This is a genomic window from Rhizobium sp. WCS2018Hpa-16 (assembly GCF_031843705.1).
GTDB lineage: Bacteria > Pseudomonadota > Alphaproteobacteria > Rhizobiales > Rhizobiaceae > Agrobacterium > Agrobacterium tumefaciens_C.
On sequence record NZ_JAVTIX010000012.1, the window covers coordinates 1 to 57,671 of the forward strand.

The 57,671-nt window shown below is 52.8% G+C and carries 51 protein-coding genes, 1 tRNA gene and 4 pseudogenes (1 of these 56 running past the window's edge); 17 read left to right on the forward strand and 39 right to left on the reverse strand.

The window, feature by feature from the left end; all coding sequences use genetic code 11:
- Positions 1 to 490 precede the first annotated feature (490 nt).
- The 7 genes from RQI55_RS22685 to RQI55_RS22715 all read left to right on the forward strand — a co-directional run bounded on the left by RQI55_RS22685 (position 491) and on the right by RQI55_RS22715 (position 3,900).
- Positions 491 to 709, forward strand: coding sequence for a hypothetical protein (locus RQI55_RS22685; RefSeq protein ID WP_243258689.1), 219 nt, complete (start codon positions 491 to 493; stop codon positions 707 to 709).
- Between the two features lie 513 nt (positions 710 to 1,222).
- The gene (locus RQI55_RS22690; protein ID WP_042618643.1) at positions 1,223 to 1,471 is read left to right on the forward strand and encodes a BrnT family toxin; all 249 of its coding nucleotides are present in this window, start codon (positions 1,223 to 1,225) and stop codon (positions 1,469 to 1,471) included.
- A complete protein-coding gene (locus tag RQI55_RS22695) occupies positions 1,468 to 1,788 on the forward strand; it encodes a BrnA antitoxin family protein (RefSeq protein ID WP_042618644.1) in 321 nt (106 codons plus the stop codon). The genes RQI55_RS22690 and RQI55_RS22695 overlap by 4 nt, the downstream gene beginning before the upstream one ends.
- A gap of 203 nt (positions 1,789 to 1,991) precedes the next feature.
- Positions 1,992 to 2,342, forward strand: a complete 351-nt coding sequence (locus RQI55_RS22700; protein ID WP_042618645.1) for an MbcA/ParS/Xre antitoxin family protein — start codon at positions 1,992 to 1,994, stop codon at positions 2,340 to 2,342.
- Positions 2,343 to 2,350: 8 nt separating this feature from the next.
- Positions 2,351 to 2,848, forward strand: coding sequence for an RES family NAD+ phosphorylase (locus RQI55_RS22705; RefSeq protein ID WP_042618646.1), 498 nt, complete (start codon positions 2,351 to 2,353; stop codon positions 2,846 to 2,848).
- A 360-nt stretch (positions 2,849 to 3,208) separates the two neighbouring features.
- Positions 3,209 to 3,733 carry a ClpX C4-type zinc finger protein gene (locus RQI55_RS22710; protein WP_311273579.1) on the forward strand — a complete coding sequence of 175 codons (525 nt, stop codon included), beginning with the start codon at positions 3,209 to 3,211 and terminating at the stop codon, positions 3,731 to 3,733.
- A gap of 77 nt (positions 3,734 to 3,810) precedes the next feature.
- Positions 3,811 to 3,900 (forward strand) — tRNA-Ser (locus RQI55_RS22715).
- Positions 3,901 to 4,055: 155 nt separating this feature from the next.
- Here RQI55_RS22715 and RQI55_RS22720 read toward each other — a convergent pair.
- From RQI55_RS22720 to RQI55_RS22760, 9 genes and pseudogenes are all read right to left on the reverse strand, one after another.
- The gene (locus tag RQI55_RS22720; protein WP_236727973.1) at positions 4,056 to 5,015 is read right to left on the reverse strand and encodes an SHOCT domain-containing protein; all 960 of its coding nucleotides are present in this window, start codon (positions 5,013 to 5,015) and stop codon (positions 4,056 to 4,058) included.
- 79 nt (positions 5,016 to 5,094) lie between these two features.
- Entirely contained in the window at positions 5,095 to 6,561 is a 1,467-nt protein-coding gene (locus tag RQI55_RS22725; protein ID WP_243258687.1) for a DUF6880 family protein, read from the reverse strand.
- Positions 6,562 to 6,795: 234 nt separating this feature from the next.
- Positions 6,796 to 7,106, reverse strand: a pseudogene (locus tag RQI55_RS22730) (nucleotidyltransferase); the annotation flags it as partial.
- Between the two features lie 14 nt (positions 7,107 to 7,120).
- Positions 7,121 to 7,812: pseudogene (locus RQI55_RS22735) on the reverse strand (IS5 family transposase); the annotation flags it as partial.
- Positions 7,793 to 8,665, reverse strand: a complete 873-nt coding sequence (locus RQI55_RS22740) for a nucleotidyl transferase AbiEii/AbiGii toxin family protein (RefSeq protein WP_042618664.1) — start codon at positions 8,663 to 8,665, stop codon at positions 7,793 to 7,795. The gene RQI55_RS22740 and the pseudogene RQI55_RS22735, both read right to left, overlap by 20 nt.
- Positions 8,658 to 9,275, reverse strand: coding sequence for a type IV toxin-antitoxin system AbiEi family antitoxin domain-containing protein (locus RQI55_RS22745; protein WP_042618665.1), 618 nt, complete (start codon positions 9,273 to 9,275; stop codon positions 8,658 to 8,660). Before RQI55_RS22745 ends, RQI55_RS22740 begins: the two co-directional genes overlap by 8 nt.
- Positions 9,276 to 9,513: 238 nt before the next feature.
- Positions 9,514 to 10,452, reverse strand: a complete 939-nt coding sequence (locus tag RQI55_RS22750) for a nucleotidyltransferase and HEPN domain-containing protein (RefSeq protein WP_052496864.1) — start codon at positions 10,450 to 10,452, stop codon at positions 9,514 to 9,516.
- A gap of 208 nt (positions 10,453 to 10,660) precedes the next feature.
- On the reverse strand, positions 10,661 to 11,239 hold the full coding sequence (locus RQI55_RS22755) for a cytochrome b (RefSeq protein ID WP_042618666.1): 579 nt from the start codon (positions 11,237 to 11,239) through the stop codon (positions 10,661 to 10,663).
- Between the two features lie 356 nt (positions 11,240 to 11,595).
- Entirely contained in the window at positions 11,596 to 11,952 is a 357-nt protein-coding gene (locus RQI55_RS22760) for a TraC family protein (protein WP_236727974.1), read from the reverse strand.
- Between the two features lie 252 nt (positions 11,953 to 12,204).
- Here RQI55_RS22760 and traA point away from each other — a divergent pair, with 252 nt between their 5' ends.
- Positions 12,205 to 15,531: a Ti-type conjugative transfer relaxase TraA gene (traA, locus tag RQI55_RS22765; RefSeq protein WP_311273580.1), complete on the forward strand. Its 3,327-nt coding sequence runs from the start codon at positions 12,205 to 12,207 to the stop codon at positions 15,529 to 15,531.
- Between the two features lie 233 nt (positions 15,532 to 15,764).
- On the opposite strand, the gene RQI55_RS22770 is transcribed toward traA, so the two are convergent.
- Positions 15,765 to 16,481: a hypothetical protein gene (locus RQI55_RS22770; RefSeq protein WP_311273581.1), complete on the reverse strand. Its 717-nt coding sequence runs from the start codon at positions 16,479 to 16,481 to the stop codon at positions 15,765 to 15,767.
- Between the two features lie 678 nt (positions 16,482 to 17,159).
- On the opposite strand from RQI55_RS22770, the gene RQI55_RS22775 reads away from it, so the two are divergent.
- The 4 genes from RQI55_RS22775 to RQI55_RS22790 all read left to right on the forward strand — a co-directional run bounded on the left by RQI55_RS22775 (position 17,160) and on the right by RQI55_RS22790 (position 19,563).
- Positions 17,160 to 17,498 carry a hypothetical protein gene (locus tag RQI55_RS22775; protein WP_311273582.1) on the forward strand — a complete coding sequence of 113 codons (339 nt, stop codon included), beginning with the start codon at positions 17,160 to 17,162 and terminating at the stop codon, positions 17,496 to 17,498.
- Positions 17,499 to 17,633: 135 nt separating this feature from the next.
- The gene (locus tag RQI55_RS22780) at positions 17,634 to 18,989 is read left to right on the forward strand and encodes a BID domain-containing protein (RefSeq protein ID WP_311273583.1); all 1,356 of its coding nucleotides are present in this window, start codon (positions 17,634 to 17,636) and stop codon (positions 18,987 to 18,989) included.
- A 16-nt stretch (positions 18,990 to 19,005) separates the two neighbouring features.
- Positions 19,006 to 19,257 carry a winged helix-turn-helix transcriptional regulator gene (locus RQI55_RS22785; RefSeq protein WP_409233767.1) on the forward strand — a complete coding sequence of 84 codons (252 nt, stop codon included), beginning with the start codon at positions 19,006 to 19,008 and terminating at the stop codon, positions 19,255 to 19,257.
- Positions 19,258 to 19,416: 159 nt separating this feature from the next.
- Positions 19,417 to 19,563: an AAA family ATPase gene (locus RQI55_RS22790; RefSeq protein WP_143239482.1), complete on the forward strand. Its 147-nt coding sequence runs from the start codon at positions 19,417 to 19,419 to the stop codon at positions 19,561 to 19,563.
- A gap of 523 nt (positions 19,564 to 20,086) precedes the next feature.
- Here RQI55_RS22790 and RQI55_RS22795 read toward each other — a convergent pair.
- The gene (locus RQI55_RS22795; RefSeq protein WP_042618700.1) at positions 20,087 to 20,539 is read right to left on the reverse strand and encodes a GNAT family N-acetyltransferase; all 453 of its coding nucleotides are present in this window, start codon (positions 20,537 to 20,539) and stop codon (positions 20,087 to 20,089) included.
- Positions 20,540 to 21,224: 685 nt separating this feature from the next.
- On the opposite strand from RQI55_RS22795, the gene rfbC reads away from it, so the two are divergent.
- Genes rfbC through rfbA form a run of 4 tightly spaced genes read left to right on the forward strand, consistent with a single transcriptional unit; the run spans position 21,225 to position 24,654 of the window.
- Complete coding sequence (gene rfbC / locus RQI55_RS22800) at positions 21,225 to 21,803, forward strand: dTDP-4-dehydrorhamnose 3,5-epimerase (protein ID WP_042618671.1); 579 nt, start codon at positions 21,225 to 21,227, stop codon at positions 21,801 to 21,803.
- Positions 21,804 to 22,865: a dTDP-glucose 4,6-dehydratase gene (gene rfbB / locus RQI55_RS22805; RefSeq protein ID WP_042618672.1), complete on the forward strand. Its 1,062-nt coding sequence runs from the start codon at positions 21,804 to 21,806 to the stop codon at positions 22,863 to 22,865.
- Entirely contained in the window at positions 22,862 to 23,791 is a 930-nt protein-coding gene (rfbD, locus tag RQI55_RS22810; RefSeq protein ID WP_311273584.1) for a dTDP-4-dehydrorhamnose reductase, read from the forward strand. The genes rfbB and rfbD overlap by 4 nt, the downstream gene beginning before the upstream one ends.
- On the forward strand, positions 23,788 to 24,654 hold the full coding sequence (rfbA, locus tag RQI55_RS22815; RefSeq protein WP_042618674.1) for a glucose-1-phosphate thymidylyltransferase RfbA: 867 nt from the start codon (positions 23,788 to 23,790) through the stop codon (positions 24,652 to 24,654). Before rfbD ends, rfbA begins: the two co-directional genes overlap by 4 nt.
- Before the next feature lie 269 nt (positions 24,655 to 24,923).
- Here rfbA and RQI55_RS22820 read toward each other — a convergent pair.
- The 8 genes and pseudogenes from RQI55_RS22820 to RQI55_RS22855 form a co-directional block, all read right to left on the reverse strand.
- Positions 24,924 to 25,043: pseudogene (locus RQI55_RS22820) on the reverse strand (transposase domain-containing protein); the annotation flags it as partial.
- A gap of 467 nt (positions 25,044 to 25,510) precedes the next feature.
- The gene (locus RQI55_RS22825; RefSeq protein ID WP_311273586.1) at positions 25,511 to 26,263 is read right to left on the reverse strand and encodes a hypothetical protein; all 753 of its coding nucleotides are present in this window, start codon (positions 26,261 to 26,263) and stop codon (positions 25,511 to 25,513) included.
- Positions 26,264 to 26,317: 54 nt separating this feature from the next.
- Positions 26,318 to 27,418, reverse strand: a complete 1,101-nt coding sequence (locus RQI55_RS22830; protein ID WP_143239480.1) for a DegT/DnrJ/EryC1/StrS aminotransferase family protein — start codon at positions 27,416 to 27,418, stop codon at positions 26,318 to 26,320.
- A complete protein-coding gene (locus RQI55_RS22835; protein ID WP_042618676.1) occupies positions 27,415 to 27,837 on the reverse strand; it encodes an FdtA/QdtA family cupin domain-containing protein in 423 nt (140 codons plus the stop codon). The genes RQI55_RS22830 and RQI55_RS22835 overlap by 4 nt, the downstream gene beginning before the upstream one ends.
- Positions 27,818 to 28,447, reverse strand: a complete 630-nt coding sequence (locus tag RQI55_RS22840) for an HAD family hydrolase (RefSeq protein WP_042618677.1) — start codon at positions 28,445 to 28,447, stop codon at positions 27,818 to 27,820. Before RQI55_RS22840 ends, RQI55_RS22835 begins: the two co-directional genes overlap by 20 nt.
- 3 nt (positions 28,448 to 28,450) lie before the next feature.
- Positions 28,451 to 29,425: an ATP-grasp domain-containing protein gene (locus tag RQI55_RS22845; RefSeq protein ID WP_042618678.1), complete on the reverse strand. Its 975-nt coding sequence runs from the start codon at positions 29,423 to 29,425 to the stop codon at positions 28,451 to 28,453.
- 4 nt (positions 29,426 to 29,429) lie between these two features.
- A complete protein-coding gene (locus RQI55_RS22850; protein WP_311273587.1) occupies positions 29,430 to 30,785 on the reverse strand; it encodes a glycosyltransferase in 1,356 nt (451 codons plus the stop codon).
- On the reverse strand, positions 30,782 to 31,906 hold the full coding sequence (locus tag RQI55_RS22855; RefSeq protein WP_042618679.1) for a glycosyltransferase: 1,125 nt from the start codon (positions 31,904 to 31,906) through the stop codon (positions 30,782 to 30,784). Before RQI55_RS22855 ends, RQI55_RS22850 begins: the two co-directional genes overlap by 4 nt.
- 622 nt (positions 31,907 to 32,528) lie before the next feature.
- Here RQI55_RS22855 and RQI55_RS22860 point away from each other — a divergent pair.
- Positions 32,529 to 33,944, forward strand: a complete 1,416-nt coding sequence (locus RQI55_RS22860; protein WP_052496869.1) for a methyltransferase domain-containing protein — start codon at positions 32,529 to 32,531, stop codon at positions 33,942 to 33,944.
- Positions 33,945 to 34,181: 237 nt separating this feature from the next.
- On the opposite strand, the gene RQI55_RS24290 is transcribed toward RQI55_RS22860, so the two are convergent.
- From RQI55_RS24290 to RQI55_RS22950, 20 genes and pseudogenes are all read right to left on the reverse strand, one after another.
- Positions 34,182 to 34,529, reverse strand: a complete 348-nt coding sequence (locus RQI55_RS24290; protein WP_409233766.1) for a DUF6966 domain-containing protein — start codon at positions 34,527 to 34,529, stop codon at positions 34,182 to 34,184.
- A gap of 100 nt (positions 34,530 to 34,629) precedes the next feature.
- Positions 34,630 to 35,463: pseudogene (gene tnpC, locus RQI55_RS22865) on the reverse strand (IS66 family transposase); the annotation flags it as partial.
- 212 nt (positions 35,464 to 35,675) lie between these two features.
- A complete protein-coding gene (locus tag RQI55_RS22870) occupies positions 35,676 to 35,819 on the reverse strand; it encodes a hypothetical protein (RefSeq protein ID WP_311273588.1) in 144 nt (47 codons plus the stop codon).
- 190 nt (positions 35,820 to 36,009) lie between these two features.
- Complete coding sequence (locus RQI55_RS22875; protein WP_311273589.1) at positions 36,010 to 36,765, reverse strand: methyltransferase domain-containing protein; 756 nt, start codon at positions 36,763 to 36,765, stop codon at positions 36,010 to 36,012.
- A gap of 103 nt (positions 36,766 to 36,868) precedes the next feature.
- Positions 36,869 to 37,888 (reverse strand): hypothetical protein, encoded by a 1,020-nt coding sequence (locus RQI55_RS22880; protein WP_311273590.1) that lies wholly within the window; start codon positions 37,886 to 37,888, stop codon positions 36,869 to 36,871.
- A gap of 415 nt (positions 37,889 to 38,303) precedes the next feature.
- On the reverse strand, positions 38,304 to 38,492 hold the full coding sequence (locus RQI55_RS24295; protein WP_409233768.1) for a transposase: 189 nt from the start codon (positions 38,490 to 38,492) through the stop codon (positions 38,304 to 38,306).
- 384 nt (positions 38,493 to 38,876) lie between these two features.
- Positions 38,877 to 39,836 carry an SGNH/GDSL hydrolase family protein gene (locus RQI55_RS22885; protein WP_311273591.1) on the reverse strand — a complete coding sequence of 320 codons (960 nt, stop codon included), beginning with the start codon at positions 39,834 to 39,836 and terminating at the stop codon, positions 38,877 to 38,879.
- 383 nt (positions 39,837 to 40,219) lie between these two features.
- Positions 40,220 to 41,041 carry an ABC transporter permease gene (locus tag RQI55_RS22890; RefSeq protein WP_042618704.1) on the reverse strand — a complete coding sequence of 274 codons (822 nt, stop codon included), beginning with the start codon at positions 41,039 to 41,041 and terminating at the stop codon, positions 40,220 to 40,222.
- Positions 41,042 to 41,146: 105 nt separating this feature from the next.
- Complete coding sequence (locus RQI55_RS22895) at positions 41,147 to 42,403, reverse strand: hypothetical protein (RefSeq protein ID WP_311273592.1); 1,257 nt, start codon at positions 42,401 to 42,403, stop codon at positions 41,147 to 41,149.
- A 25-nt stretch (positions 42,404 to 42,428) separates the two neighbouring features.
- Complete coding sequence (locus RQI55_RS22900; RefSeq protein ID WP_042618686.1) at positions 42,429 to 43,082, reverse strand: ABC transporter ATP-binding protein; 654 nt, start codon at positions 43,080 to 43,082, stop codon at positions 42,429 to 42,431.
- Between the two features lie 2 nt (positions 43,083 to 43,084).
- The gene (locus RQI55_RS22905) at positions 43,085 to 44,281 is read right to left on the reverse strand and encodes a hypothetical protein (RefSeq protein WP_042618687.1); all 1,197 of its coding nucleotides are present in this window, start codon (positions 44,279 to 44,281) and stop codon (positions 43,085 to 43,087) included.
- Positions 44,282 to 44,583: 302 nt separating this feature from the next.
- Entirely contained in the window at positions 44,584 to 45,627 is a 1,044-nt protein-coding gene (locus RQI55_RS22910) for a hypothetical protein (protein ID WP_155398901.1), read from the reverse strand.
- Positions 45,628 to 45,707: 80 nt separating this feature from the next.
- On the reverse strand, positions 45,708 to 46,544 hold the full coding sequence (locus tag RQI55_RS22915; RefSeq protein ID WP_155398902.1) for a hypothetical protein: 837 nt from the start codon (positions 46,542 to 46,544) through the stop codon (positions 45,708 to 45,710).
- A 257-nt stretch (positions 46,545 to 46,801) separates the two neighbouring features.
- Complete coding sequence (locus RQI55_RS22920; RefSeq protein ID WP_042618689.1) at positions 46,802 to 47,776, reverse strand: glycosyltransferase family 2 protein; 975 nt, start codon at positions 47,774 to 47,776, stop codon at positions 46,802 to 46,804.
- Complete coding sequence (locus RQI55_RS22925; RefSeq protein ID WP_155398903.1) at positions 47,773 to 48,978, reverse strand: glycosyltransferase family 4 protein; 1,206 nt, start codon at positions 48,976 to 48,978, stop codon at positions 47,773 to 47,775. The genes RQI55_RS22920 and RQI55_RS22925 overlap by 4 nt, the downstream gene beginning before the upstream one ends.
- A gap of 124 nt (positions 48,979 to 49,102) precedes the next feature.
- Complete coding sequence (locus RQI55_RS22930) at positions 49,103 to 50,416, reverse strand: capsular biosynthesis protein (RefSeq protein ID WP_311273593.1); 1,314 nt, start codon at positions 50,414 to 50,416, stop codon at positions 49,103 to 49,105.
- Complete coding sequence (locus RQI55_RS22935; protein WP_311273594.1) at positions 50,380 to 51,972, reverse strand: sulfatase-like hydrolase/transferase; 1,593 nt, start codon at positions 51,970 to 51,972, stop codon at positions 50,380 to 50,382. Before RQI55_RS22935 ends, RQI55_RS22930 begins: the two co-directional genes overlap by 37 nt.
- 14 nt (positions 51,973 to 51,986) lie before the next feature.
- Positions 51,987 to 52,775, reverse strand: coding sequence for an SDR family NAD(P)-dependent oxidoreductase (locus RQI55_RS22940; RefSeq protein WP_243258659.1), 789 nt, complete (start codon positions 52,773 to 52,775; stop codon positions 51,987 to 51,989).
- 26 nt (positions 52,776 to 52,801) lie between these two features.
- Positions 52,802 to 54,202 (reverse strand): aminotransferase class I/II-fold pyridoxal phosphate-dependent enzyme, encoded by a 1,401-nt coding sequence (locus tag RQI55_RS22945; RefSeq protein WP_243258658.1) that lies wholly within the window; start codon positions 54,200 to 54,202, stop codon positions 52,802 to 52,804.
- Positions 54,195 to 57,671, reverse strand: partial view of an SDR family NAD(P)-dependent oxidoreductase gene (locus RQI55_RS22950; protein WP_311273595.1) — the 3' portion only. The gene runs 3,978 nt beyond the window's last position; the window shows 3,477 of its 7,455 coding nt (coding positions 3,979-7,455); its start codon lies off the right edge, out of view; it ends in the stop codon at positions 54,195 to 54,197. The genes RQI55_RS22945 and RQI55_RS22950 overlap by 8 nt, the downstream gene beginning before the upstream one ends.

Sequence of the window (57,671 nt, forward strand, 5' to 3'; positions counted from 1 at the left end):
GCGATTACAATAACAGTATCATGATACTGTTATTGTAATCGCAAGCCATCAATTGGATCGCCACTTAATCCGCCAAACTCCATCCTATTCACTCGCAAACCTCCCCCCAGATCAATCGCAAAATCTATATAAAACTATAAGCTATCTATATAAATGCGAGATCTTCCTAAATTCATTGCTGATTGCCCATCGAGTTTACGCACTCCTCCATCCAAAAAACCGCCCCGATCAAAGATATTACATATAAAAGCACCTCTCCAGGATAATGATTGTATACTTTTTAGTTCACATCTTCATCCGACCCGAGAGTGAAAAAATATTCTTTATTTGGAGTATAAATATCGTCACTTATGTATAAATTAACAATCATATAGAAAATATACCCAAAAACGCGTGGAGCACTGCACCTCCCAAAGGTTGCAAAATCGATTGACTCTCACAATCGACTAGCCGAACATCGCTCGATATTACAGGGACAATGAAAATCACCATGTCGCCAGACCGCTTTAATCAATGCCTGCGGGTCATCCGCTGGACGCCAATCAATATCGCGTCCGCTCTGCAATGTGAACTTTCCTGGATCGAGGCCCCGGAAGCGGGCAATGAAGCCGTCCCTGCCGGTCTGGCCGAATGGCTCGAAACGCTTGCACAAGCCCATGAGGCTCTTCCGCCACCAATCACCTACAGAGGTAAACGGTCGACCCTCTGATCGCCAACGCCGCCATCTTAACAATCACCGGATCACACATCAGGAAACATGTCACCGCAACTCTGTGCCTCATCGCTTTTGATCAGCCAGCCGATTGCCATTCAGGAATTTGTCGAGTTCAACAGTACGGGATCTGGGTAGCCGAACGTCTTCAGCAAATTGCGGCCACCGGTCTACGGCCGCTCGAACCTGCTCTATAACCTCCCTGACACCTTGATCCGGGATCGACGCCCCTCTGGAGACCACCAAAAGGTGAGAAATGCCGGGGGTTCTACCTTCCCAGGCTATTGCCGCGCTGTGCTCACCGCCTGGTCCGGACGAAAAAGTAAGATCGTATGCGGGTGCGGCGCTTTTTACCGCCGCAGTGGCAAAGAGTGCCACCGGGACCGCTCAAGAAAACGCATAGAAATTTAGTATCAAAGAGCCCCTTAAGCCACCCGGATCAAACAGAATGGTTTTTTTGTACGTACGATAATTCTTGCAACGTCCAGTTCATTATTGTACGTACAGTATATGAAAATCACTTACGACGAAACAAAGCGGCTGGCCAACATCGAGAAACACAATCTCGATTTCGCGGACCTGACAATCGAGTTCTTCGCGACCTCTATCGTCCTTCCAACCAAGGCCGAACGCTTCATGGCAATAGGTGAGTTTCAGGGCCGCACCATCATCGCGGTCGTTTTCCGCCCCCTGGGATCGCAAGCTCTTTCTGTCATCTCAATGCGCCCAGCCAGCAACAAGGAAAGGAAGCTGTCATGACAGTCAAATTCGCGTCAAAACGTCCGCTATCAAACGAAGAAGAAGCCGAAGTGCAACGGATGATCGCCGCCGATCCTGACGCACCGGAAGCCACCGACGAGGAGATCGCGCAGGCAAAGCCTTTTCGCGAAGCTTTTCCCGAACTAGCCAAAAGCATCAACCGGGAAATGTCCCGTCGAGGCAGACCGCCAGCAGATAGCACCAAAACGCCCGTGACGATCCGCCTCGACCCCGATCTCGTCAAGCACTACAAGGAAACGGGCAGGGGTTGGCAATCGCGCCTCAACGACGATTTGAGGAAAGTGAACGGTTTATAGTTGAAAAGTATCACGACGACCCCGGCCCGCCGCCGCGCTACCGTTGGCGCGAAACGTGGCCGGGAAAAAACCACGAAGACTATCCTACTCTCATCAGATGCGCGCAGCACTCATCCAAACTGGACAGAGCTTAACACTTGAAAGCCAATTATATTGACGCTATATTGCGTCATAATTAACGTTATTATCGATGGGTATCTCAAATGGCTCTTGCTCAATATGCTGACAATGGCCTGTTTGCGCCAAGAAAAATCGCTGACGTTTTTCACACGACAAGCGACGACATCGCCCGTAGTGCTGGCCTCGGCAAGGATGCAGTCCAGCGCAAGGAGCGTATCAGATCCGACAAAACACAGCGGCGTCTGCGCGAAATGATCGAAGTCGTCAATAAAGTTGAGACCCGCTTCGGATCCGCGCTCATGGCATACGCCTGGTATCGCTCAGAACCTCTCTCTGGCTTTTCCGGGCACACCGCAATGCAGCTTGTTCGAGATGGACGCGCTGACGAAGTGCTCGACTATATCGATGCCATCGATGCTGGCGTGCATGCCTGACATTACCGATGCAGTACAAAGGTAAGCTCTATCGAGCACTCAACCCCGTCTACGCTCGCGAACCGCTCTCCGGACGAGGTGCAGAGCTTTACGGCGGCAGATTTAACCCTAAGGGCACGCCCGCGCTTTATACGTCATTGACCATCATGACGGCACTGAGGGAAGCAAATCAGGCAGGAAGCCTACAGCCAACCACTCTTGTCTCCTATGAGGCCGATCTCGAGCCTTTGTTCGATACCCGTGACGCGAACGCGCTGCAGGACCATGGCATCAACCCTCAAGATCTTGGCGCGACAACTTGGCGCGACGATATGAAAGTTCTCGGTCAAGCCCCGACACAGCGGCTGGCGCGCGATTTGAAGAGCGCAGGCTTCTGCGGCCTGGTCGTCAGGAGCTTTGCTCCAGGCGCCACCGATGCCGACCTCAATATCGTCCTCTGGACATGGCGTGGATCAGTTCCACCTCGCCTGACGTTGATCGACGACGAACGGCGATTGTCGCAATAGCAACATTCCATCTTGATAATCACAGGATCACCGGAGCCACGCTTGAGCCGGACCTTGCTAACATCAGGGAACTGGAAGCAGCCTGACACGGCAACCCGTACCCACAGGCGCGAACTGTGACGCTTTTCTCAAGCTTGAGCCAAGTTCTGCGGCACTCGAAAGCGGCTTAACCCGTGACGTCAGGAATGTTGGCCACTTTGGCACGGGCGACTTACAGGTCACGCTGAAGTCGATGGCGGACTTTGAGAAGGCACAGCCGTTGTTGCTAAGGGCGTATGAGGGTGGATGGCTTGTTTTCGTCTTGGCAGCAACGAACAGTTATGCACAATGACCGGTTGTCAGTTCAAGAGCGAGTGCCGTATGAACCAGCTCTCTATAAAAGACCGATTGCTTGCAGCGCGCCGCGTGCTCTTCGGCCAAGGCGACAACGCTGTAATATGTAGTTTCTGCGGAAAATCCCGGCAGGACGGCGTCGGCAATATCATTGCCGGGCCAGGAGTGGCGATCTGTGCCTCATGCGCGCGGATCGCCGTAGATTGGGACCTCACCAGCTATTTTCAAGAGATGACCGGCACCACGATCGACACATTTTCGATCTTTTATCAACATCAGGCATGCCTGCTCCCACAACATAGGCGCCAGATTGATGATGACCTCCAGTGGTGCGCTGGGGAATTAAACACGGAGCTCATAGGCTGGAATTATGGATGGGCAAAAAGTGATTCAGTTGACGGGTTGACCGTTTACGTGCGAACCAGAGACAATGTGAATATCGCTATTTTCAGAGAGACATTCACCCAGACCTACCTCCGTCTGGCGTCAACCGATGTGCCTTCACCACGCTCCGCCACACTGGCGGCACCTTGGCCCAGTGAAATCCTCTAACCGGCGCACGTATCACTGCAACCACCCTGATTGCTGGTTATGAGAACGCCCGCACGAACCTCACAGTTCGTGCCCGCGGAGAGGTGGCAGAGTGGTCGAATGCACCGCACTCGAAATGCGGCATACCTGCAAGGGTATCGTGGGTTCAAATCCCACCCTCTCCGCCATAATGGCCTTGGGCGGCAAGGTTTCGGTCGAAGACATGGCCTTTATCAGTGCTTGATCATTCGGCTGCCATTTGTCAACGCCACAGCCACGGCACTTCCCACTCAGCGCCAGCCTTCCCGTGATGTCGACCCGCGCGTTTTCCTTTCTGCCAACTTCACAGCCGATCAAGCAGCTCCGTCTTTTTGGCTGCAAACTCTTCGTCCGAAATTATCCCCTTCGAACGCAGACCAGCGAGCCGCTCGATTTTGCTGATGATATCGTCTTGATGAAAAACCGCCTGGTCTGGAACGACGCTCGCGCCTGGAGGCGTAATAGGCGAGACTGGTATTGGCTGCACTGGATTCGGTGCCGCGCTCTGCGTGACTTGAGGCGTCTCAGGGCTGCCGACGGTCGGGACGATATCGAGATCAACCACCCGGATAAGACCATGCTGAGACGTGAAGGTTAATGACTGGTCCCCGCTCTGCTGCTGGGAAAAGCCGCCTATGTTGTGGTCTTGAGTATCGTAAACAGTGATCTGTCCATTGACATCGATGGCCAACCGGCGGCTTGCCGGAAAGAACGCGTAGCGAAGGTTGTTCTGGGCACCAGTTGACGAAGCCTGCCCGAGATGTTGCGGCCAAGAACTGTTTTGCGAACTTGACTGGTAGAAAAAGCTGTTTCCGTTTCCCTGGCTTTGAGACTGATGAGGCCGATCTAGTTTCGGGCCAGATAGCTTACCCGACCTTATATAATCGGCGATTTCGGAGCATAGCATATCAACCCGGTGCTTCAGACCATTGTTGAACATGTCACCGACCATGATCATGCCGCCATTCGACCACTGTCCCATCCCGCCGAGTTCGGAGTGATTGAACTGCGCCTGATTGGTGTTGCCTGCAATCAACGCCATTGTGAGATGCTCGATGACACCTTGGCTGACGCCGTGTCGCTGGGATAAGCCATCGACAATGCTTTGTTCCTGAGTATCTCTGATCACAAGCGGCGCTCCATTTGTTCGAAGTTTTCTTATTACATTTGCGAAGCCATGAAGATAGGCTTTGCACAACTCCGGGCAACATCGACAGACATAGTTGGTGCAAGACTCTTGAGTTTCAAAATCCGCCGGGATCATAGTCGGACCTCCATTCGGTGGCATCCTGTGCGTGATCTTCGAAGTCGATTGGAGATCAGAATGGAGACTAGCCGAAAACTCAGAGGACACTGGCAATCGCAGGTTGGGACCACTGCGCCAGGCTCCAGAAACCCGACTTCCGTCCGTGCTCTCGTTTCAGGCAAGCTACATAAGCATCATTCGACTGTATGCTCCCAAAGTCCTTTATCTGGCTCGCCAGCGATCGGCATTCTGCAAGGTGTCGTGCTGCGTGCTTGTATCGGCTCGACCGGCCACTCCTCAGAGTGAAGTCGATCATGGATCGAAGGACAACGGTCGCTGGTAGCGGGTATTTCGCGGAAAGCGCGTCTGCAACTGCCGTCATCAGTCCGTAGAGATCGCCATCCAGCTCCGCCTCTCGCTTCATTACCAGGTTTGCCGCCTCTGCTGGCGACGGCCATCGCAGGAAGAAGTGCAGAGCACGATGGACGTTCGGGAATGCCTGAGCGTAGCTGAACGCCTTCGCCTCTGCCTCAAGATCATCGAAGTCGGGCAGGCGTCGGACATAGGCGCGCAGATGCTCATCGTTCAACGACTGCTCGAAGCACCTCCACCGGAATGCCTGAGCTTCTTCACCACGTCCGAGTGCTTCCAGAACCTCGATGCGGGCCAACTCCCACTCGAATGGGACATCCGTTCGTCCGCTCGTATCGACTTTGTCGAGCGCCTTCAGAGCTTCTTCGGCTCGTCCCGCTGACACGAGGCGGTGGGCGATGTCTGCTGCAACCATAGGCGCTGCGTGTGTCTTTTCAGGCTGTTGTGCGATATAGGCATCCACGTCACCCAAGGCGTCAGCGATTTCCTGGAGAGCGATACGGATCGTGAGGTCGTTGTGGTTGCCGTAAAGCTCGTCCTCGTAGATCGCGCCAGCACTGCTCCAGCCCATGACTGTCCGGTCCGTCTTGCGAGCCTTCTCTTTTGGTTCTTTCGACCAGGTCACAAAGAGCGCTCTGAGGCGCCTAAGGCCATCATTCTCCAGCGTTGGGATCATGGCAGTGATCAGCCGGTCAAACTGACCATAGCCGTTGTCCTGCAATGCCTTGAATATCTTTTCGGCCAGCACGTCGATGTCGATGTTCGCAGCCTTCGCGATCGCCCCGGCATCAATGCATGCCTGATGGAAGCTTTGGATCAACGAACCACTCCCGTCGTCCGACCGCCCAAACAGCGGATCGGCGACCGCCAGGAACTGCCAGATCAGTTCGAAAGCTTCAACAGGATCATGCGGCGCAACGGTAGCGACGATCGTCTTGCGCTGGGTCTCAAGGTCAGTCTTCATTGCCTTGACCTTGCGCCAATCGATGAATGTGCGAGCGCGCATGATACTGGAAAGCCTCTTACGAACCTCTCTGGAAACATCAGCACTGCTATGGGTGCCAGCGATCTCCATTCGCAGACGACGCTTGTGTGCGGCGCTGCCGGTGCTGATCTCAATGAGAAGCTCGGCAAGCCTTTGTGCGCCGAGTGCCTCGAGGTTCTTCGCGTTGAGTGTGGTCTTGGCTGCCATGCGTCATCTTCGATTTGTTTCGCTCAACGTTAACCTGTCTGGTTCTTCTGGCAAAGGCGGGCGTGCTGGAATTATCCTTGGCCTCCTTAACGGGGCATCCTACGCGTCATGTCGATCGCAAACGGAGATTGAGATGGCAACGGCCAGGAAGCTTAGAGGACGCTGGCAAGCACCGGCGCGTCGTCAGGGATTGCCATTTCTGCAAAGCAACTGACGCGTTTAGAGCGCGAATGACTAACCACCCGTTTGAGACCCCTTTTCATTCGCATTCTCTGCGAGTTTTGTCAGGTGCTCTTCGCAAACCTGTTTGACCCGTTCAAGCAGATGCGCGGTCCGTTCTCCAAGCCAGACAAGCGCATCTTAGCTGATCTCGAAATGCTTCGAGTACCGGGCCTTCACATAGGCCTCGTTGATCGTGTTGAACCAAGCCCGCTCCCGATGTTGGTCGCGCAGAAAAGCTTCGACCAAACGCAGGTCCTGCTCCTCAGCAAGCGAACACAAAACTTGATGTTATGGGAAGCCGGTCCGTAGTTGGTCAGCGTTAGACTAGGCCATAGACTCATAACGATCTGATCCAAATTCTTGCTGCTGCCAATTTGACGGCGGCGAGAAAGTTCATCGGGTCTTTGTCGTAACGGGTGGCAATGCCTCTGAACTGCTTGAGTGTGCTGAAGAAGCGCTCGACAAGATTGCGCTGCCGGTAAACCCATCGGCTGAAGGGGAAGCTTCCTTTCCGATTGCTCTTGGCAGGAATATTGGCCCATGCCTGCCGTTGTTTTGCGAATGCTCTGATGGCACTGGTATCGTAGGCGTTGTCAGCGAGCAGGATCGTGCCCTTGGTAATCGTCTGCAGCATCGGCTCGGCCATTCGGCCATCATGGGCTTGGCCGGCGCTGAGTGCCAGGCGGATCGGTCTGCCATCGGCATCGACAACGGCGTGGATTTTTGTCGTCAGGCCGCCACGGGAACGTCCCATGCAGCCATCGTCTTGATCCCCCTTTTTCCGGTGGCCGCATGTTGGTGAACACGGACACAGGAACTGTCGATCATGACGATATCGCCATCGAATGCCTTTGAAATCTCGCCAAGAACATGATCCCAGACACCCGCCTTGCGCCATCGAACGAAGCGGTTGTAGCAGGTTGTATACGGGCCATATCGATCCGGAACGTCTGCCCAGGGCGAGCCCGTCCGGAAGCGCCACAAGATGCCGTTGATCACCCGCCGGTCGTCAACACGGGGCACGCCACGCGGCTACAACGGCATGAGGCATCAGGAATGCAGCGATCTCCGTGATGACATCCATCAATTCACCCGGATCATGGGCAACGTCTTCAACAAACGCTCGCCATTGCCGTTGCTTTTGCTGATCCTTGGCAAATGCTGCTGTTAACGCATCCGGTAGGGCCGTGGGGATCGGCGTCTCACGCCGTTCGAAAGTGGCGGCAATTGCCTGTGCTAACCTGTCATTGCTGAAATCGAACGACCTGCTGAGAATCCAGATGTCGTAGAAATCTTTCATCCGGGTGTTGGAACGCCCCAGCGCCACCATCGCCTGGAACTTCTCGGCGATGACAGTTTCCCGCGCGTAGCCCCGTAGTCGGGGCATTGGGAAATCGAGCATTGAAGGATAGTCCAGTTCTTCGGCACCAGGCTCCAATGCATCGCCAAAGCCGATGTCGATCGTCAGACTGATCCGGGCACCGCTGATCGAGGCCGTCGTCCTCAGCCTCAGCCCGCCATACTCCAGTTCCTCGCGAATACGGTCGACGCGAAGTGCGTCAGCGTCGAATTCCACGCCATCGCTGGCTTCCTGCGTCAGGATCTCCCGAAACGTCGCCAGCATCGGCTCAGCACTCGGATCGCCAAAACCCAGCAGATCAAGGTCGCGCGTGCCGCGGTGCGGATCGTCGAACCAACTCATCATCAGCATCGCGCCCTTCAGCACGAAGCGCTTGGCATGTCGTGACTGGCTGAGCCGGAAGAGCAGCCGCTCGAGGGCGAAGCGTGTCAGAACTAGGTCGAAGCTCTGGTCATTTGCCTTGGCGAGTTGCAGCAGGCGGGCGCGCACCGAGGCGCCGATATTCCTAATCTCCTTAACCATTGGCAGTCAGCGCCTCGAGATACGGCCGGATCACAGTGGCAACCCCTCCTCGCTCGGCCTGCCTAGCAATTTCGCCGGGAGTGACCTTGCTCTGGCGGAGCGCCTCTTGGAGGCCCTCGATCGCCACCGACAGACCGATCTTGTTGCGATATCGGAAACAGTCCGCGATTGTTTTGACGATCCCAAAGACCTTTACGGGCACACCCTCGACAATATGGGTCTCGACGCTTTCATTGAGCAGTCTTTCGGTAAACCGCACGATACGAATGGGTGTACCGTCAGATTTGGGAGGCCAGTCCTTCTGGCCGATGGCCAGCCATATCTGTCTCGGAAGCTGATCGGTCAGGCCGTGAAATGCAAGGGCCGACACAAGGCAGACGACGCCCTTAGGTGCGCGCTTGGCGGCCTCAGCTAGGCTGTGATTGGCGTCGAGCGCTGCGTCGGAGAGCTGGTAAAGGCCGCGTGCAAGTCGGAGCACCTCTCCATCCCGCTCCATGCGGCTCATAGTGGCAGCCGTTACGCCAGCGTCGCGCAGCTCGACAAGGCGCGCGATCCCACGCGCCGTAAGTAATGCGTGGGCGATCTGGCGCTGGGGGAGAGATGGAGACATTGATACAATAGCTCTGAACTAAGGATGTACTATCCGAGGTTTCATATCAAATTTCGACGTTGAAGGAAAGCTCTAGCGAGCAGTTTTCAACCGAGCGCTCCTACTCTACATCCAATGCGACATCTGAAGCCAGAAAACGCAAAAAGCCCCACGAGGGGGCTTTAATGGGATCGCAGGATCGTTGTCTACGGGGGCAGGATTTGAACCTGCGAAGCTCGGCGTTGATCACCGCGCGCCCTTATCCTTCAACCGGTAGCACGTCCCGCTCCAGCGTTGCGATATGCTCGTCACAGACGATCTTTACCCGTTCAAGCAGATGCGCGGTCCGCTCCCCAAGCCAGACAAGCGCCTCCTCACTGATCTCGAAATGCTTGGAATACCTTGCCTTCACATAGGCCTCATTGATCGTGTTGAACCAGGCCCGCTCGCGGTGTTGGTCGCGCGGAAAGGCTTCAACCAAACGCAGGTCCTGCTCCTCAGTCAGCGAGCGCAAGAACTTAATATTGTGCGATGGCGGACCATAATTTGTCAGAGTGAGCAGAACGGAGGAGTAGGCCTGCTCGAGAGTTTGATGAAGCGCGAACGCAGCATCTTTTCGCCACTTAATGTCAGTCGCCGAATTGGCCAGCTGAAACGCGGCAGTTTGCTGGGACCGCTGAGCGTTTGGAAGCCGCTCCTCAAAATGCTCCCGCGCAACTCTCAACCGCTCTTCCGCCGTGAGCGGTTTGGGCTCAGCCAGAGGCTCGTCATCCAACTCGTAGAGAACAATGCCTTCCTTGCGGATATCCGAGAAGAAGTAATGGCCTTCCTTCAGCTGCGTGTTTACCTCGCGACGTGAGTGCACGATGAACTGCGTCGGCGTTTCGATAAAGCTGTCGCGGATCAGACGGTCGGCTGCCTTGTACCAGTATTCGGCAAAGTCGGTCAGCTTGCGATTGTTGACGATCACCAGAAGATCAAAGTCAGAGCGATAGCCCTTCATCGTATGCGGTTCGTCAACGAAGGTGCCGCGGGCGTAAGAGCCGAACAGGATAATTTTGAGAATGCGCCCGCGCTTCTTGAAGTCAGATGTTCCTTCGCCCAGCGCATCCTCGAATTCCTCGTGCAGGATTTCCAGCGCACGGGCGAGTTCACGTTGCTTGCGCGGCGGGATATGATTGAGGGAGGACTTCATCATGGTAGCGGCTTCTTGGCGTTGGCGGTATCGACGTCGACTCTCTGAATGGTGGCTCTAAAAATCTGACACAGTTAAACCGAAACAACAACTGCAGGAAATCCCACCAGGCCTTTGACACACATTGCACAAAGGCTCTCAGAGGCATTGACCAATCTGCGTCTTCGACCCTGTTTTTCAGATCTGGTCTAGTGGTCATCAACGTGATTGGTTACTCATCAGTCTGGGCCCTGGCCAACCTTCCCACCATCCGTCCAAGCGTTTGGTCATTCAACGCAAACCGGTGAATGAGCGCCATGGTGACATGGCCTGCGATCAGAACCGACAAAACCCATGCCAGCAAACTATGAAGAAGATCAGCCGGCTTTATCATCCACATGACCTCTATCCCGCTTGAAGGAACCCACGGTGCCCACCCCTTGCCACTGCCATAGGCCCGCAACAGCGCCAGTGCCGGAATGCTAAACATCAGAAGATAAAAGCTGGCGTGAACAACAGCGGCTGCACGACCGGTAACGGTTGCCGATTGAACCGGGCGACGGTTGCGATTGACGGTCCACCAGATAGCGCGAATGAAGACAAGCACGATCACCAAAAGGCCAACGGTGCCATGGCCAGGACCAAGCGAGGTGACCGTCCTGACCAACTCCGTATCCCCGAACAATCGCCAGGTCAAAATGACGACAAACTGCCAGATCAAAAGATAGGCCATTGTCCAATGCAAGGTCCGGCTGATCAGACCATAATGCTTCGGCGTATCCAGCCACATGCGAAAATTCCTCTTTATCATTGCCTGCCTCTAGCTGCCGATGGCGCAGAGCGCAACGCTGGGATCCGATCGGGATCGTTCGTTAGATCCTGGGCTGCGTTCCCTCACCCGATGGCGCCAGACGCACGCCCGTCCTGCCGCTCACTACGGCGCTATGGAAAGCGCGTTCCCGTCAGGACAGGCTCATCCCGCAATCCCTCTTGAGCGTCCAGTCATCCGTTATTGTCAAATGCTGCACTTCTCAGCCCTGCCTCTAATTGCGTTCGATGGTGACGGCAACAGCGCCAGTGGGTTCGCAATGGTCCAACGTCGTGTCATGTCAAACATCCTCTTTGCCGTAGCCCCAGACGCCCGCCCGTCTGCTGGTCACTACAGCGCTATGGAAAGCGCGTTCCCGTCATCACGAGGTCCCTCTCGATCCTCAAAGCATCGTCTGGCTTTGGATGGTTATTTGCGTTCTGGCTATCGCCCACTCTGCCGCGCGCATCGGCTGCATCATCCCCATTAGTTGTTTCCTCTTGCCAGAGCAGATCTCGAAACAAGACGCGATCGGCATCGCGACCAAGGAAGGCAGCAAGCTCGCGTTTCAGCCATGGCTTGAGGCCATCGTGATCAGTCGTATCGTCAGACTGCGCGACCCTTCCGATCCGCTCGGCTTCTCTCGTCTCGGCAAGTTTGAGCTGTTCCTGCAGCTTTGCGATTTCATCGCGGATTTTCGAGGATGGCTTCTTCATGTCCGATCGTCTCCTGGGTGACAAAGCTTGTCTTTCAAACCCAGTTTTTCGGAATGGAGCGCCGGACGCACTACTGTGAATCCTACAATCGCCAACGGCGATGCTTTCGGGAATGATCCCTGCCGTTCGCAAGGACGGCTTCAAAGGGCGCAATTATACGTCGCTGGCGCGACGTGTTGCTGACAGAGCCTGGTGGCCCGCCGCTCCCGACGAACCCTTTGATGTCGTTCGCAACCGGGAGAGAACTCCGCCGTGGCCGTCCCTCACTTCTCCGTCAGCATCGTCGCCCGTGGCTCCGGCCGTAGCGCCGTGCTGTCGGCGGCCTACCGACATTGCGCCAGGATGGAGTTCGAGCGGGAAGCCCGGACGATCGACTACACCCGCAAGCAGGGGCTCCTGCATGAGGCATTCGTGATCCCTGTCGATGCACCGGAATGGGTGCGCAGCATGATGGCCGATCGCTCGGTCGCCGGCGCATCCGAGGCGTTCTGGAACAAGGTGGAGGACTTCGAGAAGCGATCCGACGCACAACTCGCCAAGGACGTCACCATAGCCTTGCCGCTCGAGTTGACGGCTGACCAGAACATCGCGCTCATGCGCGACTTTGTGACAAGCCACATCACCGCGAAGGGCATGGTCGCCGACTGGGTCTACCACGATGCTCCCGGCAATCCCCACGTCCATCTCATGACCACATTGCGCCCGCTGACCGAAGACGGTTTCGGTTCAAAGAAGGTCGCGGTAACAGCCCCGGATGGCACGCCAATCCGCAATGATGCCGGCAAGATCGTCTATCAGCTATGGGCCGGTGACACGCAGGACTTCAACGCGTTTCGCGACGGCTGGTTTGCCTGCCAGAACAGACATCTGGCGCTTGCCGGTCTCGATATCCGCATCGATGGCCGTTCCTTCGAAAAGCAGGGGATCGAGCTCGAGCCAACCCTTCACCTCGGCGTCGGCACCAAAGCCATCGAGCGCAAGGCCGAGGAGACCGATCGGAAGCAGCAAAGGCCGGCTATCAACCTCGAGCGCATCGAGATCCAGGAGCAGCGTCGCAGCGAAAACGCCCGTCGTATCCAGCGCCGTCCAGAGATCGTGCTCGACCTGATCACACGCGAGAAGAGCGTTTTCGACGAACGCGATGTTGCTAAAGTTCTGCACCGCTATATCGACGATGTCGCTCTGTTCCAAAGTCTGATGGTCCGCATTCTGCAAAACCCTGAAGCGCTCCGGCTGGAACGCGAGCGGATCAACTTTACGACTGGCATTCGTTCTCCAGCAAAGTACACCACGCGCGAGATGATCCGGCTTGAAGCCGGGATGGCCCATCGTGCAACCTGGCTGTCCGGCAGCACCTCTCATAGCGTCCGAAAGGCTGTGCTGCAGGCGACCTTTGTGCGCCATTCCCGTCTGTCGGATGAGCAGCGAACGGCGATCAGCCATGTCGCTGCGCCCACGCGGATTGCCGCTGTCATCGGCCGCGCTGGCGCTGGCAAGACGACGATGATGAAGGCGGCGCGTGAAGCCTGGGAAGCGGCGGGCTATCGTGTGGTCGGCGGTGCCCTGGCTGGCAAAGCCGCCGAAGGTTTGGAGAAGGAAGCGGGCATCGTTTCCCGCACGCTGTCGTCGTGGGAGCTTCGCTGGAACCAGGGCCGCAACCAGCTCGACGACAGATGCGTCTTCGTGCTGGACGAGGCCGGCATGGTGTCGTCACGGCAAATGGCGCTGTTGGTCGAAACCGTTACCAAGACCGGCGCCAAGCTCGTCCTTGTCGGCGATCCGCAACAGCTTCAACCGATCGAAGCGGGTGCCGCCTTCCGTGCGATCGCCGATCGCATCGGCTATGCCGAACTCGAGACGATCTATCGTCAGCGCCAGCAGTGGATGCGCGACGCTTCGCTCGACCTGGCGCGCGGTAACGTCAGCCAGGCGGTCGATGCCTATGGCGCACATGGACATGTCAGGGGATCGGACCTCAAGGCACAGGCGGTCGAGCGCCTGATCGCCGATTGGGATCGCGACTACGATCCTTCCAGGACCAGCCTGATCCTCGCACACCTTCGTCGTGACGTGCGAAAGCTCAACGACATGGCCCGCGCCAGACTTGTCGAGCGCGGTGTTCTCGAAGACGGCTTTGTGTTCAGGACAGAGGACGGATTTCGCATGTTCGCAACAGGCGACCAGATCGTGTTCCTCAAGAACGAGGGCAGCCTTGGCGTCAAGAACGGCATGCTCGCAAAGGTGCGTGAGGCTGCACCCGGCCGGATCGTTGCCGAGGTTGGAGACGGCGAGCATCGTCGCCAGGTCACGGTCGAGCAGCGCGTCTACAACACTCTCGATCATGGTTATGCGACGACGATCCACAAAGCCCAGGGTGCCACTGTCGACCGGGTGAAAGTCCTGGCATCCCTCTCGTTGGACCGGCATCTCACCTATGTGGCCATGACCCGCCATCGTGAGGACCTCGCGGTCTACTATGGCAGTCGCTCCTTTGCCAAGGCGGGCGGCCTCATTCCAATCCTGTCGCGCCAAAACGCCAAGGAGACGACCCTCGACTACGAGAAGGCATCGTTCTACGGCCACGCCTTGCGATTTGCCGAGGCCCGCGGCCTGCACCTCATGAACGTCGCTCGCACGATCGCACATGATCGTCTTCAATGGGCCGTCCGGCAGAAAGACAAACTCGCCGACCTCGGTACCCGTCTTGCCGCCATCGGCACAGCGCTTGGGCTTGCCCGCGGCAGCAACAAACACGCCATCAGCGATACAATCAAGGAGGCCAGGCCCATGGTATCAGGCATCACCATCTTCCCGACATCGCTCGACCAGGCTGTCGAAGACAAACTCGCCGCGGACCCCGGTCTCAAGACGCAATGGGACGATGTCTCGACCCGCTTCCATTTCGTTTATGCGAACCCGCAAGCAGCCTTCAAGGCCATCGATGTCGACACCATGGTGAAGGACCATTCGGTCGCACAGGCCACCCTGGCAAAAATCGCGCACGAGCCAGAAAGCTTCGGCACCCTCAAGGGAAAGACCGGTCTTTTCGCCAGCCGTGTCGACAGGCAGGACCGGGAAAAGGCGCTCGCCAATGTGCCGGCGCTCTCCAGAAATCTTCAACGTTACCTTCGTGAGCGGGCCGAGGCCGAAGTCAAACATGAGAAGGAAGAGCGCGCGGTCCGGCTGAAGGTTTCTGTCGACATTCCGGCACTCTCTCCAGCCGCTAAGCAAACGCTTGAACGCGTGCGTGACGCGATCGATCGCAACGATTTGCCGGCTGGCCTCGAGTATGCCCTTGCCGACAAAATGGTGAAGGCCGAACTCGAAGGCTTCGCCCGGGCTGTGTCCGAGCGTTTCGGGGAGCGGACCTTCCTGCCCTTGGCCGCGAAAGACACTGACGGCAAGACGTTCGAGACCGTCACAGCAGGCATGACGACCGGCCAGAAGGCGGAGGTCCAGTCCGCCTGGAATTTCATGCGGACGGTGCAGCAACTTGGCGCGCATGAACGAACGACCGAAGCTCTCAAACAGGCCGAGACGCTACGGCAAACCAAGAGCCAAGGGCTCTCGCTCAAATGACCGGGGAAGCAATCATCCAGTCAACGACCACACATACTCTTTGGACTGGCGCGAACAGTGTGTGTGACTGAACATCGTTTAAAAAACCTCCCGCCAAACCAGCCGTCCGGCACAGACCAATGGAACTGCTCGCAGGCCGCAGACGACGAATACCTCTCCTGACCAAAGCTTCTGGTGTTTCAATGCACTCCAAAAGCCAACCCTGGCCCCGATGTGCATGATCAACGTCGACATCAGCTATTCACCGCTGCCGGCTCACCATCCAGCAGCAGCTTCGAGACCCGCGGCCGAATAATTTCCTTCAGCATCATGCGCAAATGTGGCCATGGGTCTTGTTCCAGTTTCAGATCAGGATCTTTCATGACCAACAGGCAATGGAGTTTGGCAGCCATCTCAACGAGATGGTACGGTTGCATGACGAGTAACACTCGGCCCGAAATCCCTTCTGACGTTTTGATGTGCTCTTCATCATGCAGTGCCGCAGTATAGCCAATGCGCTGGTTGGCTCTCTCCCATTGCCGCCGCCGCTGCCGCAACAACGCCCTTGCCTGCGAAACGCGCTCTTCTCCGATCACGCTTGTCAGAGCGGTGATCTCCTTCAAAGACGCGGCAATTCGCGGCTCCCCCTCCCCGCCAATATCGATCCGGACCTCGGGTCGTCCGCCAATCTCGTCAAGCAATTGCTGTTCGAGACTTTCACGCAAAGCAGTGGCCTTCAGGCGCTGTTGATGAAGGTCCCACCATTTTGGCCAAAGCTCGTTCACGCGTGTTGGACCACTCACTGTGCGGCGGGGGATTTCGGCGAGGCGCTCTTCCAAAACGCGTGCAGCAACAGGCAAAAGGTTTCGCCGGTTAATCACATACGGCATTTTTTTCGATGCGCTGCTCGTTGAACGCTTTTTTCCACGCGAACTTATAGACAAAGTTCTGCTATTCTCAGAATCAGCCATGATCTAAGCTCCAGACAGCTAGGTTGTGGTCAGGCTGGAGGACGTGGGCAAACACATCCTTTAGCCGCCTTGGGGACCGAGAATAAACGGGCCCATTTTATTTGTCAATAAACGGGGACCTTTATGTCGATTATTTTCTCTTTGCCAGTGCTAAATGTGGAATGGTGCTTAATCTAAATGGGACGTCCACCACTTAATTTTTTAGAAACTAAGGTACGCCTGTCCTCCGAGACTCGAGAGCGCATCACGTCGTTGGTCGGTAATTACCAGATCTCGGCATTCATCCGAGAAGCTGTCGAAAACGAACTAGAGCGCCGCGAGGCGACTATCAATAAGGACAATATTTCGGGTGCCAAGCCCAAGGACTGACAGTATGATACCTCTTTCACAGAGCTTTCATACTGGCGGCTCGTGTTAATTACAGAGCGACACTCAGGGACGCGACGCATTTTAATATGACAATCGAGAACGGCAAAGGCTCGACGGGAAATCCTTCGTAGCTTGCTCTTCCGTTGCTACCCCAGACCCCGGATAGGGAAAAGTTGTCATCGCCTTGAAGGGATCTGAACCATCGACAACTCGTTAAAAAGATCAACATTCTAAATCGAACGCTTTTTAGCAAAAGTTATTTTGCCACTGTCGCTGCACGACCCAGAGCGCTAACATGTCAGAACCTCGATGCTTTCGCCCGTCGAGGTCGAAAAGCAACAGAAAACGGAACCCGAGAATGTCTACGAAACGCGGGGCTATTCAAACCGCGTAGGAGCAGGCGGCTTATTCTCGGTCATTGACGTTCTCGACGTGAATGAGAACAAGATCACGGGCGCCTTAGAACTCAACGACAGGTTCTTCGCCCTTGAGAGCCTTCGAGGTCAAATCGCTAAACAGCTTCGAGTTTCAGCGCTTGATCTGGACCTAGATATCGAAGAGCAGCTTGCGAAAAAGCCAAGAAGCCGCCCGGAGAGGGTGGCTCGCAACTGTTCGGCCAGCTACAGAAGCGCCGACAGCAGGCATTGACGCGCGTCAACGCAACTGCGTCAATCAAATCTTGGCGCGGTCCATTCGTTCTTTTCGTGCCCTGGATAGCGCAACCAATTTTCATTGCCCAGCCCATAAAGCGATTGTAGGTCGATACAGGCGGTCTGATATTAAGTGGAGGCCGTCGAGCCGAACGCAATACAGATTCGGCTCGACGGATCAGGGGACCGGGTTAGGGACACCGGTATTGTCTCAATACCAGTCAAAGATTACCAATCCTTTGACCATGGTTACGCCACCACCATTCACAAGGCACAAGGCGCCACCGTCGACCGGGCCTTCGTCATGGCATCCTCAACCATGGACCGGCATCTCACCTATGTCGCCATGACCCGTCATCGTCATGAGGCAAGGCTCTATGCCGGTCGCGATGAGCTGACCGACATGAAAGAGATCGTCGCCAGCATGAGCCGGTCCGGCGCCAAGGAAACGACGCTTGATTATACCAACGTCTTTGCCGAGCGGCGCGGGTTGACATCAAAGGTGAACGACACAGATGAGATAAAACTTGAAGTCGCGACAGCTGTGGCGCACGACGTTCAGCGCCTCACCGGGCGGCCGGTGGGCCAGACGCAGGATCGGCCACACGAACGCAGGCAGGCTGACGAGGAGCCAGTTTACGATCTGGTCGGTCCTGCTCTCAACGCCCTCGACGCCGCGTACGGTCTAGAACACGTTCAAGCCGATCAGGGTGCGCGTCTCGTTGCCCCCGCAGACGTTCCTGCCCCGCTCATTCCCGCCGTTCGTTTCTACGATGGCACTGTCGAAGACATCGCCCGTGAAAAGGCTCTGCCCAATCTGGTCAGCGCTATGGAAGACGTGCGCTCCGTCAGTCGAGAGGTCTACGTCAATCCTGAACAGGCGGCAGCAACGCTGAGTGCCGCAATCGTAGACAAGGGGATTGAGGCGAGCGTCCTGGCAAGATCGCTCATCGAGACCCCCGAGCAGTTCGGACCCCTGCGCGGTAAAGTCGGGCTTCTCGGCGAAAACAAGGAGCGCAAGCTTGCCCGCCATCACACACAGGCCCTTGGCAACCACGTGCTATCCGCGGCCAACACCTGGCAGCGTCGTCTTGAAGCCGAGCGCAAGTCAGAAACCTGGAAACGTGAGCGCCAGGACATCGTTGAAATCCCAGGGCTGACACTCCGCAGCCAAGCCCTTCTGCACCAGTTTGACAGCCTGGCACTTGAAGACAGACCGACATTCCTCAAGCATCTTCTGACAACGCCAGAGGGACAAACGGCTCTTGCCGAAGCCCGCACAATTACAGCCGCGCTCGAGCAGCGCTTTGGCAGCGCCGATCCGCGCACCCTGAAACCGGACCCGTTACGCCTGGAGCCAGACATTGCCAATAAACTCGATCAGATCAAATACGTTGCCCGCATCGTTGAACGGGTCCATAGGGTCGAGCTTACACAACAATACGAGCTCAAACAGTCCCTGAGGAAAGGTCTGGGGTTGAAGATGTGAGACGGTAAGGCGGGGCATATTTGAGACCGCGCCAGCATCGGATGGAACTGCCTACCGCGAGTACGTCCTTACTGCAGAGGGGCGCGGGCTGTTCCCTGTCATCGTTGCACTTCGCCAGTGGGGCGAAGATTTCCTGTTCACCGAGGGCGAGGAACGCTCATCACTGGTGGATCAAGACCGGAATACCAATCGCACGGCTCGTTATCCGATCCGCCGACGGTCGATCCCTCGACTGGACCGACACGCGCATGACAGCCTGAGCATCTAAAGGTCGGTTGGTTGCCATCGCTCAAAGGTCCACTTCGGCTGGAGAGCGGAAGACACCACCTGGCCCATTGCCGTCATTTCACAGCTCTCGTAAGCCGAGATATTCTAGTTCATCGTTGCACGAGCGACGACAAACATATTCGGCCGGAGATAGCGCTCCATGGAAAGGGTATTCATCGTAGGTAATGACGGGAGCGGCAAGTCGTGGCTGGCGAAAGAGTTGGCGGCCAAGTTCGGGTTTCCGGTCACGCATCTGGATGATTTGCATTGGTTACTCGGTTTCTCAGGTGAGCGTCCACGCAATTAGCGTAGTCAACTCTTCGCTGAAGCCGCAGGCAACGCCTCGTGGGTCATGGAAGGGATATACGGTTCAATTCTCAAGCAGGTCTTCCCCGCGTGACAACATTGATCTCGCTCGATTTAGCGACGACGAATGCGCATCAAATTTGATGAGACAGGGGCAAACCGATGGAGGACCATGGGAGCAATTCAAAGACCTGCTGGCGTATACTCGTGGCTGCCGTCTCCGAAAGAACCACTTGAATTCCTTTGAGGCTCACCACTGGTTCGACGAGCAACATAATGAGCAAAAATATAGGCTCACGAACCGATCTGAAGTCGCCAATTTTTTGGTCGGCCTCAGATAGGCACTTTACATTCGCCGATGACCGCAAATGACACTTCTGCGCCAAGAAGGCCATTGCCCCGAAGCTGTCATTGCAGGCCTGGGCCGGATTGGCTGAGATGGGGTGGCTAGCAGACTGTGGGGTTTTGATTTCGCATTGGCCAAACTGGCAGTCGGGCGGCGGCTCTTGCCGCCCGACGAACTACTAACCGATCAAACGCAGACGCGCATTTTCAAAAGGGTAGCCTTCATCATCGCGGGAACGGCGTGACAGCTCTTGGAAACCGAGCCTTATGTAGAAAGCCATGGCCTGCCGGTTGTCGGTGTATACCTCAAGTTCTAGCTCCCCTTTACGGTTCAGGGCGTGAGCGATAAGCCGACGTCCGATGCCAAGCCCCTGCCGGTCAGGAGAAACAAAAATCCCCCCAACGAAAGTATCGAGCAGACTGATGAACCCACAGGGTAGATTGTCTATGCACGCTACCCACGTCTCGGCATCAGGCAGATATTGATCTTCGATCAGCACTCGCTGCATCTGCAAGCGCTGTTCACCGATAAAAGGATGGGCCAACCGAGACGCATCGAGCCAGATGCGCGACAGCTTTCTCAAATCGCTGTCCGGCGTATAGGGTCGGATTACGACGTTATGATTCTTCATGGGAACTCCGAAGAATAGATATGCAAAAGGTCTGGCAACCATGTCCTGGTGCCAGGTGAAACGGCTATCTGCCGTCGGAATCACAAGCCTCTGCGCATAAATCTCCTACTGCTTTTCGGTTTTTAGGACGCCGCCTGCACGCGGTCAATGACCACATTGATTCAGGAATGGACCTAATAAACCCTTCAATGAATGTCCGCACTTGGAGGATACAGTTGAAAAACTCCGTTGAGCATCGGTAAAGGTGTTCCTCGCCTAGATCTTCAGGTCTAGTTCTCTGACGATCCGAGGGAGGTGAAATCACTTTGCGTGTGACGTACAGAGAAACATGGCAAGCGCAATATTATTTCAGTGATCCCATGAGAAAAGCCGCCTAGTGGGGTTATTCAACAGTATCGGATCAAAGCGGACGCTCTATGCCCAACCCATCCGAAGACCCGATCCAATCTTCCGTGCCGACTACAAAACAGCAAAATGATGTCTACGATCGGATTCGAATCAGATGTGAGCTTTTCATGGCTTACTCATAACTCTCCACCCTCATAGAAGGTGAAGCCTCCGGAAAAACTCGGATCCGTTCGGTTCCCCCCAAATAGCCAAGTCGGAAATTAGAAGTTGGATTTTGGCGTTGCGCTCAAATATCTCCTATGATTGAAGAGGGACTAGCTGAGAAGAAAGGCACGTGATGCAATTCGAACCCCTGGACATTCCGGACGTAGTGCTCCTAAGGCCGACACGTTTCGGTGATACGCGTGGCTACTTCATGGAAACTTTCCGGACAGAGTGGTTCCAAGTCAATATTGGGAACTTCGTGTTTGTTCAGGAAAACCGTTCGTTTTCCGCGGAAGTAGGGACGATACGGGGCCTTCATTATCAACTTGAGCCGCGTGCACAGGGAAAGCTGGTTACTTGCACGGCGGGAGCGTTGTTGGACGTTGCAGTTGATATAAGGGCGAATTCTCCGACGTATGGCCGATATGTGTCTGCGGAACTGACAGACGAAAACGCCCATCAGCTATGGGTACCGCCTGGATTCGCGCATGGATTTTGCACGTTAAAACCAGATACCGTCATCAGCTACAAGGTAACTGACTATTACGCGCCCGATTGTGACCGGGGCTTGCTGTGGAATGATCCCGCGCTCAACATTCACTGGCCCGTCACAGGTGGCGTCGTTCTTTCTGACAAAGATAAAAAGCAACCCTTGCTGGCCGAACTAGAAACCAATTTCGTCTACGAGAAAATGAACCGGGAGATTGAATAAATGCGCGTACTCGTTACCGGCGGGGCAGGTTTTATAGGGTCTGCTGTCGTAAGACATCTCATCAACGACAAGCACTACGACGTCCTGAATATCGACAAGTTGACCTATGCCGGGACGCTGACCTCTTTGATATCGGTGAAAGATAATCCGCTATATCGATTCGAAAATGCGGATATCTGCGACAAGACAGCGATAACGCAGGCGATTTCAAGTTTCAGGCCTGATCGCATCATGCACCTGGCAGCTGAAAGCCACGTCGACCGGTCTATCACGGGAGCCAAGGATTTTGTTGAAACGAATGTTCTTGGAACATTCAATATGCTCGAATGCGCGCGTGCTTATTGGCAGTCTTTAGACAGCGCCGCCAAAGAGACATTTCGTTTCCTCCACATTTCAACTGATGAAGTCTATGGTTCGTTGGGAGAAGAAGGCCTGTTTACCGAAGCCACGGCATATGATCCCAGTTCCCCCTACTCTGCCACGAAGGCAGCGTCTGACCATCTCGCCAAGGCCTGGGAGCGGACGTATGGCTTGCCGGTTGTGGTATCCAACTGCTCGAATAATTACGGACCATTCCATTTCCCAGAAAAGCTCATTCCGCTTATGATCATCAGTGCGCTGGAGGGCAAATCCTTGCCCGTTTATGGCAGCGGCAACAATGTACGAGATTGGCTGTTCGTTGAAGATCATGCCAGAGCGCTGGACATGATCGCCGAGCGCGGACGTGTTGGCGAAACCTATAACGTGGGTGGCCGAAATGAGCAGCGAAACATCGATGTCGTCAATCGCATTTGCGGCCTGATGGATGGGTTTCGTCCTGAACATGGCCCTCATTCCAGACTGATCACATATGTTCAGGATCGACCGGGACATGACGCCCGCTACGCAATCGATGCAACAAAGCTCGAGCAAGAACTGGGCTGGAAAGCGGTCGAAAACTTCGATACTGGGATCGAAAAGACAGTAAAATGGTATCTCGAAAACGAGTGGTGGTGGGCCCCCTTGCGGAAGGGATACAAGGGTGACCGGCTGGGTCTTATACCTGCAGGATCTGCGGAATGACGAAAGTCAGACGCTATCTTGTCACCGGCTTGGATGGTCAGGTCGTACAGTCGCTCATTCAACAAGCGGCAAACGATGCTTCGGTGGAGATTATTGCTGTTGGCAGACCAAAGCTTGATCTTGCCAGACCGGAGACCATCACCGCTCCGGTGATGGAGTTAAAACCTGATCTCATAATATCTGCTGCGGCTTATACCGCTGTGGATCAGGCGGAAAGCGAGAGTGCGTTGGCGCACGCGGTCAACGGAGATGGACCATCTGCGCTTGCAGCGGCTGCGGCCAAGCTCGACATACCGATCGTTCATATCTCGACAGACTACGTCTTCGATGGTGCCAAAAAAACACCTTATGGCGAATCCGATGCCGTGGCACCTCTGGGCATTTATGGTGCGAGCAAACTGGCAGGAGAAAAGACCGTAGCGGCGGCGACAGCCAATTATGCGATACTGCGCACCGCGTGGGTCTACAGCCCTTTTGGGAAAAATTTCTTGAAGACGATGCTCCGAGTTGCCGATGGCCGTGATGTCGTCAATGTCGTTGATGACCAGTTTGGAAACCCCACATCTGCACTTGATATTGCCGACGCAGTTCTTGCTGTATCCCGCGGTCTACTTGCGTCACCCGACCCTGAATTACGAGGGATATTCCATATGACGGCTACGGGGGAAGCAAGTTGGGCGGATTTTGCCGAAGAGATTTTTCGAGCGTCCTCTGAGATCGGAGGGCCGTCTGCGCATGTGAACAGAATTCCTTCCAGCGCGTACCCGACGCCCGCCCAAAGACCAGCCAACTCGCGACTGCACTGCGGAAAGCTTCTCGCCACTCATGGCGTCTCGCTTCCACATTGGCAAAGCTCTACGCAGAAAACCGTTGCCCAAATTACTCAATCGGCGCGTACTAACGAAATTCCAGGAGAGAATAAATGAAGGGTATCATACTTGCAGGTGGCAGCGGTACGCGGCTCCATCCAGCGACACTGGCTGTCAACAAGCAGCTCATTCCCGTTTACGACAAGCCGATGATTTACTATCCGCTGTCCGTTTTGATGCTGGCAGGTATCCGCGATATATTGATCATATCGTCGCCTGAATATATCGACAGCTACACCCGTTTGTTCAGCGATGGATCCGGTTGGGGACTGAATATCTCCTATGTTATACAACCCAAACCAGATGGTCTCGCGCAAGCGTTTACATTGGGCGCCGAATTTATCGGTGACGACAATGTCGCATTGGTTCTTGGCGATAATATCTTTTTTGGCGCCGGTCTTCAGGACCTGCTCGCACAGGCACGCGACCGCAAGACAGGTGCGACGGTCTTTGCATATGAAGTGGACGATCCCGAGAGATATGGTGTGGTCGAACTTGATAAGGACGGACGGGCTTTGTCGCTCGAAGAAAAGCCAACGTCTCCCAAGTCTCGTATGGCTGTGACTGGTTTGTATTTCTACGACAGCAAGGTCGTTGAATATGCGCGCACGATGCAGCCGTCCGCCCGCGGCGAGTATGAAATCACCGACTTGAACCGTATCTATATGGAACAGGGAGAGCTGTTTGTAGAACGCATGTCACGTGGCTATGCATGGCTCGACACTGGCACTCACGACAGCCTGCTGGAAGCATCGGAATTCGTTCGGACTATCCAGCACCGACAAGGCACGAGCGTCGCGTGTATTGAGGAAATAGCGTATACGAACGGCTGGATAACGCTAGAGCAAGTCCGTGAATATGGAAACATGTTCTCGAAAACCGCGTATGGCCGCTCTCTGCTCAAACTCATTGACGAGTGATGACCTGAAGAGGTGTGAACCGCACCGCGTTTGCCGAAGGCTCCAACCTCTGACAAATAGGAGCCTTCATGGCATGCGCCGTTTTGAGAGCACGTAGTTCACGCTTGACGGAATGGAACAACGTTGTTGCCGCGCATGGACGCGATCGTACCCCTCTTACTTTTCCCAAGACCACTAGATTGGGTTCGTCGTCTTCGATCATTTAACACGTCCAGCCTCTGTATCACACGACGTCTATGCCAGTGGAGCTGAACCCATCAAGCGGCTGGCTAGACGCTCGCTTTGAATGCCCACGGCATCAACTCATCGATCCGCGCCTGTCTGTGGCCATTTACGATGACGGCGAGCATGCTGGTCGAGTAGATCAACGGATCGACGGCATCGAGCTTATACGCAGCCGAGCCAATTTTGACTCTTTGGCCATCCCAAAATGCGGTGATTCTCACTCTCCCAAACAGGAGTTACGATGCGATCAGGGATTTCGTTACGTGAAAATTCTGATGGTTAAGGTCTCCGGCGCCTTGCGCGGCAGACGAGGATGCAGCCTAGGTACGACGCCTGTTGGCACTCGACTCATTCTACGACAAGGGCTCACGCTCAGATGCGGTCCGTCTCGGCCATGTGCTCGGGCGTCTCCAGACCATGGCAAAACTTCGAAGCTGTGCAGTTTGCCACAATCGAACGGGTTGATTGGCCCAACGCCCGCCGTCTTCTACAGCCCATAGGTAAATACCGCCAGCCAAAGCCACGCAGTAGTATGACGCCAAGCATAGTTGCTTAACCTAAACGAAATGGACTCCGCCAGACCAGACGCAGTTCCAAAAATTTCGGTTTTGAGTTTTATGAAACCTCCCGATTAGTAAGGTGCCCTATCCCAACCATGTAACGCAAACGCTAGGGGACTGTGGGTTGCGAAACTTATTTGCGGGTGATCATTTTGAAATTGCTTAGAGGAGAAATCGCTATTTGGATCAAACAAACCTGACTCTCCAAACTTTAAATAGTGACTGAGTGGATCAGCAGCATCACTCCTAAACTGCGGATATTTCTCAACGTACCATCCCGTGTCGAAAAGCTTATTTGGTTTACGAAATTCGGACGCGCCAAACTTAATGTAGTGAACCAGTGGGTTTATGCCTTCTCGCAAGACATCTGTGTTGTTTTTAAAATAATACCGCGTGTCGAAAAGCGCGCACGGCCAGCGACCTTCAGCGTAGCCATGATTTACATAATGGCGGATCGGATCAAGTCCTGCCAAACCAACATCGGGGTATCGATATCTGTACCAATTAGAGTCGAACAAGCTAGAATTACGAAGCAACCTCATGTCGGGATCTTCTCGTCCGAAGACCATCCTCAAGAAATATGAGCTTTTCTTAATTATTTTGCTTCGCTTGAGATCCCGGTACGCCGCAGCGGCTAAATCTAAATGTCTTTCCGATTCGATCATATAAACCGACGGCTCCGACCGAAACACCTCGGAATCGCATAGTTTCTTTTCAAGGCTCAGAACTAGCTTTTCAGCCTTTTCATACGCACGGCAGTAAGAATTAGCTTTATCCGATAGGTAAGCTATTAGGATATCGCGATTTTCATCTTCTTTAGTCATACCTTATCACACAACGTTTCCGCGCTTTTCCACTCGAATACACATTCCATATGATTAGAACTGGTCGATGGCCGCTGCAACATACTCAACCTCTTCATGTGAAAGATATTCCCCAATTGGAAGACTAACGCCGTGCTTGGCGAAGTAGTCAGAAGTTGGCAGATCTGAGTTCCCATAGGTCCCTAGGTAGCATTCTTGTTTAGACGGAATAATGGGGTAATGAAGGGCAGTGCCGACACCCAAGTCGGACATGTGCCTAACAAACCGATCCCGCTCATTCACACAAACGACGAAATTGTGCCACACACAGTCTCCCTCCGAGACTAATAAACGGCGAATGGTATCAGGTTTTTTTGACGCCAGTGCGGAAGTGTACCGCTCAGCTATTGCTTTCCTCTGAGCTATTATTGTCTCAATATTTTTCAGCTTTAGAGTCAAGAACGCGGCTTGTATAGGATCCATACGCGAATTCATGCCCGTCTCGCGATGAATATACTTTTCCACAGAACCATAATTTGCCAGCAGCCTGACTCTTTCAGCCAAGCTCTCGTCATTTGTAATTATCGCCCCAGCGTCGCCAAGCGCGCCCAAATTCTTACTGGGATAGAAACTGAAACAACCAATATGACCAACTGAACCTGCAGTCATCTCTTGGTACTTGGCACCGTGTGCCTGAGCGGAGTCTTCAACGACGTAGAGAGAATGTCTTTGCGCGATATCGATGATCTCACGCATGCTCGCCATCTCCCCATATAAATGAACGGGAATAATCGCCTTTGTGTGAGGCGTTATCGCTGCCTCAATTAACGATACGTCAATATTCGCACTGCCGAGCTCTACATCAACGGGAACAGGCGTTGCACCAACAGCGGAGACTGCTAGCCATGTAGCTACAAAAGTTTGACCCGGGACAATAACCTCGTCGCCTCTCCCAACGTTTAACGCTCTAAGCGCAATAATCAGCGCGTCTAATCCGTTTGCCAAACTCACGCAATGATTGCTGCCGCAAAAGCTCGCGAAAGCAGCCTCAAATCCGGTTACATATTCCCCGCCGATATAGGTACCAGAGCGAAAAACATCAGACGCAACCGAAGAGAACTCATCCATGTAGCGGGCATTCAAACGGCCCAATTCTAGGAACTTGACATTCATCATTTCAGCTCTCTTGCATAACTTAAGAATTCGTTATGATCGCGAATGTAATCGCTGTCGTCGTAAAGTTCACTGGCGAGCACGGCACATACCGCTCCAGAGGTAAATTGGTCAACCACGCGCCAAATATTCGGCTTGACGACAAAAGGCCGATTCGGTTGGTCAATCCGGACAGTTCTCTGCTCAAATCCATCATCTAAAACGAGATTATAGGCACCACTGAATGCAAAAAAGAGCTGCCTTAGGTTCCGATGTGCATGCCCTGCTCTTTGGCCTCCAAAAGGGACATCAAACAGGAAATACATCCGTGCGAAATCAAAATCGACAAGCTTTCGATCGTTCTGCACAAACGACAATTTCCCCCTGTGGTCCGGATATGTCGGTAAATCAATGAAGTGACAATCATCTACTGAGTGATGCATATATTTTCTCCACAACTTGCTCTAGGCTTGTGTAAATCGGTTTGACCCCATAGGCGTTCAGGAACTCATAAGAACGTTGTCCCGTCGACAATATATACCCGGTAGAATTGATCGCTGAAACGGCGTCCCAATCGACCTCAGTATCACCAATATACAGGCCGATCTGCAGCTTCCGAAATACTGCAGATTTGCCCTCAGCAACATCCGCTTCATTAACACTTTGCACGCTGTCGAACCACGAAAAAATCCCGAGATTCATAATCTGTTTCAAAAAGTTCTCCTGATTCCGACGTGCAGATATCAAGTGAATCGGACCTAAAAGTCGAAGTTTCTGAAGTGCCTCTGCTGCGCCAGCTGTTACCTGATCATACTTCTGATAGGCTTCTGTCTCGATGTGAGCCGCCCAATAAGCCTTCGCCGTTAACACGTCATCTTCGGTCGCTCCATTAGCACGTAGAGCGATAACATTATTTGCCCCGTCTCTCTTGCTGTTCCACACAGCCTCCCAGTCAATGGCACTTTCTCTGTTTTTCAGTGCATCGCGCAAGCAATACATCTGCTTCTCAGCACAGGAAATCAGAGTTCCGTCGAGGTCAACGCCGATGTTCATCGTCTAGCCCTGACTTACGTGTTCTTGGTAGTATCTGGTTACTACCGATTCCCGCATGACTAAAACTCGATCGCGTAAAGCGGAGAACCTTCCCAAATCGAAACCTGACATTTGTATCTCAAAATACTCACGGTAGAGATTAATGCCGACAGCGAGAGTCATGGCAGTCGCACCACCTGGCCGAGGATTTATGTCAGTCACGACCCACCGCCCATCTCGCTTCATAACTTGAAAACAAAATAAACCCTGCAGGCCAAATACCCGGACAATTTCCTTAGCCAGTGTTTCAAGTTCAAACGAGTGCCACACTCTGCACTTCGTTGACACTCCTGCCTTAGTTTCAATCCGCTCCCTCGCAACAGTCACAATTTCGTCGTGAGCGGAAAGTACATCGACGGTGACCTCCGGTTTTTCGCAAACCTCTTGAAATACCAATTCCACAGTTTGCGATGGGACGGTTTTCAATCCGCTTTCGTCAAGTACCAGACTTACATTAGCACTACCAACTCCGCGCCTAGGCTTACTGAACGCGGGAAAAAATCTACTCGCCGTAAATTCCTGGGAACTAAATGTTGCGGGAGATGGTATGCCATTTGACGCGCACATTCTCCCCATCTCAAGCTTATCGGTGCAAACATCAACGCTGGAAACCAGCGATTGAGGCAGCTTTGTGATCAATGCGACCGCGTCCGCACTCGCAAGCGCTCGGATTTCTTCGTCATGAATCGGGTAGATGAAATCAATCGACTTCTCCGCCACCAGGCCAGAGATAAAGTCTATGTATTCTGCTCGTTGGCTGGCAAGCGGGCCCGTTGAATGGGACGCGGTTGGGAACGCACCCACTGCAAGCATGTTAAGCGGATTAATATCTGCCGTGTGGACCTCGAAGTGCGGCGCCGAGGCAAGACCTTTTATCACGCCCAGAGCTGTGGATGTTCCTGCAGATGTGAGCAGTATTCTATATTTTCGTTGCGTCATTTCTTTATCCCAACATTCGCGCGTCTTCTGCCCACCGCAGCATCTTATCGAGCTCTTGGTGCCCGATGAAACGGTATTCGCTTGGGACCCTGCACACGCTGCCCAACGTCACATCGACTTGATTGGAGAACACATAAACTCTGCGCTTTTCGTGTGCCTGATAGAATTGAGCATGACTAAGTGAACTCTCGAGGTCATCTTCATCGACAAAAAAGAAAAAGTCGCTTATTCCTCTAGAAACAAGATCAACACCTCGACCGTCAGTGAACCATCCAGTCTCAATTAGAAATTGAAAAGACTGATTGTCAGCGCGAGTGTTTGCCGGCACTAAAATGGGAGCACCCTCTTTGCCGCACGGTCCAAGGGAGGGATCCACCTTCGAAATTAGAAGGGCCTTCCTCATCACGCCCATTCTGCTAAGGAAATTCACTCTCAACCGCCTAACGGACCAGTTGGCTGGAAATTCCTCCTGCAGACGCTCTAGAAAAACCAGAAAATTAAGTTGCAAAGGCGGATAGTAGTTTGCAACCTTAACTATATTTTGATTGAGCTTATTTATAAAGTTGTCAAAAATCATCTCATCAGAAGCAATCTCACGGAGCCAGTCAAAAAGGCGTTCAGACGTGAGTATTTTTTGCTGCACTTCAAATAGCTCAAACTGGCTTTGGAGTAACAATGTATTACCAGCACTCAAATTTGAGCCATGAACGCGGTACAACATAGTAACTTCTTCGACGGCTGTAAATTTACCAACTAGTAGAAGAGATAACCAGAGTTGATAATCTTGGAGCCGCTCATTATGCAAGCCCCAAAATCTGGTTTCGAAAGCTTCTTTCCTAAAGAGTGACGCGGGTGCGCAAAGCATGTTGCCAGAGAACAACCGAGCGAACAGATCAGCACGGTCGTTTGAACGCACGAGGGAATGATCGAAGATCTTCAGGTCTAGTTGGGTATCGTTCTCATCTATATATTTAACCTCACCGAACGCTGCTACCGCTTTTGAAGAGTCTAAAGCTTCCGCCAAGCTTTCCAGATGGGTTGGGAGCCAGACGTCGTCATGTCCAATTTGCGCGATGTAGCTTCCGCTTGCGCAATCACATGCTGTACGGAGGGCATTGCAAACTCCGAGATTCAATGCGTTTTCGATAACCGTCACTTGGATGCCCGGGTTTTCTTCGATCCATTGATTATAAATGTCTCTACTTGCGTCCGTTGATCCATCGTCAACAATGACGACTTCGATGCTTGGGTACTGTTGCCTCGCAATTCCATCAAGCGTAGCTCTGAGGAATTTGACAGCATTATAGACAGGAAGGACAACCGAGATGAGAGCCATGTGACTTTTTAATTTTTGGGTCATGATAGTACCACTTCGACCTTATCCGAAATGCGGTCTTCTCCGTTCTTGCTGATCAAACGAATGAACGTGCCCGTCGCGGCTGGGTGAAGTGGTGTAAAGAACGGAACGCCTGGGATATGGCCTTTGGTATCTGGGTCGCTGGCGCTGGTATCTATGTAAATCACGGAGCCGTGGGATACCTGCGATATATAACCAAAAGGCAGAACTCTCAGCCGAGACTGCAATGCGGGAGATATGTCTTTCAGTTGGGTTTCGACGATTACGTGCCCCTGATTTAGTTCCACCTCTTCGCAGTAGTAGTATTTACCCATGTAATCCAATATATTTTTGAATTCGGAGCCAAAATATCCAGTTATCGCATATGGCACATCGGAGCGATTGTATATTTCAAAGTTCTCAACCTCAAAGTGCTGAGCATATTCGTGCGAAATCCTCACCCGTTCTGATAGATGTTTGGGCTTCTGGTCAATATGACTTGCAGTGCTCTGTCCATGAACACGCCAACCATATGATGTACAAGGAATTGCTAACGTGACCATTTTCTTTGCTTTGTGGCTGATCATGTAGGCGTACCAGAACGCTATATCGAAGGCAGTCTCGCTGACATTCAATATTTCGTTGCGCCTCACAATATCACGTGCAGTATCGGCTTTGAAAAAAGTCAGATGGTGCGGGTAATAATAATAAAAAGAGCTTAGCGCGTCATATACGGGCTTGGAGTATAACTCAAAATAGCCATGATTAAACTTCGCCTCATTGGTGTAAATCAGATCGATACCCTTGAAAACTTCGGACGTAGCCAACCTAACTATATCTCTTAAGTCTACTTCATCATCGTGATCAAGTATTCCAACGTAGGCACCTGTAGCAGCGAGTATGCCATCTGCGTATGATGAACTAATACCAAGGTTTCTATCGTGAGATATTAACTTAAAATTTGGCATCAATCGCTCGATTCGCTTGGCAAATTGCTTTACCTCAACAGACATTGGTGTATCGTCAACAAGGATCCACTCGATTCGATCGCGAAACGGAAAGAGCGATACAAAGAGGCGCTCCAAAAAATACTTTGGCGTCTTATAGCACGGTGTTATCAGCGTCAGGGTGACATCGAATTTCATTTTGATTTCTCATATCTTTCGAACGCTTTGGTAGTTTATAGGAAAGCGGACCGCAACCCGCTATTGTTAAATATGCATAAATTCACATTTGGAGGCGGAGTCAGCGTGGCAGTTTTGCCTGGCAGGCGTTGCCCTACTCCTTCAGATACTGGCCGATGCGCAGAGACGCGAGGCAGGCAAAGACCCACAGATGGCCCGGAATCTTCGATTCTTGAGACCACGTCGTGGGTTTTGACAGTTGTTGAATGTCATTAGTGCCGTGCATCAACGGATCGTGATAAAACTGTTCAGCACCAATGCTCATCAAAGCAAATGACCTGGACATCCTTCGGATCATTTTTGTCCCAAGAGTTGTGCAACTTTTCGCTGGCGAGACCGACGAGATCAGTCTCATCACGAGCCGACCATGCGGAGTTGGATATGCTAGGGCCGAGGTTCCCCGCTGTCTCGAAACTCGGGCTCACATGACGGCGTCGCTCCTTGCCTCGCAACTGGATTTGGACCTCCTGACGTCCCTTCGAAGGATCTGTGGACGAATAAATATGTCAGAAACATGACAGGGCTCTTGCGCTTCTCCATTAGTGCTGCTTGATATATTCTTTCTATCTAGGGGAGAAATATTTTGCCGTATCAATCAATAACGACCAGCGCAGATTCAGATTCAGCGGGCAAGCTGGCTGCTCTTAAGATGCCCGAAATCGAGGGCAAGAAGTTTCTTGATCTTGGGTGCAACGAAGGCTTCTTCTGTGGCGCTTCTCTGGTCGGCGGTGCGGTAAAAGCGGTGGGCGTCGATACGGGAGAAGAATTTATTCGGGACGCTCGCGGCCATTTCCCGGGTGCTGAATTTCATCTTCAGAGCTGGGACGATTTCCTTCCGGCTAATGACGAGAAGTTCGATGTGATTCTGTTTGCCTCTGCTATCCACTATTCGGCAGATCAGGTGAATTCACTCGACCTTGCTTTGCGTGCATTGACGGAGGATGGTACCCTCCTCCTAGAATGCGGCATTGGTGATCCCGACAAGGCTGAAGGCATTTACGTTCGGCAGGTACGATATGATGGCATCGAGCGACTTTACTTCACGATGGATTCCCTGAGAAACATCCTCAAGGAGCGCGGATATTACATTTTCCAGACATTCCCGTCCGTTGCTCAAGGCGGTGACGCTTTTCCCCGGTGGGTTTTCCACATCCGCAAGACCAAAAGCGTGATCCTGTACAACTTCGATATGCCTAACTCAGGCAAGACCTACATCAGCAACTTCTTCAAAGCTGAGGTGGCCTACCTTTCCATTGACCAGTTGGCACATCGGCTGATGAACGAAACCCCATTCAGTCTCATCTCTGTGGGAGAGGCGAATGTCGACTTCTTCTGGAGAACGGTAGACGCCCTCTCTATGACCAAGCTCGCAGTAGAGCGCATATGCGCAATGATATCTGAGACAAACGCGGAGGCGGCATACGTCGAAGGATGGCTACCTCAGTCGATCAAACAGGGGGTTCTGGACTGGCTACAGGACACCGGCCGGCCTTCGTTCAACGTTTCCCTCACTCACGGCACCCTTGTGCCTAAAACCGTCACCCCGGTGACGTGCTCCCTCAGATCATCTGGCGTCTGGTTCAGGAAAGAACTCGAGCGCTCGTATGTCGACAAGGTGACTGCATTCACGACTGGCGATGTGGTCGAGTTTGTTGTGAACGGATGGTACGATTTGCGCATTCCCGCGACCAATAAATTTCTCATGCTCCACAATGGCTATGAGATCCCTGGCCAACTTCTACTGGAGCCTCACCGAACAGACCTTGGCGATTTCGGTCGTCCTTTCCTCGCTACATTTAAGGCCCCGGCCGATTCTCTGGACCGCATCAGCTTGAGAGACTACCCTGAGTTCGCGATTGAGGGTGACAATCGAGCACTTTATTTCCTCAACTCCAACCAATTTGGTGAACTCTTCACCCGCCTGGAAATACCTCCATCAGGCTCGCTTCAGGAATTCGGTATCTGGAACAACAATGTACCCACCGTATTCACGACCTAAGCCAGAACGGTAGCAGACGTCTTCGGCGACATCGGAGGCGTCTACACTCCCAGCAGAACCTTTACTGCTTTACTTCGAAGGTGAGCGTCCTGCGAACTCATTTTCGGGTTTAGAGAGATGGGAGCTGTAAGCCGCGTTCATCGTAAGCGGTGTTCTAATTACACCTTGACCATCTGAGATAGATGGAAACGTTTAGTCTCATGTGACGAAAAATTACGCCACTTTTAGGCGTCGCGGCTAAGGATTCGAGCGTGTCGATACCCAGCGTCGAATTTGACAAACTACTCCTTGCCAATCGTGGCGGAGGGCCTTGGCCATATCAGAGCTTCGCGTCAGCAATGTTTGCAACTCCTCATTCGCGGTAGTACGCAGTTGATCATTGCAGTGGAGAATTAGATCGTTCAACGAACCCATACCACCGAAGAGCCCATAGAAGCGCTCCACGCCGTAGTAATCAGACTGTTCAATTGAGGCAGCGCATTTTGCTATCTGATTGGCCCAGTGAGGCTCATCATGTTTGTGTAGATGCGTCTCAAGTTCACGAAGTGCGATGGCGAATCTGAGGATGTCTGGATGGAGCGGCATGTGGTGATCTTAGCGTCGGTGATAACTCATGTCATCTTTATAAATTGCCTGCGGCTTCGCTACATGTCGCATAGGGCAGACTGCAGTCTTCGAGGCCGAGTTACCCCCTTTTATAATTCCACGGCAGAAGCTCATCGATCTTGCTCTGTTTGTGGCCGTTGACGATGGCGGTGAGTGTTGTGGTCAGATAGGCCAAGGGATCGACGGCGTTGAGTTTGCAAGTCTCGATGAGCGAGGCAATGGTTACCCAGTTCTCGGCCCCTGTATCATGCCCCGCAAAGAGCGCGTTCTTGGGATTGAGTGCAATTGGCCGGATGGTTCGCTCGACGCTGCTGTTGTCAATCTCGATGCGACCGTCGGTGAGGAAGAGCTTCAGACCATCCCAGTATTTGGTGATGTACGCCAGGGCTTCGCCGAGCGGCGACTTGGTCGCAATACGGGCACGGTGATGGGCAAGCCAGGCCTGCATGTCATCGATGAGCGGCGCAGATCGTTCGCGCCAACCTGCAAGTGAGCCTCGGGATCAAGGCCTCGCAATTCGGCCTCGATGCGATACAGTTCACCAATCCGTTTGACGCCGTCCTCGGCAATGGGTGCTGTTGCGCTGCGCGTGATCTCCACCAGCTTGCGCCGCGCGTGCGCCCGTGCGCCCAGCAATAGGCGAGCTGAATGTTCCGTCCTATGCGGTCGGGTCCGATCAGCCTATTGTATCCGGCATAGCCATCCATCTGCAGAATGCCTTCAAACCCCTGCAATATCCGTCCCGCATGAATGCCCCGCGACCAGGCGAATAGGTGAAGGCTACGCCCGGTGGAGAGCCACCGCCCCATGGGCGATCATCCCGCGCCAGCGCCCAGAAGTATCCGGTCTTGGTTTTGCGCGATCCGGGATCGAGAACCGGAGCACAGGTCTCGTCCATGAGCAGCTTGGTCGAGCACCAAGATGAGAGCTGGGATCGTTGCAGGAGCCGCCAACGCTATCGAGGCCGAGCCGAGTCTAGTGGTGATTGCAAGGGAATGCACGCCCCTGCCAAGGGTGGCGGAACTTGATGATGTTGGGGAAATGAGGAACAGCGACATACTGTGGTAGCTCATCTGAAAGCGCCAGGACCTCTTGGATGGCTTCTTTCTCAATAGGCGTCGGATACTATTCGGCTCGTGGTCCTGCCTTGATTTGCTCGATGGTCTCACCGGCGGCGAGACGCTCAATCGCATTTGCCGCAAGTCCCACTTTCTTGTCGCGAGAATTCCCGTTGTCGCTAGTGATGTCCGAGATTTGCTGGTACGCCATTGTCTGCCTCTTGATAATGAGGCTTCACTTTACCAATGCAAAATTTCGCGCATGCCCTCAATTGTCTGGAAGCGTTTGGCAGTAATATCAGTCGGTAAATTTGCCGTTTGATTTCTACGAATCATAGGCGATAACATCCCCTGATTTCTGGGGGATATTATGAAGAACATTGCGGCTTGCTGATCTGCGCTTAAGCGCGCACTCCGACAATCATCGTTCTCTGACTGTTCCGGTAGCCACCGTCAACCTCCATCTTGGCTTCAATTCTACCACCAAGCCAGTCCATCTGTTCATAGACCAATGAAAACCCGTTGGCTCTCAGCATATCGAACAACCCGCCCTTCATATTCCAAAAGGAACGATGGTTCCCCCAAGACGCCCACTTGTGCTTCTCGCGGCCCTCGTCGTCGTTCTCTTCGTGCTCTCCGAACCACCGTCCTTGCATGCCTTCATTTGTTTCAACCTCGGAAAGGTTGGCATGTATGCTTGGTTCGTGGGTGGCGTAGTGAGTGTGGAGAATAATCATTTTTGCGGCACATCGGGCCATTACCTCAATGAAGGCCTTTGGGTTATCTAAGTGGTAGAGAAGCCCCGAGCAAAAAACCACGTCGAAACTGCCGTACTTTTCCAAATTGAGGACATCGTCTTTCACAAAGTAAAGGTTTGGTAAGGCTAAGCCCTGCCGCACGATCTCGCAGTTATCAAGATTGGATTGTCTTACCTCGATGCCTTTAGAGATCATGCCTAGCCGTGCAAAGCCTGCAGCATAGCCGCCTTCGAGGCAGCCCAGATCGACAACGCGAAGGCCGGTGAGATTTGCGCCGAAAGAATTGCGCATTGATCTAACTTCGGCTTGGAAAGTCGTTGTATCTTCAACAAACTCTTCTTTTCCGGGGATCGTCTGTGATCCATCATTAAGCAGAACATTATGCGCAGTAAAAGCCACTGATATACTCCCCCATGTCCATGTTCGGACATGACACGCGTATTACAGACTCGACCTCGTGGCAATGATCGTCTTCGCCGCGGCTATTTTATTCTATCGACGCTTACCAAGTTGACAGCGCAGCGCGCTTCCATGTGTTTGTTGCCACGCAAACATAGTGGAAGTTAGCATCGTTCATGAATTGACCAACTTGGCATGCTGCGGTCGATGATGTGGGGGTCTGAAGCGGGGCTTGAAGCCGTCCATCATTCCAGGCTGCGAAAATTGAATTCCCAATGCCGTTGTTCACGAAAAAACCGTTGTCGGTAAACGCGACACGAGGACCAGCGGACGTTGCGGTGCTTGCGATGCTGCCGCCCTGTTTGTTGTTGCCCCATGTGAGGTTATTGTTCGTTGAATTAACCGGCAGTGCGATGGCCGCACTATTAAAGCCCGAGGTAGACCCTTTCAGGTCGAGACCGTAGTCGAGCCTGACGTTCGGATTGTTGCCTTGGATCAGCGTCCCGTTTTCGCGAATGGGCCAGTTTTGCGGATATCCTTGATCCGCCTCGCCAAACTGAATGCCGATATTATAGCCAAGGTTGTGGTCTGGGAGCCCATAGAAATTGCTTGTGACGATGGCGATCGCCGCATCCTCAACGCTACCGGCGAGAGACGGCTGATTGTACATGTTTTCATCAGCAATTCGCAGGCCGTTCTTAATGCCTACGGGACTGTGGGTCTGTGTATCTACCTCCAGTCCAACGGCCGCGCTCGCTGGCCCGGTTAAACCAGGCGGAACTTTCACGATGCTGTTGCCGCCTGTATAGCCGCCGACGCCCGCGCCTCCCGCGACAGACACGCTCGCAGTACCAACGCAAGATTTTCCGGCAAGCGTCGCATCGCAGGTCTGATAAAAGCCTCCGCCGATGCGGTCGCCTTTGCCGGTAGCGGTCATTCGCCGGTTGACTATGAGGCCATAGTTAGTGACGTAGGAGGGATATCCTACACCCTCGGTCGATGTGATATCCATCGCCGGTGAGTTGTCCGTCTGGCTTGTCCTTCCTGCGTCGAGAACGCGTAAATTCCTTCCTGTCACGGTAGTTTTGCCAGTCGCATTGTTAATCGCTAGCGGATTATCCATCGGGACGCCGCCAACATAACGCTCCACTTGGAAGAAGCCGCTACTGCCTCCGAGGCCCAGGCGCCACTGATTAGCCCCTGTCGCTGACCGAAAATACTGTTGATGCTAGTATCGGTCGTAGCGGAGTCGAGCATTATCGAAGGCGTGGTCGCTTTCTTGACCGTAGCGCCCCTAAAAGTCGGAGAAGGCAGCGTCTGCGCAGCCACTGTGGTTGCGAACATGACCGCGGACATCGTGACCAACCATTTTCTCATGGTGTTTTCCTCCTAGCCAGGTGTTTAGTCGCTCATGCCGCTTCAACACAAGCGATCAACGATGCCAAAGTCTCTCGCTCGACGTTTGCCGGTACCTTCAGGCTGCGACCGTTGCGCAATGAGATCCGTACAAACGTTTCCAAGGACTAAGTGGATGGCACCTACTGGGAAGGGTCGTTGTCAACAAGACGGACCGGCAAGAAGGAAGGCGAGTCATCTCGACCGTAGAGAGTTCTGCGCCAGACACGAATTTGCGATGGATGAACGTCATGCCGACATGCCACATCGCAGACGCGCGCGCTAGGCTGAGCTGATTCCGCCAGAATGGTCAGCTCACCTCTAATGGCCAGCGCCGCCTGCGTTCAATGCCTCATATAATCTCATGCGAGCCATGCCAACCTCTAAGATCCCCATCTAATCCCAGCATTAATGATGGTATTAACGCCGGATCATCGCCTAGATAGCTAAGTTCGCGGAATGTGTTGGCCGGACGCATGCGGCTTCCCGAATTCTGCACCGGTATTGATTTGCACATTGTCGGCTTTCCCACCTTGGCGCTGACAATGATATCCGTCGCGGGTAAGGCGCTGTCCGTCGATTGTAAGTTTATCCTGCAGGTGCATGTCCTGTCTTTCAAGTTGGTGATTGGCGGGAAGGTTACGACCAGTCGAGCGGAGCTAGCTGTTACCATAGCAGGCGGTCGCGCAGACCTGTCATATCTGGTTGATGGATGATTACTCGGTCGCTATGGCGGCGATCCGGACTCTTCTTTCAGGTGATGCATCCGATTCTCCCTTGAGGCAGTCAAAGGTCCATTTCTCGGCGCCGCGGCTGAGAGATAGCCTTATTCGCGTAGGCCCAGGTTGTTTGATCGCCATAAACCGTTCGTTTAGAAACAACGGAACAGAGGTAAAGATCAATTTCCCCTCCTGGCAATCGCAGTGGATTGTCGCAAATTCGAATGTCTGCCCATTGATTTCAAGCGACAGGTCAGTGTGTAAAATGTCAGACGCAATGTAGAGGCACACAGGCCATCCAGGCAGCTCAATAAGAGCGGACGTATCATGACCAACTACAATGCAATCAAGCTGCAAATGTCTGTTAGCAGCTCTCTCAATAGTTAGCCCTGCAGAATTAGGAAGCGCAGCGGCGTGTGTAATAGCCAGTGCGTTGTCTGACGAACTTTGATAGACATTTGTGTCCTTAGGCATAGAAAGGATGCGTTGCGCCGACTGAGCAAGCGGTCGGCCAATCAAAGCACTGGCGAATCCACGATGGAAATGAGCCAAATCCGAATACAGGAATGATGGCTTCTGCCCACCAAAATACTCATGAAACTCAACGCGCATGTCTTGATGGATTAGCCCATGTCGCTCGTAGAAATCCTTCTCTGCTTTGTAGACGTTGTTGACAACGCCGATATCGTAGAACGGATCGGACGCCAGCAACAATGGCAACACCGGTACGTCCTTAAACTTGACGGCCATGAACCCATAGAGTTTTTCCAGCATCTCCCATTTTTTCTGGTAGGCGTCAGCAAGGTGGTTGATATGCCCCGTGTCGTTGAGGGAATACTCCAGAATAATCAAGTCAGGTCGGGATTCCAGCGTGTCTAGCAAAGCGAGAGAGGTAAGCGATGTCGTGCCGCCTACTGATCGGTTCACGATTTCCACTTCCCCATACTCGTCGGTCATTTTCCGCGCGAAATGGTAAATATAGCCGTCGTTTAGAAGTGAATTCGATCCTCCGACTACTAATATCTGCATGCAACCCCGCCCACGGCATTAAATGTCAGACAGGGTTACAGCGATTGATGTGCCTGCGCAATCATCATCCGCTTGATTTCTGACGATCACCAAGTCGTAAGCGCCGTGACGTTGCCCCGTGGAAATAAACCATTGTGAAGTAAGCTCTGGCCCATTGAGAGGGCCAAGGAATGAAGCGCACCCGTTTCACATACGAACAAATGATCGGAGCCTCTGGCTCATTGCAACAACTAAGGTTGACCCTCATACTTAAGGCAAGTGCATTGAGGCTAAGATCGAAGCACCAAAATTTAATTTAGCCTCGACAAGCATTATCCGTTCAAAATTTGCCGACGTAATATTCTTTCCATCAATAAGCCGATCGCCAAACTACCGCAAACCCACCCGAGAAGATAAGTTTTGCTGAGATATTGTTCGGAATAGCCGAGGTAATAGGCTGATCTGACCCATTCTACAGCCTGGAACGCCGGATTGAACGAGCAATAATAAATCACGATGTCAGGAAATGAGTGCAAGTAGATCGGCGCGCCTGAGCTTAAATAAATTATCGCTGTGAACAGCGAATAAAACATCGCAAAGAAAGGAAATATTGCCGAAATAACACTTACGATTATCCCAACGCCGATCGAAAGGATCGCTACGCAAAGTATAGCCAATGCGGCGTCCTCCATTGAGCGAGGCACAGGATTGGATCCTACCGAAATGAGAATAATAAAAACAATCAATATTGAGATCACAATCGCCACAAGTTCCAACAAGCAGCGTCCGAGAACGATATCCAACAGGCGAACTGCAGGAAACGCTAGCATTGACTTATTGGACAGCACGGAAACTGACATAAACCTAGACACATAGTTAAACGTAAGCACGGGAATTAGCCCCGTCGCAAAAAAAAGCACCAGATCGTCACCAAATACTGCTTGGCGATCGACAATCTTGTAGATGACGAGCAATAAAAGCATGTGGGCGACAGGAAAAAGGGGGACGATCAAAAATCCCAAGCCGTGGTCGAAGTAGCGACTACGGATGTCACGCAGGATAACGGCGTGCATTACATTCAGCTTTCGCGCGATGGCGACCTTCACCGTCGATTTGTTTTCGCTTCTTCGAATATCGAACTGTTGATCAGTCATCAAAACCATCCATCTGAGAAGTTCGAAAGCAGATTAAACGAAAAGTTACGGTCTTCGCGTCGCAGTGAGGAATCTGGTTGTGCCGCGATCAGTCGAAGAAAGGGATCAATCGAGCTTCTTACGAATTAGCATGATTGAACCGCAGACGAACAACGCCAATGCTGCGAAAGCTAAAAACCGTAAAAACAGCTGCAGCAAAGTTCTAGGATAAGCGGCATCATCCGGTAACGTAGGATTAGTGAAATTATCGACATAAACCAGTTGAAGTGAACTCACCAACCTCACCTTTTCCAGATCGGTAATAGCCGACTGAAGACGTTCCTCACCCAGCCTAAGGTCAAGCTTCACATTCTCAAAAGCGGTCGAGTATGCCGCAAGGCTGTCTTTACCTACACCAGCCGTTTTTGCCTGCAGTTCCTTTGCCTGAGCCTCCAATCCCTGCAATCGTCTGTCGATTTCAGACACCTGTGGAGCATCCGCGCCCACCGTCTCACCCAAGGCCGCCTTGCGACTTCTTAGATCAGCTATGGTGGTTTCAACGCCGGTCAATACCGAGCTGAAGCGCTCCGCTGACATATCGATGTCAAAGACGCCCGTTGTATTCTGTATATCTCTAAGCCGGCCTCTGAGATCACTTACATTTTTTGTAGCATTTTCAACGTCGTGCTGCGTTGTGACCAGAAGGTCATTCCACATGCCTGAACTCAGCTTGTTGACCTGAGCCTCTGATAATTTCAGAACCAACTGCAGCAAATCTTTCGCTTCTTGCGGGGTATATGCCGTAACCTGAAGCTCAACGATACCACTTTTAGGGTTTACCGAAGCGGAATAGTGTTTACGCCAATACTTCAGCGTCTTATCCTGGTTTGCCTCGGGATTGAGCCTTGAAAAGTAGTCGATTTCGTCACGCCCGAAATACTTCTCAAGCGAGATATTTTTTGAAACATCCTCGATCAAAGCGGGGCTGTCGAGATAGTTCAATAATACGGCGGTGTCCTGAACGATCTTTGCTTTAGGCTCTACGGTTGAACTCGCGTAGCGGTCTCTTGAGAGCATGGGAGCAGAAGACCGAAGGACGAAACGAACCTCAGACACATAACCTGGGCTGGCAACCATCGTGTAATAAATCACACTCATCAACAGCGGTATGACGAATGTCAGCGCAAAGCAGACCCCAATCAAGATGGAGAATATTTTGTCGCGCGTTCGCGGCGCCAACCCTGCCAAACGGTAGAGGTTACGTCGACTACGGTTTTCGAACGTAAGCATACGCGCGTAGGAACTAAGCGCCGATGCTAGTTTTTGGCTCCGTTCCGATGCAGATAACGCGCCCTGTTGAACAAGCTTATTGTTTTCTTTCACACCGAGTCTCCGAACGAAAAGGCCATTAACGGTTCAAGCGCATGTAAGTCGCTATCCCTTCCTCGACGCTCTCGAATTGCACCATATGCCCATCTATAAGGACAAGGGCGACGTCACAATAATCTTTGATCGTATCCATGTCATGAGAGATCATAATGACATCAGATCTCTCTCTGCGTTGACGAAACGCTTCCCGGCATCTGCGCTGGAAGTTCGAGTCTCCAACAGCCGTGATTTCGTCAACGAGGTAGCAATCAAACTCGATTGCCATCGAAAGTCCAAACGCGAAGCGTGCCATCATACCTGACGAGTAGGTTCGTATTGGTTCGTTGAGATAGCTGCCAATCTCGGCAAAATCAGCGACGAACCGCAGAACACGGTAAAAATCTTCACCATAGGCGCGCGCAACGAATTTTAAGTTCTCTTTGCCGCTTAGCTGATGGTTCAAGCCATTTGCAAAGCCAAGTGGCCAGGAGACCCGCACTTGTCGCGTTATGCGACCGGAATTCGGCAATTCGGCACCCGAGATCAGCCGCATCGTTGTAGACTTACCCGCACCATTGACGCCCAGCAGTCCATAGGACCTTCCGGAGGCAAAATGCATCGTCTGATCTCGCAGGATGTAGCGCCGGTGCGCAGCTGTCTTGTAGTATTTGGTAACACGGTCCAAAAAAATCATGATTAAACTCTATGATCCTCAATGGACATCCAGATCAGAGTGCCCGTCATCCACAGCGTCAAGAGCCCCCCGAGCAGAATAATCCACTGCGAAAAACGATCCGGGTAACGCGATTCTTCCGGAACATGAGCGTCCGAAAAAACGGAAATGAAAGTCGTTCTCTTCAATGCCGTCGATTTTGCTGTGTCCAAATTCCTCACGGTCGATTCGTACAACGCTTGCGTGACGACGCGTTGCGTTTCAAGTCGAGAGAATTCCGCCATGCTTGACGAGATTTGCACACCACTGCTGGGCGTCGCACCCGCAACACTGTCTTGGCGCAAGCGTATCTGGTCCTCGATCGCTTGGATCGACCGTTTCAGTTCGCGGCCTCTGGCAGTATTGTCGGCTCCGGCCGCCACGAGTGAGTTCAAGCTTACAGTCAATGTCAGTTTTTGCTCAGTTAACTTGGCTATAATCGAATTCGACATTTTTGCTGAAGCTAAAGGATCGAGGATACCGGTCTTATTTTGGTATTCTCTCAAATTGTCGAGAGCCTTTCGATATTCCGCCAGAGCCAGGGTAACGTCATTCTCGCCGCGCTGTATGAGATCGTGTTTTGCTTTTTCTGAAATGGTATCAATCATCTCATCGGCCGCTTGCAGCGAAGCCTCGGAAATTTTCACCGCGTCTTCCGGTGAAAACGCACGAATGGTGAGAATGATAATTCCCGACGGACCATCAACATAGGTGTCAACCTGCCTTGTCCAAAATTTATGAAGGTCTTCGAACCTGGCGTCTTTGGGCAAGCGCGAAAAATAATCCACGTCGGCACGCGAAAACATGTCGTGTAATTGAATACGCTCATTGAGGAGCCGTACGATCTGTGGCGACTGGATATAATTGGCGACGATGTAGGAATCCTGAGTCAGTGAATCGCCACCGATAATTGACCGACCGTCACGCTTTTCAGACGTGTCGAACTGCTCACTCACTCCGATCGTGCGAACAACCATGCGGGATTCAGAAATGTACTGGCCGCTCGCAAAAAGGAAGTAATATATTCCAGCTATGATTCCCGGGATAATCACGAACATAAACAATGAGTTCGTTTTATTAAACCATCTGCTGCCGCGCTCATAGCTATCACTATTTGCGTCTGCATCGTCTGCCGGCGCGATACTAACCGCCTTGTCGAGATGACCGACCTCAAGATTCATGGTTTATCCCTGGAATCGCTATTCAATGGTGCTGTGACAGCATACCAGCCTGTTGGGCCGAGTTGTATCTTGCCGAGATATAATAATCTCGGGGAGAAACCTCAGCCGTGTTAACCTCGCTTATTCATCAGCAAATGGTGTCATGAGCGTGACGCAGGATAATTCTGTTGTTGTTTGAATTGGCCGAGAAGCCCCATTTTTTTGCGCCCCAAAAAGGCCGTTGCGTGTTATGAATTTCTTGCCAAACTGGGGTGGCCGCCATCAACCGCTTTTCACTCTCACTCGCAGCGCCAGATAGTCCGTTACGCCAGTCCGTCGAATGCCCTTTTCTCGGCTTTCTCGATAAAGTGATAGAGTACCAGATCAACCTCAAGGATATGCTCTATCCTGCCTATTTTCCTTATCACGTCGGACAGATCTAAGATTGCGTCCAATGGGGGCCTAACACTGATTGCAGTCGGCGCCAGATCCAACGCCGCCGCAATGCTCCTTGAATAGCCCGAATTGTCACGGCCACTGTCAAACACTGTGAATTGTGAGAGTACGTCCAGCGCCTGAGATACATCTTCCAATCTTACTGTGTCCGCAGGCGAAGCGGCGACTAATTGGTGAGTAAAAGGAGAGGAGAGTAAACTTAATGTATCTGCAGGAGCATTCAGAATTGCTTTTACAACGGCGGACTCATCTTTCATATCAATGCCATCAAACCAATCAATGACTGATTTGAAGATGATCATATCACGTGGTGATACAAAAGAAAATTTGGTCGCTTTTATTCGACTAAAAACCGCCAAGCGCGTTGCTAGCTCGACAAACGGATCTCTTAGAGAAATCAACGTCGTATCGATATTGTAGTCAATGTAAACCCTGAAATTCTTCAACGGAATACGGCCCGAAACGTATACAGAAGGCTGATGTATAATTTCCAACATTTGCCTTATAGTTTCAAATCCGTGGTGTTCTATTTGTTGTTCGAAAAACTGGAAGTGATCTTTTACACTTGTATCTATTTCGCGCTGCGGCACCAATCCAGTCTCAATACGTAGAACTTTTTTTGGAATATATTGCCCAACCTGAGCCCTGCGATAGAAGACGAGACCAGTTTCAGGGTCTGACAATTGTAAAGACAAGGCGTTTGTCAGCCCCGGAACGTTCGCTTCTGAAAGCACGAACCCAACATTACCCGTTTCATGCGCGCCCTGCGCACGAGCTCCTTCGATGAACACCCAAGTGTATATTTCTTGGACGTCGCTTTCACTGTCTAATCTGACATGGATTTTTGGGACAGTAGAATATCCGTCAGGCACAAAATAACCATGGACCTCTGATCCGGTATCGATGTGCACACAAAAGTTCATTTTCTATATCTTCTCAATTTTCCCAAACATATTGATGCGATGACAAACCTAGAATTTTTTCCCACTGATTACTCTACGTTACCATCGGTCATGCGCCCGACGAAATCTTGAAGGATAAGTCGATGGTATTTCGATTTCCTCCCGCTTACAGCCATCAGACTTTTTAGCAAAACCGAAAATTCGGCGGCTCTTTGGTATACTATCGAGTGATTTGAAGAGACTGAAAGAAATTTATCTATCGAAGTTATATTTACCAGTTTCGCCATGTGTAAATGGTCTAGCCAAAAATGACTTTGATATGGATTTTTGTATTCCGATGCAGAGAAAATTGCTGATGCGTAACCGCTTCGACGAATGCGAGTGTATAGATCAGCAATATCCATTAAATAGTCTGGGGTCCGTTGCACTGCCAGATGGCCTGATACATATATATGTTCTTTTATATTAATATCCGAAAATGTCTGAGGAGAACACGCAAGAACATCTATGTGCGGCACTAAGCCACCTAATGCCAATGCTGCATACCCCCCTGAGGACTGCCCAAAGGCGAGGCAAGGCCGCTTTTGTATCATATCACGGACAAAAACCGCTATACCCTCAATATCAGGCAGAAGATCCGATCCGCCATACCACCAGCTAGCCGTGTCTTGGAAATAAATCACCCTTGAGGCATTTTCTCGAGCTGCGGAAAGCATCGAAAAGCGCTCAAGATTACCCGCAAAAATAACCAGATCAGTAAGTCGTCGGCTCTCACCCTCGAAAACCACACACCCGCAATCGCCGGAGATTAGATTCAACTCACTAATCGTCAAACGCAGTTCATCTTCTGATAGACGAGAAAGGGGTACAGGGGAGTATTTCAGCTTAACGCCACACCGCACAACATCTTGAAAAATCACACCCACGTAAAGTGTACCTCATCGATTCGTTTGATAGTGGTAATTTGGACAATCATTCCACTCTAGGCAAATTTGCTCAACCTGCGGCGACCGGGCACTTTGACGACCGCCGAAGCAAATTCACCGTAACAAAGACTACAACCAGTAAGGCGAATTACTCTTGTAATCTAACGGGCTCGAGTGCCTCCGTAACGCTAGGCCGGTCAAGATATCAAGACTCCAATGGCTGGGAGAGTTCAAAACGGACGGTGTCGGCTGGCTGCTTACGATCTAAAAAGCTTCTGATCAAGTGACATTCTGGCAGAAAGCCATTCTGGTAAAGCTTCATGGTTTGCACCCGCGCAATGACCCGCCACCAAAGCAGATCGCCTGAGTGCTCTCCCGACGCGATCACTAAAACCAACCTTACCGTATCGCTCATCCACCTTTTGCCTGAAAGCCTGGATGCTCAACCTCACGACCGCCTCACACATGTGCAGAAAACTTGGCGTCAATTTGTAACCAAAGTGCTTTTTAAAATTGCGTGATTCATCAAATGCTCGCTGAAATTGTTCTCTCACGCCGTAGTCATGCGAATGATACACGACAGCATTTTCCGCGTAGCCCTTTCGGTATCCTGCCTCGATAATCGCGCGTGCCCAGAGTTGGTCTTCTGCGAACTCCACATCCGGGTAAGGTATTTTTTCCCAAACGGATTTCCTCAAAAGGGAATTATTGTCTGAATAAAAGTGCAAAAGCTGGCGCCAGCCTTGATCGGTCTCATAGCGATTTGGGTCGGTATTGCGTCCTAGAATTTTTGGATGGGCGCGAAAACCTTCAAAATGCTGATCCAGATCGCTCTTGATAAAGGGGGACGCATGTTCATGAGCGATATGTCGGCCAAAGACCCCCGCTATAGAGGCATCCTCGGTCGCAATCGCCACCAGATTAGCAAGCCAGTATTCGTCAAGAGGGACAGCATCATGCGTCAGAAACGCAACAAACTCGGCGTCTGCTGCCTGAACTCCGAGGTTCCTTGTTTTGCCGTGACCAAACTCTCCGGATGGAATTTCAATAAGCCGTATCGTGTCAAGCTTGCGTAGATACTCGACCGTTCCGTCTGTTGATCCAGAGTCGATCACAATGACCTCATAAGGCCATTCGGTCTTCTGAGATACCACTTGAGACAGAACACGTGGCAATATGCTGATTGCGTTTTTTGCGGGTATGACCACAGCGCATCTGTATGTGTGCATCATGCCACCGCCCCGCTGGCGGCATAAGCAACCCTCTCTTGGATGGCCGCTTCAACCAGTCTCGCAGATTTCTCCCAGGACAAATCCCTCACATGCTCGTGGCCGCGCGAGCGAAGAAGAGCTCCCTCTTCCTCGTTACAAAGCAATCGCTCCATCACATCTGCAATACCTTCAGGCGTCGGGTCCGCCAGCGCTATCGTTCCGGCAGGGAAAATAGATCTCACCGTATCGAGATTCAGATCTATTACCGGCAATCCACATGCCATCATTTCCCTGTTAACCAATGAGTGATTGGTAGCGGAGAAGACAACACCGATAGTGCTCTCCCGGTATAGCTTCGCAAGTTCCGCGCTTTCCAATATTCCGAGATCTCTGTATGGGAAATCAACATCAAGTTTACCGAGTTTCCAGCCAAAAAAATCGACCTCAAAGTCGACGTCACGGCTTTTCAAAATCTCAAGGGCCATGAATGCCAGTTCGACCGCTCGTCGAGGCGTGACGTAACGAGCGTATAGTGCAATTCTATTCTTGCGACGAATGCCCTCGCCTTGCCCGAGGTTGTATACGGCACCATCGAAGGCCAAAGGCCAGGACATTGACCAGCGCCCGAATTGATCAGACATTTTTCTGTGCAGCCACTCACCCGCGCAAAGGCAGTCAAAATCATAATGATAGGTCGCTTCACTCAGAAGTGCTTCGGTACCGGCGGGATAGAAAGAGGGCTCAAAGTCCTGGACGAAATAGAATTTTCTTGTAAATCGGTTCATGGCGTTCACCGGGTAACAGGTAAACCGGTCCGTTGCGATCAAAGCATCACCTTCGGCTTCTGGCGTCCTTTCCTGAAACAATTCGACCGGCCCTGAGAAGGGCTGGAAGTGCTTATTTATCGTTTCGAGGGCGGCAGCACCGGACTTATGCACGCTCGGATTTTGTACGAGTAACCGAACATTGTGCCCGAATTTTTCGAGGTGACTGGCAATACGGAAGATCGTCATATGTCCGCCAGCGCCGGGCATAAAGTCAGGTATGACCCAGGTAATATCAAGCCGGTTCATATCCGCGGGGCGGACGGGCGGCATTCCGCCAGATGGCTGGTAGCTCACGAACTTCTTGAGGTGCGCGACCTGTCGCTCAATCTGAGATTTTCTTTTTTTGCGAATCCGAAAAACATCGCTTAAACGCCGTATTGCGGCCGAAAGAAACAAGTCTGCCCACTCCCATTGTTCGGCACCGACGCCAGGGTCTACACATCGAACTGCTCACCAATCAAAGCTGATTGGTATCCCTTAAGCGCACTTTTGCGCCCTCACAATGTTTGCTATGTCCACGCTAAAGCTTGTCACCAGCTAACTTAATTGGCCGCGACCGAGGAACGCACTCTGCATCGCCGCCGGGTCGATTGACCGTATTGCTCAGTAGCCTCCTCGAAATACCAAGCGCCGCAGCAGCAGAGCCGTCCTGGGAGTAGAAATTCCCTCGCTCCTGGATCGAGGCAGCCACGAGGCGGAAGAAAGCAGTTCTCAATTCTGCGTCAGGAACTGTTGGCGAACGCCAAAAATCATCGAGCGGCGCCTGCTCCGTCAGTCCTTCGATATCAAAAAGAGCCGTCCCCAGCGTTTTTGTCGGAATGGCCTGGCTGACCGCAGAAAGTGCGGCTGTGGAGTTCACGGTCACAACGCCGCGACAGCCTGTGATGAGGGCGTTGAAATCACCGCCATCGAAATAGAGAACTCGTTCAGTAACGCCGAGACTCTGAGCCATGGACTGGATAACCCGCCTCCACGCTATCAATCCGTTGTCCAAAGGGTGAACCTTGATTGCCAATCTTGCCAACCCATCCGCAGACTTTGCGAAAGATGAGATAACATGGGCAATCGCGTCACGCTGGCTGTTGTATGGGGAATGGGCACGTAGCTGATAGTCTGTGTCAAGCTGCAAAGGGTACACAAACCATGGGCAGCCACTGTTCAGCAATTGATCTGTTAACAAGCGAGCTGTTTTCTGGCGACGCCGCTCGGTCGCGAGCCGTCCTATCCAACCCGTATATTCCGCCAGCGGATGGAATATACCGTGGAACCGATATCGCGGATAAAGAAAACCAAAAAATACTGACGGCAGGTAATAGGCAAGATCACACAGCGCCTCTGCCAGAAATGTCTGCGAGTAGCTCCGTGTCCAGTCCGGCTCGGGTAAATTCTCTGCGGCTTCCATGATGACATCAGGATCATTCGGAAACCGTGAGTTGGATGACATGCCATCCAGTTCCACGGTCACCCAGTCAGGCCGGAGATAGCCCATCTCGATAACGACGACTTCGACACCACGTTCCTTGGCTGCGCGTACCGCCTCCTTATGGTAGGGGCGCTCTTCGCCCAGAAGGATAATGGTGCCGATGTTACGATCGTCCATGAACGACCGGATATAGCCGCCCCACTTCTCGATGCTGCCGCGGTAATTGAACGCCCCGCCGCGCCTCCAGAAAATCTGGTCTCCAACGTTGAGATTGATGCGATAGCACGCCCGTCCAGCGCGGGTGAGATGCTCGGCGAGCTTGGCAAAGAGAGGCGAGGAAGGGCCTTGTAAAAATAAGAACGCCTTTTCGCCACTCACTTGAACCGCTCCTTGTAAAGATGAGCGTGCCATAGGAGCGTTTCGAACAAGGTCCAAGGGGCTTCGATGCGGGACGGTGTGGACTTGTGTTTGTCTTGCCGTGCCTTTGCGAGTGGCACGATGAAATAATCGGTCCTGGGATCGGGAAACGGATCGGCGTAGCGTTTCAAAAGCGGGGCATGATCCCCGTAAAAAGCAAGCCAGACGGGCCTGTCGTATTTGTCCAGTTCATCAATGAGATAAGCCAAAGCCTCGTCTGCCTTGCGCAAAAGTTCTTTGTAGATGTCGACGGGGTCGGTCATACCTTCGCAGCGGCCGGGCTCCCAAGGGCCGTGATTGGCCATGGATGCCACGAAAAGCAGTGCAGACTGCTGTCTGTCGACTTTGTCTGCGATGTGCAGAACTTTTTGGGTCAGACGCATGTCGGAAACATAGGCCCCGTCCCTCTCCGGCACATGATCGAAATCGTCCAGCATCGTCATTTCGCTGAAGCCGAGGATCGGCATAGCCTTGTGCCGAAGAAAAAATGTCCTGTCATAGGGGTGAATGAAATGGGTGAGCCAACCGGACTTTCGCAGTTTGTTGGGCCAAACAACGTCGGCATAGTGCGATGCCCTGAGATAGGGGTAACTTGCATCGGCGTGAACATCATTGGGCTGGAGGCCACTGAGCACGGCAAATTCCGTGCGAAGCGTGTAGCCGCCCTCAAACACTGTCGTCATGCGCCCCCACTGCGCCGCACGTTCCTTCAAAATGTCGATTGTTGGCAATGCGAGATCCTGATCGCCGCAATTTCTGAGGTCCATGAAGGATTCGGATTGCCAGACGATCAGCAACGGCGCGTCGTGGTTCGGCTCGCCAAGCATGTCATGGATGACACTTTGCAGCCGTTGCGCGATTTCCTCGATAATAGTGTCACGCTTCATGCCGAGCCACATCATGAAGTGATAGCTGACCGAGGTGAACGTCCCGAAGCGGGTCGTGTTGGATTTGACATCCAGCGTTGTTAAGAGCCGCTGGGAGATCGTGGCCGCCAGTTGGCCGATCGGCTTTACAAACAACAACAGCACAGACAGCGTTGGCACGAGAATACCAACGAGTATCCAGACTGGCGTCAAAGTCTGTGGAATTATGGCCGGTTCAAAGACCATGAAAAGTGCCGTCACGCCAAAGACATAGCCGAGCGCGATGATCCAGAAGACGATGTTGAGATTTGTGGCATAAAAAATAGACTTGTATTTGAAGACGTCGACCACCAGCGCGATATCTGAAAAGACGAGTGGTTCGCGAATGAAAATGTATTTTGCGCGCGAGATGCCCGTAAAGATCACGAAGAAGCTGATCGTTCCCAAGCAGCAATAAAGTGGCCGCCAGGAGATTGCGAAAAATATAGAGAACACGAAGAGAATGATCGGCAGCCGCATGACATGCTCGACAAGAATGCGTCCCCAGCCATGCGGCAGTCGGCTCTTCCTTCTAGCAGATTGCGGCATGGCAAATGGATCTGTCAAATAGACGACGACCGCAGCGACCACAAATGAAGCGGCTGTCAGCGCGATCGGATGATCCTCATGTATCAACATATCCATGAAGCCCTGTTAACCTATGCTGGCACGCGTGCAAGTCGCCAGAACATGACTGGCTTTATGAAGGCCGAAAACCACGAAAAAAGTTTCAGGGTGAGGCCAAAATGGACCTGCCGCTTTCCTCTTTCCGTTCCATCTACTAGCAACTGCGCCACGGTTTGGGGCCTCCAGGGTCGCACAGCCCCCATCAACACTTGAGCGGCTTTTGGGCGAAGACCGATTTCGCGCTCATATTGTGGCGTCAACGTATCAGGCGGATAGCAGATCGAAACGGAGACGCCATAAGCTTGCGCTTCCGACCTCAATGCCTCCGCAAAACCCGTGAGAGCTGACTTCGAGGCGCAGTAAGCGGCATAGGCCGGAATTCCAATAAGTGCTGCGCCAGACGAGATCAACATAATGCGGCCGCTTCGCCTTTGTTTCATTCCGGCAAGGACTGCGCGAACGGCATAGACCGTACCGAAGAAGTTGACGGCCAGTTGCGCGTCAAAAATGTCAGAAGGCTGCTCGTCAAAAAACTGCGGATCGACCCGACCTGCTGAGGTAACCAGCACATCGCAGAGACCATGTTTGGCTTCCGCAGCTATAATGGCTGCGCGCATTTCAGTCTCGTTGCAGACGTCGACGGTGACAAGGAAGATGGCATCTGGCGCGACCGGATTGGCTTTGAGCAGTTCGTCCCGCGCGGCGGCCAGAATATCGGCTCTGCGTGCCATCAAGGAAACGCGGTACCCTTTGGCAAGATAGATGCGAGCAACTTCAAGCCCGATCCCGCTCGATCCGCCTGTTATGATAATGTGAGCCATACGTCGTTTCCAAAGCAGTCGCGCACTTACGTGAACAGTTTCGCGACCTGCTGCATATCGAGAGAACCAAGGCCGACATTTCGTTGCGTCAGATCCTGCAATATTTCGTCCGTCAGTTTGACAGCCTGCGCAATTTGCTCGGGCGTGTGGTCGCTGGTCAAGAAAAACCGCAAGCGTGCCATGCCTTCCTGCACAGCAGGATAAATGATGGGCAGCGCGTTGATCCCTGCTTTCAGCAGGTCGTTCGACAGTTGAACGGCGCGAAGTGAGTCACCAACGATAACAGGAACGACGGAATAGCCTTCGCTCGGCCCAGTATCGAGGCCGGCCTGTTGCGCAAGCTGGAGAAACAGTTGTCCGTTTCGACGCAGTAATGATACGCGCTCCGGTTCATTTTCCAGAACAAGGAGGCTTGCATGAGCAGCACTTGCCAAAGCCGGGGCAAGCCCAACGCTGTAGACGAAGCCGCCAGCCTGCGCCTTCAATATCTCGATGAGCGGCTGACTTCCCGCGACATAGCCGCCACAACTGGACGCCGTTTTGGACAATGTACCCATCCAGATATCGACACTGGCTGAGTCGATGCCGAAATGCTCGAACGTGCCTCGACCTGTTTTCCCAAGTACGCCCAGCGCGTGGGCTTCATCAACCATGAGCCAGAAACCGTACTTCGAACGTAAGCGGACGAGCTCTGGAAGATCAGCGACATCGCCGTCCATCGAATAGACGCCCTCGACGATGACGAGAATGCGGTCAAAATCACCTTCGATGCTCGATAGGATTTTTTCGAGATCAGCGGGGTCGTTATGCCGGAAGAAACGACGCGAAGCACCCGACAGTTTGACGCCTGACAGAACGCTGTTGTGTATCAGCTCATCGTGGATAACAAGGTCCTTGGGACCGACGACACAGCTGATGATTGTCGCATTTGTTAGGTAGCCACTCACGAAACAGACAGCCGCCTCAGTGCCATAAACGGATGCAAGCTTCTGCTCTAAAATGGCATGCATAGGCCGCTCGCCGGCCACAAGGCGACTGGCCGACGCGGAAACTCCATAAACCCCGATCGCGTCCGTGGCTGCCTTAAGGACTTCCGGGTGCGTATTTGCACTAATATAGTCGTAGGACGCGAAATTGATAAGTTCGCGACCATCGATACACGTCGTCGCTCCCGCGGCGCCTTCATGCGAGCGGTAAAAGGGATTATCGACCCCTGCCAGACCGCTGATCGCCTTTTGAGCAACAATTTTCTTATATTCTGGCAACTCGTCAAAGCGTTTAGGCAGTTTTACACGCTCGGGTGCACGCCTGTTAATGCGTGTCACACGGTTCTGGCCCGCCTCTCCCTGACGCTGCCGAAGCACGCTTATGAGCGAGGATTCGGACGATGCCTCTCGCAGGTCTTCCTGTTTTGCTTCATCAACCATTGTTACCGAGTTTTTTATCTGTGACTGTCGCCGTGTGTTTGTCGGTCAGTTGCTCTACTAGCGATGCGCTATTCGCATCGTCGCCTGTGTCGTCAGCGTTAACATCGGCGGTGACTTTTTCATACAGCTTTTGTACAATGTCACCTACGGTCGCGCCATCCCCCATTCCGGATAGCGGAATATCGATGCCCGTCTTCTGCTGGAAGCCAACACCCAACTCCATCGCCATGAGACTATCCAGTCCTATGTCTTTGAGCACCTTGTCGGCTTTGACGCTGTCTTCCGCAACCTTTAGAATTGCAGCAATTTCACCGGCGAGGAAACCATGCAAAATAGCGTGCGCCTCTTCATGGGACTTGCCGGCCACCAAAGCGGCCAAGTCAATTTGATCGCCGTCGCCACCGGAAGCCCCGCCTGCGGCATTGCGTGGAATTGCAGAAAAGAGTGGCTGCGCTGTGATCGGCAGAGCCGACGCACTTGCCCAGTCCAGTTCCGCTATCATAATGGCAGCCTGATCGACCGTGCCCGCATCGTTCACGATCACACGCTCGACGAAGCTGAGGGCAGCGCGCGCTTTCAGGACTGCTTTTCCAAGGCGGCGAGACAAAATATCGCTGACATTGGTGTTGCGCGCTAAAAAGCCGACATCTCCAATCGCACCAAAACCGATAGCCAGCGCAGGCAGCCCCGCACGCCGACGTGCGCGCGCCAGACCTTCGAGATAACCGTTTGCGGCAACATAGTTGGCCTGACCGGGATTGCCAATCATTGTTGTTGCCGACGAGAACAGAAGGAAAAGTTCAAGATCATCAGCCCGCGTCAGACGGTCGAGATTGCTGGCACCGACGGCCTTTACGTCGATGACAGCGCGATTTTTCTCACGGTCGAGGTTGGAAATCAGGCCGTCATTCAGCACCATAGCCGCGTGTACGACGCCCTTGATGGGCCCGTATGAGCGAAGTTCTACCAACAAGGCCTCGAGCGAGGCTTCAATGGTCACGTCGCAGGCATGAAGGGTGACCTCGACGCCAGATGCTTTCCAGGCGGCAATAGCGTCCAACGTCTCATGATCGGCAACGCCCCCACGTGTGGAAAGCGCGATGTGGGTGGCACCACGGCTAACGAGCCACTTTGCCGTTTCAAGACCAAATCCGCCAATGCCGCCGATAACGAGATATACGCCAGGCTGAAGTGTCAACAGCGCGTCTGAGAACACCTGTACGTGGTCCTGACCCTGTACAGGAGGACGCACGACGATCTTGCCGATATGCCCCGCATTCTGCATCAGGCGGAACGCGGCACCCGTCTCATCGTAATTGAAGGCGCGGTACGGCAAAGGAGTGAGTTTGCCGTCCGAAAACAATGTGCCGATGTCGGCAAAAATACGCCGTGTCAGATCAGGAGCCCTCACGAGCAACTGATCCGCATCTATACCGAAATACGAGATGTTACGGCGGAACGGACGCAGCGCAAGCTTGCGATCCGAGTAATAATCGCGTTTGCCAAGTTCCAGGAAACGACCGAACGGCTTTACGAGTTCGAAACTGCGCTCCATCGCTTCAGCAAAGAGAGAATTTAGCACAAGATCCACACCCTCCCCGTCTGTCACACGCAAAACATCGCCGACGAATGCGAGCGAACGTGAATCGAAGACGTGATCCGCACCAAGTAATGTGAGGAACCGGCGCTTCTCAACAGTACCCGCCGTTGCGATGACTTTTGCGCCTTTGAGCTTGGCAATCTGCAAAGCTGCAAGGCCGACGCCGCCTGCTGCTCCGTGAATGAGGATCGTTTCTCCTTCACGGATACGGCCAAGCTCCACCATCGCATAATAAGCCGTAAGAAACGCGACAGGCACAGTCGCGGCTGCGGCAAGATCGATTCCCTGCGGCAACTTGGTGACACCATCGCGAGCAACGACCATATGCGTCGAGAAGGCCTTTGGCCCGATACCCATCACGGCATCGCCAACGGAGAGATCCGTGACGGAAGAACCAGTGGCAACCACCGTTCCGGCCATCTCCATGCCTATGGTCGCGCCAGCGAAACCATCCTCCAGCGCTTCCTCAGGGAGCAACCCCATCGACCACATGACGTCACGGAAATTTAGACCTGTTGCAGCGACCTTGACAACGACTTCGCCATCATTTGGAACGGGGACCTTATCCTGCGTCCAGACAATGCTGTCGACGCGCCCACTGGTGTGCTGATGGATCGTTGCCGCTTCGAACGTCGTCACTTTGCGGCCAGCTTCGGAAGCATGACCTGGAACGGCACGGACGACGGACAGGACACCCGTCCTGGAACTCGAAACCCATTCGCGCTCCAGACCATCATACGCCAGCAAAGAAAGAACGGCACTCGAGGTCGTTGGACCCTGCGGATCAGCATCCAGCAGGAAAACATCGAACTCATCATATTCGTTTTGCAGCACTCTGGCGAATGTCCACAAACCGCTTGCTGCAGGATGGGCCTGATCAGAAGCGGCAGGAGAGCCCCCAGCGGCCACGATCAACAGTCGGATACGTGCAACGTTTTGTGCACGCGCTTGCGCACGTGCAGTCTCTGCAAAGGCGCTTAGAGTCGCAATTATATCCTGCAGACCAGCCGAGTCCGATGGTTCTTTCGGCAGAGCGCAGATGAAGGCGAGCGGATAAGCCAGGCTTTCTGCGAACAGATTTTCAAATGCGCCGCGCGGCTGCTCTGGCGGGCAAGTCAGCGTTTTTGAGAATCCGGGAGGCAGAAGTGGATTGTCTCCCTCATTCTGCAAAAGTTCAAAGATCGACGCAAAAGCCGGCGCAATTACCTTGTCTGAGCGATTATACGCGGTTGACTGTGCCTGAACCAAAAGCAATCCACCTTCGGCAAGCTCGGGCTGATCGACGTTTGGAGCGTCAAAACCACACGCTTTCAGAAGGTCTTCCCACTGTATTGCAGATGCAAACTGCCCGGTGGGAAACTCGGGGGTCGCGCTGTCAGCAAACCAGTTTTCAGTAAGACCGAAAACGAAATCAGAAAGAGCTGAAGACGGCGCTTCCGCAATAGCGACCCGACCACCGCTAGATGCGGCAATCCGCAAAACATCTTTCAAACCGCTATGTTGGCGGAATTGACCGTAAAGGGAGCCGCTGGCGCTGACAACAAGATCTACGCTGTCGAGAGTACCCGCCGCGTCCGGAGCAAGGGTGTCAACCGAGGGATTTCGCTCAAACCCGATTTCCAGGGTGCGACGAAGATGGTCCGAGGGTTCAATGACGACAAGCCGCGCCCCTTTGATGGCGGCCATATCTGCAAGCCGGCTGCTGAAAGCCGTTGATACTGCGCCCAGCTCGACAATCGTGACACCGTCACCAGGCACAATATCCGCCAGAGCGCTCTTCACCGCGCTTATGACGAGCTCTTCGCGGCGTCGGCCACTTGCGGTGTGATGGCGCACATGATCAAGCGTCGCATCGCTGAGGAACGACGA

Bases quoted from the DNA above. Each gene is read 5' to 3' on its own strand.
- RQI55_RS22940 (WP_243258659.1), bottom strand. From the start codon at position 52,775: ATGGCTCACATTATCATAACAGGCGGATCGAGCGGGATCGGGCTTGAA.
- RQI55_RS22840 (WP_042618677.1), bottom strand. From the start codon at position 28,447: ATGAACATCGGCGTTGACCTCGACGGAACTCTGATTTCCTGTGCTGAG.
- rfbD (WP_311273584.1), top strand. From the start codon at position 22,862: ATGACGAAAGTCAGACGCTATCTTGTCACCGGCTTGGATGGTCAGGTC.
- RQI55_RS22710 (WP_311273579.1), top strand. From the start codon at position 3,209: ATGAACCAGCTCTCTATAAAAGACCGATTGCTTGCAGCGCGCCGCGTG.
- rfbC (WP_042618671.1), top strand. From the start codon at position 21,225: ATGCAATTCGAACCCCTGGACATTCCGGACGTAGTGCTCCTAAGGCCG.
- RQI55_RS22890 (WP_042618704.1), bottom strand. From the start codon at position 41,041: ATGACTGATCAACAGTTCGATATTCGAAGAAGCGAAAACAAATCGACG.
- RQI55_RS22855 (WP_042618679.1), bottom strand. From the start codon at position 31,906: ATGAAATTCGATGTCACCCTGACGCTGATAACACCGTGCTATAAGACG.
- RQI55_RS22835 (WP_042618676.1), bottom strand. From the start codon at position 27,837: ATGCATCACTCAGTAGATGATTGTCACTTCATTGATTTACCGACATAT.
- RQI55_RS22770 (WP_311273581.1), bottom strand. From the start codon at position 16,481: ATGGCTGATTCTGAGAATAGCAGAACTTTGTCTATAAGTTCGCGTGGA.
- RQI55_RS22905 (WP_042618687.1), bottom strand. From the start codon at position 44,281: ATGAATCTTGAGGTCGGTCATCTCGACAAGGCGGTTAGTATCGCGCCG.
- RQI55_RS22830 (WP_143239480.1), bottom strand. From the start codon at position 27,418: ATGATGAATGTCAAGTTCCTAGAATTGGGCCGTTTGAATGCCCGCTAC.
- RQI55_RS22705 (WP_042618646.1), top strand. From the start codon at position 2,351: ATGCAGTACAAAGGTAAGCTCTATCGAGCACTCAACCCCGTCTACGCT.
- RQI55_RS24290 (WP_409233766.1), bottom strand. From the start codon at position 34,529: ATGCCGCTCCATCCAGACATCCTCAGATTCGCCATCGCACTTCGTGAA.
- RQI55_RS22745 (WP_042618665.1), bottom strand. From the start codon at position 9,275: ATGTCTCCATCTCTCCCCCAGCGCCAGATCGCCCACGCATTACTTACG.
- RQI55_RS22695 (WP_042618644.1), top strand. From the start codon at position 1,468: ATGACAGTCAAATTCGCGTCAAAACGTCCGCTATCAAACGAAGAAGAA.
- RQI55_RS22930 (WP_311273593.1), bottom strand. From the start codon at position 50,416: ATGGCACGCTCATCTTTACAAGGAGCGGTTCAAGTGAGTGGCGAAAAG.
- RQI55_RS22900 (WP_042618686.1), bottom strand. From the start codon at position 43,082: ATGATTTTTTTGGACCGTGTTACCAAATACTACAAGACAGCTGCGCAC.
- RQI55_RS22880 (WP_311273590.1), bottom strand. From the start codon at position 37,888: ATGGATAATCCGCTAGCGATTAACAATGCGACTGGCAAAACTACCGTG.
- RQI55_RS22845 (WP_042618678.1), bottom strand. From the start codon at position 29,425: ATGACGCAACGAAAATATAGAATACTGCTCACATCTGCAGGAACATCC.
- RQI55_RS22920 (WP_042618689.1), bottom strand. From the start codon at position 47,776: ATGATGCACACATACAGATGCGCTGTGGTCATACCCGCAAAAAACGCA.
- RQI55_RS22755 (WP_042618666.1), bottom strand. From the start codon at position 11,239: ATGATAAAGAGGAATTTTCGCATGTGGCTGGATACGCCGAAGCATTAT.
- RQI55_RS22685 (WP_243258689.1), top strand. From the start codon at position 491: ATGTCGCCAGACCGCTTTAATCAATGCCTGCGGGTCATCCGCTGGACG.
- RQI55_RS22690 (WP_042618643.1), top strand. From the start codon at position 1,223: ATGAAAATCACTTACGACGAAACAAAGCGGCTGGCCAACATCGAGAAA.
- RQI55_RS22850 (WP_311273587.1), bottom strand. From the start codon at position 30,785: ATGACCCAAAAATTAAAAAGTCACATGGCTCTCATCTCGGTTGTCCTT.
- RQI55_RS22885 (WP_311273591.1), bottom strand. From the start codon at position 39,836: ATGACCGACGAGTATGGGGAAGTGGAAATCGTGAACCGATCAGTAGGC.
- RQI55_RS22700 (WP_042618645.1), top strand. From the start codon at position 1,992: ATGGCTCTTGCTCAATATGCTGACAATGGCCTGTTTGCGCCAAGAAAA.
- RQI55_RS22935 (WP_311273594.1), bottom strand. From the start codon at position 51,972: ATGGATATGTTGATACATGAGGATCATCCGATCGCGCTGACAGCCGCT.
- RQI55_RS22825 (WP_311273586.1), bottom strand. From the start codon at position 26,263: ATGACTAAAGAAGATGAAAATCGCGATATCCTAATAGCTTACCTATCG.
- RQI55_RS22870 (WP_311273588.1), bottom strand. From the start codon at position 35,819: ATGGCGTACCAGCAAATCTCGGACATCACTAGCGACAACGGGAATTCT.
- RQI55_RS22725 (WP_243258687.1), bottom strand. From the start codon at position 6,561: ATGGCAGCCAAGACCACACTCAACGCGAAGAACCTCGAGGCACTCGGC.
- RQI55_RS22720 (WP_236727973.1), bottom strand. From the start codon at position 5,015: ATGATCCCGGCGGATTTTGAAACTCAAGAGTCTTGCACCAACTATGTC.
- rfbB (WP_042618672.1), top strand. From the start codon at position 21,804: ATGCGCGTACTCGTTACCGGCGGGGCAGGTTTTATAGGGTCTGCTGTC.
- RQI55_RS22775 (WP_311273582.1), top strand. From the start codon at position 17,160: ATGCTTTCGCCCGTCGAGGTCGAAAAGCAACAGAAAACGGAACCCGAG.
- RQI55_RS22760 (WP_236727974.1), bottom strand. From the start codon at position 11,952: ATGAAGAAGCCATCCTCGAAAATCCGCGATGAAATCGCAAAGCTGCAG.
- RQI55_RS22750 (WP_052496864.1), bottom strand. From the start codon at position 10,452: ATGATGAAGTCCTCCCTCAATCATATCCCGCCGCGCAAGCAACGTGAA.
- RQI55_RS22740 (WP_042618664.1), bottom strand. From the start codon at position 8,665: ATGGTTAAGGAGATTAGGAATATCGGCGCCTCGGTGCGCGCCCGCCTG.
- RQI55_RS22945 (WP_243258658.1), bottom strand. From the start codon at position 54,202: ATGGTTGATGAAGCAAAACAGGAAGACCTGCGAGAGGCATCGTCCGAA.
- RQI55_RS22790 (WP_143239482.1), top strand. From the start codon at position 19,417: ATGGAAAGGGTATTCATCGTAGGTAATGACGGGAGCGGCAAGTCGTGG.
- RQI55_RS22795 (WP_042618700.1), bottom strand. From the start codon at position 20,539: ATGAAGAATCATAACGTCGTAATCCGACCCTATACGCCGGACAGCGAT.
- rfbA (WP_042618674.1), top strand. From the start codon at position 23,788: ATGAAGGGTATCATACTTGCAGGTGGCAGCGGTACGCGGCTCCATCCA.